The 57,228-nt window shown below is 72.3% G+C and carries 43 protein-coding genes, 3 tRNA genes and 4 pseudogenes (2 of these 50 only partly in view); 25 read left to right on the top strand and 25 right to left on the bottom strand.

Annotated features, from left to right (window positions below; all coding sequences use genetic code 11):
* A protein-coding gene (locus ACZ4YY_RS06910; protein WP_468284612.1) for a UTP--glucose-1-phosphate uridylyltransferase crosses the window boundary here: on the top strand, window positions 1–97 show its 3' portion. 824 nt of this gene lie to the left of the window's left edge; only the last 97 of its 921 coding nucleotides appear in the window; its start codon lies off the left edge, out of view; it ends in the stop codon at window positions 95–97.
* A gap of 6 nt (window positions 98–103) precedes the next feature.
* Here the strand turns inward: ACZ4YY_RS06910 and ACZ4YY_RS06905 are convergent.
* Window positions 104–412, bottom strand: a pseudogene (locus ACZ4YY_RS06905) (MFS transporter); the annotation flags it as partial.
* Window positions 413–499: 87 nt separating this feature from the next.
* On the bottom strand, window positions 500–1,945 hold the full coding sequence (locus ACZ4YY_RS06900; protein WP_468284610.1) for an MFS transporter: 1,446 nt from the start codon (window positions 1,943–1,945) through the stop codon (window positions 500–502).
* A 96-nt stretch (window positions 1,946–2,041) separates the two neighbouring features.
* On the opposite strand from ACZ4YY_RS06900, the gene dusB reads away from it, so the two are divergent.
* A complete protein-coding gene (gene dusB, locus ACZ4YY_RS06895) occupies window positions 2,042–3,193 on the top strand; it encodes a tRNA dihydrouridine synthase DusB (RefSeq protein WP_468284608.1) in 1,152 nt (383 codons plus the stop codon).
* Between the two features lie 12 nt (window positions 3,194–3,205).
* Here dusB and ACZ4YY_RS06890 read toward each other — a convergent pair whose 3' ends face one another.
* The 3 genes from ACZ4YY_RS06890 to ACZ4YY_RS06880 form a co-directional block, all read right to left on the bottom strand.
* Window positions 3,206–5,170, bottom strand: coding sequence for an alkaline phosphatase family protein (locus ACZ4YY_RS06890; protein WP_468284606.1), 1,965 nt, complete (start codon window positions 5,168–5,170; stop codon window positions 3,206–3,208).
* 154 nt (window positions 5,171–5,324) lie between these two features.
* Window positions 5,325–7,262, bottom strand: coding sequence for an amylo-alpha-1,6-glucosidase (locus ACZ4YY_RS06885; protein WP_468284604.1), 1,938 nt, complete (start codon window positions 7,260–7,262; stop codon window positions 5,325–5,327).
* Window positions 7,259–8,878: an MGH1-like glycoside hydrolase domain-containing protein gene (locus ACZ4YY_RS06880; RefSeq protein ID WP_468284603.1), complete on the bottom strand. Its 1,620-nt coding sequence runs from the start codon at window positions 8,876–8,878 to the stop codon at window positions 7,259–7,261. Before ACZ4YY_RS06880 ends, ACZ4YY_RS06885 begins: the two co-directional genes overlap by 4 nt.
* A 131-nt stretch (window positions 8,879–9,009) precedes the next feature.
* Between ACZ4YY_RS06880 and ACZ4YY_RS06875 the strand changes: the two genes are divergently transcribed.
* From ACZ4YY_RS06875 to ACZ4YY_RS06855, 5 genes are all read left to right on the top strand, one after another.
* Window positions 9,010–10,230 (top strand): ROK family protein, encoded by a 1,221-nt coding sequence (locus ACZ4YY_RS06875; protein WP_468284601.1) that lies wholly within the window; start codon window positions 9,010–9,012, stop codon window positions 10,228–10,230.
* A 415-nt stretch (window positions 10,231–10,645) separates the two neighbouring features.
* Window positions 10,646–13,393: a pyruvate, phosphate dikinase gene (gene ppdK, locus ACZ4YY_RS06870; protein WP_468284599.1), complete on the top strand. Its 2,748-nt coding sequence runs from the start codon at window positions 10,646–10,648 to the stop codon at window positions 13,391–13,393.
* Window positions 13,394–13,645: 252 nt separating this feature from the next.
* Entirely contained in the window at window positions 13,646–14,071 is a 426-nt protein-coding gene (locus ACZ4YY_RS06865) for a hypothetical protein (protein ID WP_468284597.1), read from the top strand.
* A gap of 143 nt (window positions 14,072–14,214) precedes the next feature.
* On the top strand, window positions 14,215–14,820 hold the full coding sequence (locus tag ACZ4YY_RS06860; RefSeq protein WP_468284595.1) for an ABC transporter ATP-binding protein: 606 nt from the start codon (window positions 14,215–14,217) through the stop codon (window positions 14,818–14,820).
* Window positions 14,817–17,117 carry an FtsX-like permease family protein gene (locus tag ACZ4YY_RS06855; protein WP_468284593.1) on the top strand — a complete coding sequence of 767 codons (2,301 nt, stop codon included), beginning with the start codon at window positions 14,817–14,819 and terminating at the stop codon, window positions 17,115–17,117. Before ACZ4YY_RS06860 ends, ACZ4YY_RS06855 begins: the two co-directional genes overlap by 4 nt.
* Window positions 17,118–17,149: 32 nt before the next feature.
* Here ACZ4YY_RS06855 and ACZ4YY_RS06850 read toward each other — a convergent pair whose 3' ends face one another.
* The 3 genes from ACZ4YY_RS06850 to ACZ4YY_RS06840 form a co-directional block, all read right to left on the bottom strand.
* Entirely contained in the window at window positions 17,150–17,587 is a 438-nt protein-coding gene (locus ACZ4YY_RS06850) for an excalibur calcium-binding domain-containing protein (RefSeq protein WP_468284591.1), read from the bottom strand.
* Window positions 17,588–17,680: 93 nt separating this feature from the next.
* Window positions 17,681–18,127, bottom strand: a complete 447-nt coding sequence (locus ACZ4YY_RS06845) for a hypothetical protein (RefSeq protein ID WP_468284589.1) — start codon at window positions 18,125–18,127, stop codon at window positions 17,681–17,683.
* Window positions 18,128–18,605: 478 nt separating this feature from the next.
* A complete protein-coding gene (locus ACZ4YY_RS06840) occupies window positions 18,606–19,763 on the bottom strand; it encodes an alkaline phosphatase PhoX (protein ID WP_468284588.1) in 1,158 nt (385 codons plus the stop codon).
* A gap of 164 nt (window positions 19,764–19,927) precedes the next feature.
* On the opposite strand from ACZ4YY_RS06840, the gene ACZ4YY_RS06835 reads away from it, so the two are divergent.
* Window positions 19,928–20,872: an oxidoreductase gene (locus tag ACZ4YY_RS06835; protein ID WP_468284586.1), complete on the top strand. Its 945-nt coding sequence runs from the start codon at window positions 19,928–19,930 to the stop codon at window positions 20,870–20,872.
* A gap of 315 nt (window positions 20,873–21,187) precedes the next feature.
* Here ACZ4YY_RS06835 and nirD read toward each other — a convergent pair whose 3' ends face one another.
* The 3 genes from nirD to ACZ4YY_RS06820 are packed head-to-tail and all read right to left on the bottom strand — an operon-like array spanning window position 21,188 to window position 25,367.
* On the bottom strand, window positions 21,188–21,547 hold the full coding sequence (gene nirD, locus ACZ4YY_RS06830; protein ID WP_468284584.1) for a nitrite reductase small subunit NirD: 360 nt from the start codon (window positions 21,545–21,547) through the stop codon (window positions 21,188–21,190).
* Window positions 21,544–24,153, bottom strand: coding sequence for a nitrite reductase large subunit NirB (gene nirB, locus ACZ4YY_RS06825; protein WP_468284582.1), 2,610 nt, complete (start codon window positions 24,151–24,153; stop codon window positions 21,544–21,546). The genes nirD and nirB overlap by 4 nt, the downstream gene beginning before the upstream one ends.
* Window positions 24,153–25,367, bottom strand: a complete 1,215-nt coding sequence (locus ACZ4YY_RS06820) for an NAD(P)/FAD-dependent oxidoreductase (RefSeq protein ID WP_468284580.1) — start codon at window positions 25,365–25,367, stop codon at window positions 24,153–24,155. Before ACZ4YY_RS06820 ends, nirB begins: the two co-directional genes overlap by 1 nt.
* A gap of 222 nt (window positions 25,368–25,589) precedes the next feature.
* Here ACZ4YY_RS06820 and ACZ4YY_RS06815 point away from each other — a divergent pair, with 222 nt between their 5' ends.
* Window positions 25,590–26,372: a sulfite exporter TauE/SafE family protein gene (locus ACZ4YY_RS06815; protein WP_468284578.1), complete on the top strand. Its 783-nt coding sequence runs from the start codon at window positions 25,590–25,592 to the stop codon at window positions 26,370–26,372.
* A 75-nt stretch (window positions 26,373–26,447) separates the two neighbouring features.
* Here the strand turns inward: ACZ4YY_RS06815 and ACZ4YY_RS06810 are convergent, their stop codons facing one another.
* The 3 genes from ACZ4YY_RS06810 to ACZ4YY_RS06800 form a co-directional block, all read right to left on the bottom strand.
* Window positions 26,448–27,065: a class F sortase gene (locus ACZ4YY_RS06810; protein WP_468284576.1), complete on the bottom strand. Its 618-nt coding sequence runs from the start codon at window positions 27,063–27,065 to the stop codon at window positions 26,448–26,450.
* A gap of 117 nt (window positions 27,066–27,182) precedes the next feature.
* Entirely contained in the window at window positions 27,183–27,710 is a 528-nt protein-coding gene (locus ACZ4YY_RS06805; RefSeq protein ID WP_468284574.1) for a hypothetical protein, read from the bottom strand.
* 283 nt (window positions 27,711–27,993) lie between these two features.
* Window positions 27,994–28,416 (bottom strand): gamma-glutamylcyclotransferase family protein, encoded by a 423-nt coding sequence (locus ACZ4YY_RS06800; RefSeq protein ID WP_468284572.1) that lies wholly within the window; start codon window positions 28,414–28,416, stop codon window positions 27,994–27,996.
* 13 nt (window positions 28,417–28,429) lie between these two features.
* Here ACZ4YY_RS06800 and ACZ4YY_RS06795 point away from each other — a divergent pair.
* Window positions 28,430–29,287: pseudogene (locus tag ACZ4YY_RS06795) on the top strand (M4 family metallopeptidase); the annotation flags it as partial.
* A 238-nt stretch (window positions 29,288–29,525) separates the two neighbouring features.
* Here ACZ4YY_RS06795 and ACZ4YY_RS06790 read toward each other — a convergent pair.
* Window positions 29,526–31,631 carry a molybdopterin oxidoreductase family protein gene (locus ACZ4YY_RS06790; RefSeq protein ID WP_468284570.1) on the bottom strand — a complete coding sequence of 702 codons (2,106 nt, stop codon included), beginning with the start codon at window positions 31,629–31,631 and terminating at the stop codon, window positions 29,526–29,528.
* 333 nt (window positions 31,632–31,964) lie between these two features.
* Between ACZ4YY_RS06790 and ACZ4YY_RS06785 the strand changes: the two genes are divergently transcribed.
* From ACZ4YY_RS06785 to ACZ4YY_RS06775, 3 genes are read left to right on the top strand one after another with little or no spacing between them, the layout of a single operon-like run.
* Window positions 31,965–33,482 (top strand): amino acid adenylation domain-containing protein, encoded by a 1,518-nt coding sequence (locus tag ACZ4YY_RS06785; RefSeq protein ID WP_468284568.1) that lies wholly within the window; start codon window positions 31,965–31,967, stop codon window positions 33,480–33,482.
* The gene (locus ACZ4YY_RS06780) at window positions 33,479–34,726 is read left to right on the top strand and encodes a ferredoxin reductase domain-containing protein (protein ID WP_468284567.1); all 1,248 of its coding nucleotides are present in this window, start codon (window positions 33,479–33,481) and stop codon (window positions 34,724–34,726) included. Before ACZ4YY_RS06785 ends, ACZ4YY_RS06780 begins: the two co-directional genes overlap by 4 nt.
* A gap of 23 nt (window positions 34,727–34,749) precedes the next feature.
* A complete protein-coding gene (locus ACZ4YY_RS06775; protein ID WP_468284565.1) occupies window positions 34,750–35,517 on the top strand; it encodes an enoyl-CoA hydratase-related protein in 768 nt (255 codons plus the stop codon).
* A gap of 57 nt (window positions 35,518–35,574) precedes the next feature.
* Here ACZ4YY_RS06775 and ACZ4YY_RS06770 read toward each other — a convergent pair whose 3' ends face one another.
* Together ACZ4YY_RS06770 and ACZ4YY_RS06765 are read right to left on the bottom strand one after the other, a co-directional pair.
* A complete protein-coding gene (locus ACZ4YY_RS06770; protein WP_468284563.1) occupies window positions 35,575–35,871 on the bottom strand; it encodes a hypothetical protein in 297 nt (98 codons plus the stop codon).
* A gap of 171 nt (window positions 35,872–36,042) precedes the next feature.
* Window positions 36,043–36,720, bottom strand: coding sequence for a SanA/YdcF family protein (locus ACZ4YY_RS06765; RefSeq protein ID WP_468284561.1), 678 nt, complete (start codon window positions 36,718–36,720; stop codon window positions 36,043–36,045).
* A 406-nt stretch (window positions 36,721–37,126) separates the two neighbouring features.
* Between ACZ4YY_RS06765 and ACZ4YY_RS06760 the strand changes: the two genes are divergently transcribed.
* From ACZ4YY_RS06760 to dnaG, 4 genes are all read left to right on the top strand, one after another.
* Window positions 37,127–38,035, top strand: coding sequence for a sirohydrochlorin chelatase (locus tag ACZ4YY_RS06760; protein ID WP_468284560.1), 909 nt, complete (start codon window positions 37,127–37,129; stop codon window positions 38,033–38,035).
* Window positions 38,036–38,321: 286 nt separating this feature from the next.
* Window positions 38,322–39,593, top strand: coding sequence for a deoxyguanosinetriphosphate triphosphohydrolase (locus ACZ4YY_RS06755; protein ID WP_468284558.1), 1,272 nt, complete (start codon window positions 38,322–38,324; stop codon window positions 39,591–39,593).
* A gap of 130 nt (window positions 39,594–39,723) precedes the next feature.
* Entirely contained in the window at window positions 39,724–40,989 is a 1,266-nt protein-coding gene (locus ACZ4YY_RS06750) for an NAD(P)/FAD-dependent oxidoreductase (RefSeq protein ID WP_468284556.1), read from the top strand.
* A gap of 126 nt (window positions 40,990–41,115) precedes the next feature.
* Window positions 41,116–43,017, top strand: a complete 1,902-nt coding sequence (dnaG, locus tag ACZ4YY_RS06745) for a DNA primase (protein WP_468284554.1) — start codon at window positions 41,116–41,118, stop codon at window positions 43,015–43,017.
* Here dnaG and ACZ4YY_RS06740 read toward each other — a convergent pair.
* Window positions 42,988–44,007 (bottom strand): nucleotidyl transferase AbiEii/AbiGii toxin family protein, encoded by a 1,020-nt coding sequence (locus tag ACZ4YY_RS06740; RefSeq protein ID WP_468284552.1) that lies wholly within the window; start codon window positions 44,005–44,007, stop codon window positions 42,988–42,990. The two genes, dnaG and ACZ4YY_RS06740, sit on opposite strands and share 30 nt — an antisense overlap.
* Window positions 44,004–44,645 carry a hypothetical protein gene (locus ACZ4YY_RS06735; protein WP_468284550.1) on the bottom strand — a complete coding sequence of 214 codons (642 nt, stop codon included), beginning with the start codon at window positions 44,643–44,645 and terminating at the stop codon, window positions 44,004–44,006. Before ACZ4YY_RS06735 ends, ACZ4YY_RS06740 begins: the two co-directional genes overlap by 4 nt.
* A 136-nt stretch (window positions 44,646–44,781) precedes the next feature.
* Here ACZ4YY_RS06735 and ACZ4YY_RS06730 point away from each other — a divergent pair, with 136 nt between their 5' ends.
* Window positions 44,782–46,089 carry an RNA polymerase sigma factor gene (locus tag ACZ4YY_RS06730; protein ID WP_468284548.1) on the top strand — a complete coding sequence of 436 codons (1,308 nt, stop codon included), beginning with the start codon at window positions 44,782–44,784 and terminating at the stop codon, window positions 46,087–46,089.
* A 339-nt stretch (window positions 46,090–46,428) separates the two neighbouring features.
* Here ACZ4YY_RS06730 and ACZ4YY_RS06725 read toward each other — a convergent pair whose 3' ends face one another.
* The 4 genes from ACZ4YY_RS06725 to ACZ4YY_RS06710 all read right to left on the bottom strand — a co-directional run bounded on the left by ACZ4YY_RS06725 (window position 46,429) and on the right by ACZ4YY_RS06710 (window position 52,541).
* Window positions 46,429–48,357, bottom strand: coding sequence for an ABC transporter ATP-binding protein (locus ACZ4YY_RS06725; protein WP_468284546.1), 1,929 nt, complete (start codon window positions 48,355–48,357; stop codon window positions 46,429–46,431).
* Window positions 48,357–50,090, bottom strand: coding sequence for an ABC transporter ATP-binding protein (locus tag ACZ4YY_RS06720; protein ID WP_468284544.1), 1,734 nt, complete (start codon window positions 50,088–50,090; stop codon window positions 48,357–48,359). Before ACZ4YY_RS06720 ends, ACZ4YY_RS06725 begins: the two co-directional genes overlap by 1 nt.
* A 618-nt stretch (window positions 50,091–50,708) precedes the next feature.
* Complete coding sequence (locus ACZ4YY_RS06715) at window positions 50,709–52,163, bottom strand: FGGY family carbohydrate kinase (RefSeq protein ID WP_468284542.1); 1,455 nt, start codon at window positions 52,161–52,163, stop codon at window positions 50,709–50,711.
* Window positions 52,164–52,235: 72 nt separating this feature from the next.
* On the bottom strand, window positions 52,236–52,541 hold the full coding sequence (locus tag ACZ4YY_RS06710; RefSeq protein ID WP_468284541.1) for a YtxH domain-containing protein: 306 nt from the start codon (window positions 52,539–52,541) through the stop codon (window positions 52,236–52,238).
* Window positions 52,542–52,700: 159 nt separating this feature from the next.
* On the opposite strand from ACZ4YY_RS06710, the gene ACZ4YY_RS06705 reads away from it, so the two are divergent.
* From ACZ4YY_RS06705 to ACZ4YY_RS06695, 3 genes are all read left to right on the top strand, one after another.
* A tRNA-Asn gene (locus tag ACZ4YY_RS06705) sits at window positions 52,701–52,773 on the top strand.
* A 5-nt stretch (window positions 52,774–52,778) separates the two neighbouring features.
* Window positions 52,779–52,851 (top strand) — tRNA-Asn (locus tag ACZ4YY_RS06700).
* A gap of 178 nt (window positions 52,852–53,029) precedes the next feature.
* Window positions 53,030–53,106 (top strand) — tRNA-Ile (locus tag ACZ4YY_RS06695).
* 204 nt (window positions 53,107–53,310) lie between these two features.
* Here ACZ4YY_RS06695 and ACZ4YY_RS06690 read toward each other — a convergent pair.
* On the bottom strand, window positions 53,311–54,024 hold the full coding sequence (locus ACZ4YY_RS06690) for a hypothetical protein (RefSeq protein WP_468284539.1): 714 nt from the start codon (window positions 54,022–54,024) through the stop codon (window positions 53,311–53,313).
* 1,040 nt (window positions 54,025–55,064) lie between these two features.
* Between ACZ4YY_RS06690 and ACZ4YY_RS06685 the strand changes: the two genes are divergently transcribed.
* The 4 genes and pseudogenes from ACZ4YY_RS06685 to ACZ4YY_RS06670 form a co-directional block, all read left to right on the top strand.
* A complete protein-coding gene (locus ACZ4YY_RS06685) occupies window positions 55,065–55,496 on the top strand; it encodes a hypothetical protein (RefSeq protein WP_266378396.1) in 432 nt (143 codons plus the stop codon).
* 75 nt (window positions 55,497–55,571) lie between these two features.
* Window positions 55,572–55,694 (top strand): hypothetical protein, encoded by a 123-nt coding sequence (locus tag ACZ4YY_RS06680; RefSeq protein WP_468284537.1) that lies wholly within the window; start codon window positions 55,572–55,574, stop codon window positions 55,692–55,694.
* 132 nt (window positions 55,695–55,826) lie between these two features.
* Window positions 55,827–55,988: pseudogene (locus tag ACZ4YY_RS06675) on the top strand (hypothetical protein); the annotation flags it as partial.
* Window positions 55,982–56,193: pseudogene (locus ACZ4YY_RS06670) on the top strand (aminobenzoate oxygenase); the annotation flags it as partial. The pseudogenes ACZ4YY_RS06675 and ACZ4YY_RS06670, both read left to right, overlap by 7 nt.
* Window positions 56,194–56,286: 93 nt before the next feature.
* Here the strand turns inward: ACZ4YY_RS06670 and ACZ4YY_RS06665 are convergent.
* On the bottom strand, window positions 56,287–57,228 hold the end of the coding sequence (locus ACZ4YY_RS06665) for a DNRLRE domain-containing protein (RefSeq protein ID WP_468284535.1). Its footprint extends 2,262 nt past the window's final position; 942 of the gene's 3,204 nt are visible here — the last part of the coding sequence; the start codon falls outside the window, past its right edge; it ends in the stop codon at window positions 56,287–56,289.

Below are 57,228 nucleotides of genomic sequence, written 5' to 3'. Positions count from 1 at the left end.
GGCCCACGCCCTCGCCCATCCCGAGTACGGCCCCGTCCTGCGCGGACTGGTCGCCGACCTCGACGCGGGCGACGGGGGGTCACCGGCGGTCGGGTGAGCGGGCTCACGCCTTGCGCGGCGGCCGCAGACTCGGCAGCCCGGTCACGGCGACGCCCGCCAGCCGCACCGCCAGCGTCGTGACCAGGGCGTCGCGCATGCCCATGCCCGGCACCAGGGAGAGGAAGAGGGTGCCGAGGGTGGCCACGCCCAGGGCCAGGGCGCCTGCTGGGTCGTCACCATCATGCCTTCCCACGCCCGCGCGGGCCGGCGGCACCTCGGACAACGCGATCCGCATGACGACGGGCAGCTGGAGGGCCTGGCCGGCCCCGGCGACGGCCGTCCCGGGAAGCAGCTCCAGGAAGCCCACGCCGGGCCGCCAGTCGGCGCGGACGGCCAGGACGATCAGCAGGACGCCTGCACCTGATCGCCACCCGGGCGGGCGCGCAGGAGGACGTGGCGCTCAGGCGCTGACGCCCGTCGCCTCCCGCACGTCCTGGGCCTCGAGCCGTTCGGCGGTCCGCTCGGCCGTCCGGCGGGCCCACGGGCCGGTGGTCAGCACCCCGAGGACGAGGACGAGCAGGCCACAGCCGGTGAGGACCCACCAGCCGGGGACGGCGGCCGAGACGAACGTCTCACGGTACGCCAAGGCGCTCACCCCGGCCGCGAGCACCGCGCCGACCACCGCGACGCCGAGCGTCTGGCCCAGCTGGCGGCTCGTGGAGGCGACGGCGGCGGCCACGCCCGCCTGGCCGCGCGGCATCCCCGACACCGCGGTGTTGGTGATCGGCGCGTTCACGAAGCCGAAGCCCACGCCGAACAGCACGTAACCGAGGAACAGCGTCCCGTCGGAGGTCTCGGCCTCGAAGGCGGCGAACAGCACCCCGCTCGCCGTCATCGCGAGGCCCGCCACCAGCAGCGGCAGCCGCGGGCCCCGACCGCCCACCAGCCGCCCGGACAGCGGCGCGCACAGGAACGTCGGGACGGCCATGGGCAGCATCCACAGACCCGCGTGCAGGGCGTCAAGACCGCGCACGTTCTGCAGGTACAGCGTCGACAGGAACAGGAACCCGCCGAGCGCCGCGAACGCGCTGATCGCCACCACGGTCGCCCCGCTGAACGGCACGGAACGGAAGAACCGCAGGTCGATCAGGGGCTCGTCGCGGCGCGGTTCGTACCACAGCAGTCCGGACAGGGCGGCCAGCGCGACGGCCGCGAGGGGACCGCTCGTCGCGAGCCCGGCCGTCGGCGCCTCGATGATCGCGTACGTCAGGGACCCGAAGAGCGCGATGACCAGCACCTGGCCGACCGGGTCGGGCCGGCGGGCCCGGTGCGCCCGGGACTCGGGGACATGGCGCAGGGTCAGCAGGAGGGCCGCGAGGCCGACCGGGAGGTTGACCCAGAAGATCGCACGCCAGCCCACCGCCTCCACCAGCAGTCCGCCCACGAGGGGGCCGAGGGCCATCGAGATGCCGACGACCGCACCCCACACGCCGATGGCGCGGGCGCGCTCGCGCGGGTCGGTGAAGGTGTTGGTGATGATCGACATGGCGACCGGGTTGAGCATCGAGCCGCCGACCGCCTGCACCGTCCGGGCCGCGATCAACAGCTCCAGGTCGGGGGCGAGGGAGCACAGCAGCGAGCCGGCCGAGAACACGACCAGGCCGGTCACGAAGACCTTCTTGCGGCCGATCCGGTCGGCGGTGGAGCCCGCGAGCATCAGCAGCCCGGCCAGCACCACCGTGTAGGCGTCGATCGTCCACTGCAGGCCGGAGGTGCCGGCGTGCAGGTCGCGCTCCATCGCGGGCAGGGCGACGTTCAGCGCGGTGGTGTCGAGGCTCACGATCAGCAGGCTCATGCAGCAGATCGCGAGCACGAGCAGACGTCGTCTCCGGCCGAGCTCGGGCATGGGGTTCATCGTACGCCCGTATCGATAGTGCGTCTAACTAATGACCCGTACAGGATCATTGCCCGGCCACCCCCCGGCGTGCGTGACAATGGGGGAATGCCCACGACCGCGCCCTCACAGCAGACGACTCTCGAAATCGGCCCGCACACCGTCCGGCCGCCCGTCGTGCTGGCCCCCATGGCGGGGATCACCAACGCCCCGTTCCGCACCCTGTGCAGGGAGTTCAGCGGCGGCAAGGGCCTGTTCGTGAGCGAGATGATCACGACCCGGGCGCTGGTCGAGCGCAACGAGAAGACCATGCAGCTGATCCACTTCGACGCGACCGAGAAGCCGCGCTCGATCCAGCTGTACGGCGTCGACCCGGCGACCGTCGGCAAGGCCGTCCGCATGATCGCGGAAGAGGGCCTCGCCGACCACATCGACCTCAACTTCGGCTGCCCGGTCCCCAAGGTCACCAGGAAGGGCGGCGGCTCGGCGCTGCCCTACAAGCGCCACCTGCTGCGGGCCATCCTGCGTGAGGCCGTCGGCGGGGCGGGCGACCTGCCCGTCACGATGAAGATGCGCAAGGGCATCGACGACGACCACATCACCTACCTCGACGCCGGCCGCATCGCCGTCGAGGAGGGCGTGACCGCGATCGCCCTGCACGGCCGCACCGCCGCCCAGCACTACGGCGGCACCGCCGACTGGGACGCCATCGCCCGGCTGAAGGAGCACGTCCCGGAGATCCCCGTCCTCGGCAACGGCGACATCTGGTCCGCCGAGGACGCCCTGCGGATGGTCCGGGAGACCGGCTGCGACGGCGTCGTCGTCGGCCGCGGCTGCCTGGGCCGGCCGTGGCTGTTCGCCGACCTGGTCGCCGCCTTCGAGGGGCGCACGGACTTCCGCAGGCCCACCCTGCGCGAGGTCGCCGACGTCATGGTCCGCCACGCCACCCTGCTCGGCGAGTGGATCGGCGACGAGACCAGGGGCGTCGTCGACTTCCGCAAGCACGTCGCCTGGTACCTGAAGGGCTTCGCGGTCGGCTCCGAGATGCGCAAGCGACTGGCGATCACCTCGTCCCTCGCCGCACTGCGCGCCGGACTCGACGAGCTGGACCTCGACCAGCCCTGGCCGGCCGGCGCCGACGGGCCCCGCGGCCGGACGTCCGGCAACAACCGGGTGGTGCTGCCGGACGGCTGGCTCAAGGACCCCTACGACTGCGCCGGCGTGGGCGAGGACGCCGAACTGGACACCTCCGGGGGCTGACCCCGGCCGGCTTCAGTCCCTCGCCGGATGCGGCGTCGACCCGTACGCGGTCAGGAAGCGGTCGCGGAACGAGCTCATCTTCCACACGGGCGCGTCGTGCGCCGGCCGCAGGCCGTCCGTCCACTTCCAGTCCGCGATCCGGTCGAGGACCTCCGGGTCCTTGGCGACGATCGACACCGGGACGTCCCGGCCGGAGTCCGTGCCGCTGATGCGGGTGACGGGCTGGTGGTCGCCGAGGAAGACCAGCACGGTGTCGTCGCCGCCGTAGCGCTCCAGCCACTGGGTGAGCGCGGTCACCGAGTACTGGACCGACCGGCCGTACGCCTCACGGGACCGGGTGGCGTCGGCGATGACCGCGGAGGCGTTCGGACCGGCCTTCTTGACGGCGTCGAAGACCGACCCGTCGCCCACCTCGTCCCAGCCGACCATCGTCGGCTGCGGCGCCCAGGGCGCGTGGCTGGAGGTCAGGATGATCTCCGACATCAGCGGCCTGTCGCGCTTCCTGCCGTGCTCCAGCCGCTGGAACGCCTCCAGCGCGTACTGGTCGGGCATCGTCGACCAGGCGAACTTCGGTCCCCGGTAACCCAGTTGGAAGGCGTTGTAGACCTTGTCGAGGCCGTAGAACTCCTGTTCCGGCCAGGCCTTCTGCACGCCCGGCATGACCCCGACCGTGTCCCAGGCGCCGCTCTTCCGGAAGGCCTTGGTGAGGCTGAGGTGGTCGCTGGCCATCACGGTGCGGTAGCGCTGCTGGGTGTTGACCCACAGGCCGGACAGGGTGGTGGAGTGCCCGAGCCAGCTGCCGCCGCCGAACGTCGACGACGTCAGCCAGCCGCTCCGGGCGTGGTAGCCCGCCTTCTCCAGGGCCTGCCCGCCGGCGGCCAGGGTGCGGCCCACGCCGGGCCCGATCAGCGGGTCCTCGATCGCGACGCGGCCGTAGCTCTCGACGAACGCGAAGATCACGTCCTTGCCCCGCAGGTCGGGCAGGAGCTCGGCGGGCGGGGTGGCCCCGAACGGGTCGTGGCGGGCCTCCTTCGCGAACGCGGCCTCGTCCCGCAGGGTCTCGCGGACCTGCCGCGCCTGGGCGGCGAGGGTGTCGGTGACCCGGTCGGCGGCGACCGGCAGCCCGGCGAGCTGAACGCCGAGCACCGAGCAGGTGATCCACACCGTGCCGGAGAACAGTGTCGCCCGGGTCGCCCGCTGGGTGTGGCGCGCCAGCAGGCCGGAGAGCCGGACCGTGGCCAGCGCGAGGCCGGTGAACAGCCCGACGACCAGCAGCAGCAGCCCCGCCGTGGCGGCCAGGGCGGTGGCCCGGCCCATCGAGTCGGCGACGTAGGACTGGGCGTCGTCGAGCAGCTCCCAGTCCAGGATCACGTTGAAGTCGCGGCCCAGGTACTCGGCGAAGTACATGTCGAGCAGGTTCAGCACCGTCACCGCCGCGAGGACCACACCCCCCAGCGCGGCCACGACCACCCGCGGCCGGCGCGGCAGCGCCAGCAGCACGGCCGCTGCGACGATCGCCTCGCCGGGCAGCCGCACGAACCGCTGCGGCTGGAGCGCGGCGAGCCGGTCCGGCAGCAGCAGCGCCACGGCGACCAGGACGACGGACAGCACGGTCGCCGCCCACCACACCGCCCGCGCCGCCCGCGGGTGGCGCTCACGCCAGGCACGCCGGTGCGCGAACCGCTCCCGCAGTGTCCGCGGGACGGCACCGGGGACCGCGGACTCGTCGTCGTGGGCGCCTTCCTGCGCCGGTTCCCGGCGTTCGTCGCCGGCCGTTTCCCGGCGTTCGTCCTGGGCCGGCTGACGGCGTTCGTCGCCGGCCGTTTCCCGGCGTTCGCCGTCCCTCGATTCCCGGGCCGTCTCCCGGATTTCGTCCTCGGTCGCTTCCCCGGCCGTTTCCCGGCCCTCGTCCTCGGGCGTCGCGGCGTCGCCGTCCGTCGCGTCGGGCGGGTGGGGTTGGCGTGTGGAGACAGGCACCCGAGGGTCCTTCCGTACGAAGCCCGGTGGTTCGGCGGACCCGGCGTGGAGGACCGGATCCGCCGCAGAGTCGTACGGCCTGCTCCCGGCCGGTGTTCAGCGGCCCCGTCCTACGCTCGGCAAACTTCGCGCAAACGTCCGGCCAAGGACCGCGTCACGCGCCGCCCACCGCCGTGAGCAGCGCCAACGGGGCGGCCGCCGACCGGGACTCCCGTACGCACGCGTGAGGGTACGGCACCGGCTCGGCGTGCGTGTCACGGCCGTAGCCCGCGAGGACCTCGGGCAGCCGGTGCCCGGTCGCGGTCGCCGCGTCGACCAGGCCGAGCGCGACCGTGCGGGCCTCGTCGTGCAGCCCGTAGCGGGCCAGCCCCAGCGCGATCAGCGCGTTGTCGTGCGGCCAGACCGAACCCCGGTGGTAGGACAGCGGGTGGTACGCCGGCTGCCCGGCCGCGAGTGTGCGCACGCCCCAGCCGGAGAAGAAGTCGGGTTCCAGGAGACGCCGGCCGACCACGGCCCCGTACTCCTTGTCCAGCAGCCCGGACCACAGCAGATGACCGGCGTCCGAGGCGAGCGCGTCGACCCGGTGGCCCCGGCCGTCCAGCGCGAGGGCGGGGAAGGAGTGCTCCGGCATCCAGAAGTCCCGCTGGAAGCGGTCGCGCAGATCGGCGGCCGCCTGTTCCAGCAGCGCCGCGTAGGTGTCGTCCCCCCACACCGTGCGCGCCACCCACGCCGTGCGGCGCAGCGCGTCGTAGGCGTAGCCCTGGGCCCCGGCCGCCGTCACGGGGCCGGTCGGGCGGGTGCCGTCGGCCGAGCAGATGGCGCCGACGGAGTCCTTCCAGTTCTGGTTGGCGAGACCGCCGCGGTCGGCGCGGTAGACCAGGTAGCCGCGCGAGGTGAGCCCGCCGTGGTCGAGCATCCACCCGACGGCCGCGCGCGCGTGCGGCTCCAGCCGGCGGGCGAGGGCCGTGTCACCGGTCTGCTCGACGTACGCGCCGAGCAGGACGAGGAAGAGCGGGGTGGCGTCCACCGAGCCGTAGTAGCGGCCGTACGGCACCTGGTGGAAGTGGGCGAGCTCGCCGTGCCGCACCTCATGGACGATCTTGCCGGGCTGGGCGACCGACTCGGGATCCGTCCCGGTCGCCTGGGCCGCGGCGAGGGCCAGCAGGGTGGCGGCGGCCGAGCGGGGGTGGTAGGGGAGGGCGAAGAACGACGTGAGCAGGGCGTCACGGCCCAGCAGGGTCAGGAACCAGGGGGCGCCGGCCGCCGGGACGCGCAGCTCCTCACCGTCCGGACCGGTCGCCGGCACCTGGAGCGCGGCGAGGTCCGCCAGGCCCCGCGCACAGGCGGCGGCCAGCTCGGGCCAGCCGGTCGGGAAGGCCACGCCTTCCATGAACTCGCCCTCGTGCGCAAGTACCTTTTCGGTCACCGCCGCCGGGGAGCTGGGGACGCGCAGGGCCCGCCTCTCGCCGTGCGGCCGGGCGATCACCCGCAGGGTCAGCGCGGCCGAGTCGTGCGGCGGGAGTTCCAGCCGCCACACCAGACGGCGGGCGCCGGTGCCGGTCTCCTCCACGGCATCCGGGGCGGGGTCGGCCGTCACCGTCGTGACGGACCGCCACTCGCCGCGCTGGTAGGTGAACTCCACGCCGTGGTCGAGGACCTGACGACGGCGGACGGCGCCGGACTTGGTGTAGGTGCGGTGGTCGGAGCGGAGTTCGAACTGGTCGGTGAAGTCGGCGTCGACGGTGAGCGCGAGCCGGACCGTCGAGGGCACCGGACGGTTGCTGGTGACCCGCAGCGACTCGACGAACGAGCTGTCGCCGACGGCCTGCTCACGGAAGAGCGTGCAGGACGGCGGTTCGCTGCGGCCGCCGCGCGGCACGAGCACGCAGCGCGCGGCATCCCCGTCCGCGACCGGCGCGAGCACCTCCGGCACGGCGCCGTCGACCGTGAGCTGCCAGCGGCTGAGGTGCCGCGCGTCCCTGACGAACAGTCCGTCGGGGGAGCCGGCGCCCCGCACGCCGCTGATGTCCCCGCGGTCACCGACGGCGGCGAACGTCCCGCCGTGCACGAGCAGATGATGCCGGTCCGTCATCCCCGGTCCCCTCCCTTGAGTGCGGTGTCGTGCAGGTCGTTGCCGTGGTGCGGTGCGTCCGTGTGGGGCGCGGTGTCGCCGTGGTGCGGTGCGTCCGTGTGGGGCGCGGTGTCGCCGTGGTGCGGTGCGTCCGAGCCGCGCAGGTCGTTGCCGTGGTGCCGGTGGTGCGGACGGTCGGTGCCCCCTGGGCCGTCGCCGTCGCCGTCGCCGTCGCCTTCGCCCTCGCCCTCGCCGTCGTCGCCGTCCTGCCGGTGGTCCCTGTCGTGGAGCAGGTCGAGCGTGAGGGCGGCGGTCCAGCCGAAGTCGGCCGTGCCGCAGGCCTCGCCGGTGTACGGGTCGACGTACTCGGCGAACCCGGAGGCGCCCGCGAGGTCCAGCACGGCCTCGCGCAGCGCGTCCGCGGACGCCCGCTCGCCGTGCAGGCGCAGGCCCCGCTCCAGCAGCCAGCTGGTGTTGAACCAGGCCGGGCCGCGCCAGTAGCGGTGCGGGTCGAAGGCCTCGCCGAGCAGGTCGTAGCTGGGGACGAGGCGGGTGGCGGTGCCCAGCCCGAAGTGTGGGCCGCGCAGCGTCCCTACGAGGGCCTCGACCACCTCGCGCGGCAGGCCGGGCAGGAGCAGCGGCACCAGCCCGGAGACCCCGCGCTCGGGGATCGGCCCCCCGCCTCGCAGGTCCCGGCAGAGGAACAGACCCCGCGCCGGGTCCCACAGCCGGTCCACCAGCGCGGACGTCAGCCGCTCCGCACGCGCGCGGCGGGCCGTGCCCGGGGCTCCCAGGGCGTGCGCGATCCGGGCGAGGGCGTGCTCGGAGGCGATGAGCAGCGCGTTGAAGGCGGGGTCCTCGACGGCGAACCCGCCCGTCCCGTCGGCGTAGCCGCCGTCCCGGTAGTCCGTCGCCAGCCGCACGTACCGCCCGTAGTCGAGGTCCGTCGGACGGTCCTCCGCCGCCCCGTGGTCGAGGTCGGCGCGCCTGAAGGAGCGGGCGGGGGCGGGGGTGATCCGGGAGAGCGGGGCGTCCCACGCCGGGGCGTTGTCCATGCCCTGCTCCCAGGGGTGGACGACGGACACCAGCCCGCCCCCGCCCAGGTCCCGCCGGTGCAGCAGATAACGGTGCCAGGCGGCCAGCCGGGGGTACACCCGGGCGAGGAAGCCGCGCGCCCGGGACAGCCCCGGGTCGGCGCGGTGCACCAGCCAGGCCGCCAGCGCGTGCACCGGTGGCTGCACGATGCCGGAGGTCTGTACGGTGCGCGGGGCACCCGCGGCGCGCCCCGCGGTCGGGGAGCGCCAGAAGTCGGGGCTCGGGAAGTACGCGTCGAGCGGCACGGAGGGGTTGAAGACGATGTGCGGGATCCGCCCGTCACCCCACTGCGCGGCCAGCAGCGTCTCCAGCTCGGTCTGCGCCCGCAGCGGCGAGACGTGGCGCAGCCCGATCGCGACGAACGCGGAGTCCCACGACCACTGGTGCGGGTACAGGCCACGCGAGGGCACCGTGGAGGTTCCCGTCCAGTTGGCCTCCAGTACCCGCACCGCTCGAAGGCGCAGCGAACCGGCCGCCGGGGCCGGGTCGTATACAGCGGTGCGCTCCGCTGTGCGGGCCGTGATCTGGGCAGTGCTGTCCACTCGGGGCTCCCCGAAGAATGCCGATGACGGCCCGGTCGGGCCGGTTCGGCAGCGGCTACCGTAGGGTTACGTCTATTTAACACGCAAAACCCAATATGTAATGCAGGGTTGAGAAACACAAGGGGGTGCGCATGACCGGACAGCCGGGACGGACGGGCCGAGGGGCCGGTCAGGCAGGCGCCGGTGACCTGCTCGCGCTGGTGCGCACCGGCCGGGCGACGACACGCGGTGCCCTCCAGCAGGCCACCGGCCTGTCCCGGGCCACCGTCGGGACACGCCTGGACCGTCTGTTCCGCGCGGGCTGGCTGCGCGAGGGCGCCGGCGGTCCGGTCGACTCCCCGTTGGGCGGACGCCCCTCCATCACCCTGGAGTTCGACGACGCGCACGCCGTCGTCCTCGCCGCCGACCTCGACACCCGGCACGCCCGTGCGGCCGTGCTCTCCCTGACCGGCGAGATGCTCACCGAGCACTCGGGGACGCTGGTCGTCGAGGACGGCCCGGACGTGGTCCTGGAGGAACTCGGCCGCTGGTTCGCCGAACTGCTGGAGAAGACCGGCCGCCGTGCCGACGAGGTCTGCGGCATCGGGGTGGCCGTGCCCGGCCCGGTCGACAGCGGGACCGGCCGCGTCGTCCAGCCGCCGATCATGCCCGGCTGGGACGGCTACGACATACCCACCCGCCTGGCCAGGGCCTTCACCCAGCGCACGGGCGCACCGGCGCCCCCCGTCCTCGTCGACAACGACGCCAACCTCATGGCGTACGGCGAGCAGCGCACGGCCCACCCCGACTGCTCGGCGTTCGTGCTGGTCAAGGTGTCGACCGGAATCGGCGCCGGGGTGGTGGTGGACGGCTCGATCTACCGGGGCGTCGACGGTGGCGCCGGCGACATCGGGCACATCCGGGTGGGCGCGGAGGCCCTGTGCCGCTGCGGCTCCCACGGCTGTCTCGCGGCCGTGGCCAGCGGTGGCGCCGTGGCCAGGAAACTGGCGGAGACCGGGGTGCCGGCGGCCTCCGGCTCGGACGTGCGGGACCTGCTGGCCGCGGGGCACCCGGGGGCCGCGGCGCTCGCCCGGGAGGCGGGGAGGCAGGTCGGCGACGTGCTGGCGACGGTCGTGACGCTGCTCAATCCGGGGGTTCTGATGATCGCCGGGGACCTGGCCGGAACCGCTTTCCTCACCGGTGTGCGCGAGCTGCTCTACCAGCGGGCGCTGCCGCGCTCCACGGCCCGGCTGGAGGTCGTGACCTCGCGGCTGGGGGAACGGGCGGGGCTGGTGGGGGCCGGTGCGCTGGTCGTGGAGCACCTGTACTCGCCCGAGCGAGTGGAGGAACGGCTGCTGGCGCTGGGTGTGTGAGGCCGTGGGCCGTGGATGTCTCCGGTGGGGGGTACGTCCGCATGGTGGAACCGGGGCGTCCCCGAGAGCGTGATTCTCGCCACCCTTGATAGGGGTGCCGCTCAGATGAGCGGATCTTGGCCGTCTGCATTTCCTCAAGGTGTGGCACTCAGTGCCATCCCTTGATCGTTCATCGATCGAAATCAGACGGGCTGCACGCCGCTCGTTTGAGCGTAGAATGGGGGCCGTGAGAGTGGTTGCGTTCAAGAAATGAAAACATCTGCGGCGTGGCGCTTGCCAAGCCTTGACTTTCGATCCCCTGGCTGACGATCGGTTACAGGCGCATGACGCACAAGTGGACGTACCCAGACGCCTTTGATCTGGGTATGTTCCTGCCCGTCAGGGCAGCCACCGCGTCCTCGAGGAGTCGAGACCCGTGTCGGAAAACAAAGATCCCCACGTAGCTGAGTCGGCAGCGAGCGTTGAGGGCGTGAAGTTCGTCTACGACTTCACCGAGGGCAACAAGGACCTCAAGGACCTCCTCGGCGGCAAGGGCGCGAACCTCGCCGAGATGACCAACCTCGGCCTGCCGGTCCCGCCCGGCTTCACGATCACTACCGAGGCCTGCAAGGTCTACCTCGACAGCGGCGAGGAGCCGACGGCACTGCGTGACGAGGTGAGTGCGCACCTCGACGCGCTGGAACAGCGGATGGGCAAGAAGCTCGGCCAGGCCGACGACCCTCTCCTGGTCTCCGTCCGCTCCGGCGCGAAGTTCTCGATGCCCGGCATGATGGACACGGTCCTCAACATCGGCCTCTCCGACAAGTCGGTGCAGGGACTGGCCACCCAGGCCGGCGACGACCGCTTCGCGTGGGACTCCTACCGCCGGCTCATCCAGATGTTCGGCAAGACGGTCCTCGGCGTCGACGGTGACCTCTTCGAGGAGGCCCTGGAAGCGGCGAAGGCGGCCAAGAAGGTCACCGTCGACACCGAGCTGGAGGCCGCGGACCTCAAGAAGCTCGTCACCAAGTTCAAGAAGATCGTCAAGACCGAGGCCGGCCGGGACTTCCCGCAGGACCCGCGCGAGCAGATGGACCTCGCCGTCAAGGCCGTCTTCGACTCCTGGAACGGCGACCGGGCCAAGCTGTACCGGCGCCAGGAGCGCATCCCGCACGACCTCGGCACCGCGGTCAACGTCTGCTCCATGGTCTTCGGCAACCTGGGCCCCGACTCCGGCACGGGCGTCGCCTTCACCCGCGACCCCGCCAGCGGCCACCAGGGCGTCTACGGCGACTACCTGCAGAACGCCCAGGGCGAGGACGTCGTCGCCGGCATCCGCAACACCGTCCCGCTGGCGGACCTGGAGCAGATCGACAAGAAGTCGTACGACCAGCTGATGCAGATCATGGAGACGCTGGAGAACCACTACAAGGACCTCTGCGACATCGAGTTCACGATCGAGCGCGGTCAGCTGTGGATGCTCCAGACCCGGGTCGGCAAGCGCACCGCCGGCGCCGCCTTCCGCATCGCCACCCAGCTCGTCGACCAGGGCCTGATCGACGAGACGGAGGCGCTCCAGCGTGTCACCGGCGCACAGCTCGCCCAGCTGATGTTCCCCCGCTTCGACGACCAGGCCAAGACCGAGCAGGTCGGCCGGGGCATCGCGGCCTCGCCGGGCGCGGCGGTCGGCAAGGCCGTCTTCGACTCCTACACGGCCGTGAAGTGGTCCCGCTCGGGCGAGAAGGTCATCCTCGTCCGCCGCGAGACCAACCCCGACGACCTGGACGGCATGATCGCGGCCGAGGGCATCCTCACCTCGCGCGGCGGCAAGACCTCGCACGCCGCCGTCGTCGCCCGCGGCATGGGCAAGACCTGTGTCTGCGGCGCCGAGGAGCTCGAGGTCGACACCAAGCGCCGCCGGATGACGGTGCCGGGCGGCCACGTGGTGGAGGAGGGCGACCTCATCTCCATCGACGGCTCCACCGGCAAGGTCTACCTCGGCGAGGTTCCCGTCGTCCCCTCCCCGGTGGTCGAGTACTTCGAGGGCCGCATGCACGCGGGCGCCGACGACGCCGACGAACTGGTCGAGGCGGTCCACCGCATCATGGCGTTCGCCGACCGCAAGCGCCGGCTGCGGGTCCGGGCGAACGCGGACAACGCCGAGGACGCCCTGCGCGCGCGCCGCTTCGGCGCCCAGGGCATCGGCCTGTGCCGCACCGAGCACATGTTCCTCGGCGACCGCCGTGAGCTGGTGGAACGCCTGATCCTGGCGGACACGGAGACGGAGCGTGAGGAGTCGCTGAAGGGCCTGCTGCCGCTGCAGAAGCAGGACTTCGTCGAACTCTTCGAGGCGATGGACGGCCTCCCGGTGACGGTCCGACTCCTGGACCCGCCGCTGCACGAGTTCCTCCCCGACATCACCGAGCTGTCGGTCCGCGTGGCCCTGGCGGAGTCCCGTCAGGAGTCCCACGAGAACGACCTGCGTCTCCTCCAGGCGGTCCACCGCCTGCACGAGCAGAACCCGATGCTCGGTCTGCGCGGCGTGCGCCTGGGCCTCGTCATCCCCGGCCTGTTCACCATGCAGGTCCGTGCCATCGCCGAGGCCGCGGCGGAGCGCAAGAACGCCAAGGGCGACCCGCGCGCGGAGATCATGATTCCGCTCGTCGGCACGGTGCAGGAGCTGGAGATCGTCCGCGAGGAGGCCGACCAGGTCATCGCGGAGGTCGAGGCGGCGACGGGCGTCGAACTGAAACTGTCGATCGGCACGATGATCGAACTGCCGCGGGCCGCGCTGACCGCCGGTCAGATCGCCGAGGCGGCGGAGTTCTTCTCCTTCGGCACCAACGACCTGACCCAGACGGTGTGGGGCTTCAGCCGCGACGACGTCGAGGCGAGCTTCTTCACGGCCTACTTGGAGAAGGGCATCTTCGGCGTCTCCCCCTTCGAGACGATCGACAAGGACGGCGTCGGCTCCCTCGTGAAGGCCGCGGCGGAAGCGGGCCGTGCCACGCGCCCCGACCTGAAGCTGGGCGTGTGCGGCGAACACGGCGGTGACCCGGAGTCGGTTCACTTCTTCCACGAGGTCGGCCTGGACTACGTCTCCTGCTCGCCGTTCCGGATCCCGGTGGCGCGCCTGGAGGCGGGACGGGCCGCGACGCAGTCGGAGGGCAGCGACCACCGCTGACCTCCCCCGACCCCGGAGCCGCCGCTCGGTCCCCGACCCTCACCGATCGGCGGCGGCTCCGGCACGCAAGACGAGGGCGACACCCGTGCGGGGGTGTCGCCCTCTGTGCTTTCGGCCGGGGGCTGGCTGGTTATCGATCGCCTGATGTGATGGCTGTGGGTGACTTAAGGTTTCTTCTTGTGATTGATCCATTACCTTCTGTGATCGACCGAGGGCTGATGGCCGGCCCTCGCGTGACCCGAGAGGTGAGGGATGAAGAAGGTTCTGGTGGGGGCGGCTGCGGCGGTGGCGTTCTTCGCGGGGGTGGGGACTGCGGCGGCGGATGCGTGGCGTGGGTTGCCTGTCATGACCCCGCATGGCGTCAAGTTCCATGAAGGGGAGTACCGGTTTAATCCGCCCGGACGTAACCACGGCGCCTTCGAGTGGAAAGGAAAGCTGCAAGACGCCGTGCCTGACGACGGGCACAACGTGTACATGTTGGCGCGCGCCGAAAGCCATGGCTGGTCGCGCTACAACGGCAAGCAGCGGCGCACGGTCGTCTTGCATCACTCCAACTGGGACGGCGCGCAGCGCTACACGGACGATGCCGAGATCAAGGCGTGTCGTGACCGTGGCAGTCTCCGGCCCGACAACTGTTCCCGAGAACTGCACCTTGACGGGCCCACTTGGTCGCGTTGACGCCGGTTCGCATTCCGAGGCCCGGGCAGTGCCCGGGCCTCCGCTCGCTATAGGGGAACAACATCAACACGTCAGAAGTCCTGTCGGCCGAAGGCGTCGAGCTTTGCTACGGCGAGACACGAGCCGTCAGGGATGCCCGTTTCATGGTCCGCCGCGGCGAAGTCGCGGCCATCACGGGCCAGAGCGGCTCAGGGAAGTCATCATTGCTGTATTGCCTGGCCGGGGTCCTGCCCGTGGCCCGGGGAGAGGTGCGTTTCGAGGGACGCTGCCTCGCTGAGCTGGACGACGAACAACTCAGTGCGCTACGCCGGGAGCGATTCGGGTTCGTTTTCCAGTACGGCGAACTCCTGCCCGAGTTGACGGTGGAGGAGAACACAGCCCTGCCGTTGCGTCTGGCCGGCCAACGCAAAGCCGAGGCGCTGGCCGCCGCTGGAGAGGTTCTGGGGAGGCTCGGTCTGGCCGACTTGCGCCATCGAAGGCCCTCGCAGGTCTCGGGCGGGCAGAGCCAACGCGTGGCCGTGGCACGAGCGCTGGTTCACCGGCCGGCGGTTGTGTTCGCTGACGAGCCCACGGGATCACTCGACAGCGCCAACGCCACCGCCGTGCTGGACGAGTTTTTGGCCCTCGCCCGGTCCCGGGGCACAGCGGTGGTTCTCGTCACTCACGATGCCGATGTAGCCGCTCGTGCGGACACGCACTACGTCATGCGTGACGGCTTGCTGGCTTCCCGGACCAGGGAGGCGTCGTGAGGGAGCTGCTGCTGGGGATCCGCCTGTTGCTGGGCAGTGGGAGAGGTAATCGCGCACGGTTCCTGCTGATGACGCTCGGTGCCGCGGTCGGCGTGTGCTGTCTTGCCCTGGTTCTGGCCATCCCTGGGATTCTCGCGGCGCAGGACGCACGTCAGATGGCACGCGATCCGGACTGCGTGGCAGGCCGTTCACTCTGCTCGTCCGGTGATCGGGCGGCACTTGAGCTCATCCGCACGGATCCCTATGGCTCACGCCCCCTGACTCGAGTCTTCCTGGCCAAGGGAACGGCCCCCACGGAGCCTCCACCAGGTTTGGACGTGTTCCCTGCTAGCGGTGAGATGTTCGTGTCGCCCCGGCTGCACGAAATCCTCAAGGAGGAACCTGGTCTCGCGCAGCTCGTCCCGGGCAAGGAAGCCGGACAGATCGCAGCCCAGGGGCTGGCTCGCCCGGACGAACTCTTCGCCTACATCGGCGTCGACCGGAAGGACCTTCCTCATGGGAATCGCATGACACGCTTCGGCGGGGAGTACGTGCGGACGCCGACCGTGGAGGACTCGGCCCTCGACATCGTGCGCTTCACCCTCGCCGGCGTGGTGCTGCTCCCGCTCGCCGTCTTCTTGGCCGTGTGTGCTCGTCTGTCTGCCGCCGCGCGGGATCGACGTCTGGCCGCGCTCCGGCTGCTGGGGCTGAGCAGGAAAGGTGTTCAGCGAGTCAACGCCGCAGAAACAGTGGTGGCTGCACTCCTTGGCGCGGCTCTGGGTCTTGTCGGCTTCTGGCTGGTCAACCAGCTCGTCGCGCGGATCGGCCTGCCGGGCTTCACCTGGTACCCGTCCGACGGTTCGCTCTCCGCGTCCACCGTTGGCGTCTGCCTGGTGGGATGCCCGGCGCTGGCCTGGTTCGTGGGAAGGATCGGTGGTCGACGAGCAGCTGAGAACCCGCTGGCGGTGCGGCGGGGAGCCGTGCCGAAGCCTCCGGCCAAGTGGGGGCTGCTCCCACTGGTGCCCGGCCTGGGTGTCGTGACGGGATACTGCGTCGCCGGTGCGACGGGTCATGCTCCGCGTGACACGAGCCTCTCCTCGGTCCTCATGCCGGTCGCCGTCGTTCTGGTAGGCGTCGGCTTGGTTATGACCCTGCCAATTTTGTCTGGTTCATTCGCTCGACGTATTGCACGATCAACCGGTTCGCTCTCCCTCGGACTCGCCATGCGACGCAACGAGGTTGAGCCTGGTGGTGCGTTTCGCGTGGCGACCGGCCTGGTTCTCCTGATCTTCGGAGCCTCGCTCGTGCAGGGCGTGCTCATCGAGCTCGATCAAGTGACCAGGCACACCGGCCCCACTCAGATCTACCGCATCGAGTTGGAGGCCGTCACGCTCGCGCAACAGCGGGCATTTGAGCAAGTGCCAGGGGTCCGTGGGCATGCGGTGGAGGCGAACTCTTGGCGTGACCCTTCGGACACCAGGCCGTGGCCACCGGTCATCCAGGCTGTAGTGGCCACATGCAGCCAACTGCGTGCTGTGGTGCCCAAAGTAAGACACTGCGCGGACGGGCGGCCCCGCCGACTGATGAACTCCTACAACCCGCTCGTGGACCCGGAAGACAAACCAGGTGCCGTCTTCCCATTCCGTTTGCGGAACGAGACGGGGGAGTCCCGCGAGATCGACGTGACGGTGCCACGGGAGACCGTCACTTTTTACGATGACTCGGGATTGTCGCCTCTCAGTAGTGGCTCTGTGCTTTTGCCCCCCAGTGCACTGCCCGTGGGCTTCCGGCTTGAGGGTGCTGCTCTCACCTTGGTCAGCAGCTCTGCTCCCGAGACAGTCCGGTCCGTGCTCGACAGCATGGGAGGCGTTGACCCGACTGTGGGAGTCGACACCCCGGGTGTGAACGTCAATGCTCTTGAACAAGTCCGAATCGTCAAAACCCTCCTGGCCGTGGGCATGGTCCTGGGCTTGGTGATCGGTGTGGCCGCGTATCTCGTGGCGGCCACCGACCGGGCTGTCGAGCGGCGGCCGCAGGTTACTGCGCTTTCGTTGATCGGGGCGCGGCCTCGGACGTTGCGGGCTGTGCAGGTTGCGCAGGTGGTCGTGCCGCTCGTTGTGGGGCTGGCGTTGGCTCTGGTGGCCGGGAAGGCGGCCGAGTCGAGTTATCTCGTCACCGGAGGCGGGGCCGTCTTCTGGGATGGGGGCGGGGTGCCGTTGTTGCTGGTTTCCGCTGTCGGGGTGGTGGTCGTCGCCGCGCTCGGGTCTCTTCCGCTCGTCGGGCGGCGGATCGATCCCGAGCTCATTCGCCGGGACTGAGCGTACGAGGCGGGCGGCTGCCCGCCTCGTCGTCACTCGCAGCCCGTGCCGTCCCCGTCGCGGTCGAGGTGGCGGCCGTAGCCGGGGTCGCCGGTGTGGACCGGGGCGGCTCCGGCGGCGCGGGCGGCGGTGCAGTTGGGGTAGTGGACGTCGGCGGAGTCGTCGCCGGCGTCGAGGGAGGTGTCGGCTTCGGCGGCGGCGGCCGCGGCCGTGACCGTACGGGTGACTTCCACCGTCTCCGTGGCGGTCGCCGTCACCGTCGTCGCCGGTTGCGGGGCCGCCGTCCGCGTCGTGGTCGCGGTGACCGTCACCGTCGGCCGGGGCGCGGCGGCAGCGGGGGCCGTGTCGTCCTGGTCGCTGCCGCCGATGCCGACGCCGAGGAACAGGGTCATGGCCAGGGCCAGCAGGACGTACCGCTTGCGGGCCCACTTGGGGGCGGGCGTCGTGTGGGTGGTGTACGGGTTGTTCATGGTCGTCCCCCAGGGCCGTTGCGTGGGGCATGACGGTAGGGGCGGAAGCCGGAAGGTGTACGAGGTGTGGCTGGTTTGTGATGAAGTTGTGTGTCACCAGCCTTCCGCTCCGTTCGCCAGTCGGCGGTGCCACCACGGTTCGAGGGTTTGCGCGCGGGGGTCCGGCAGGGTTCGGCGTCGGTAGGTTCCGTCCAAGTGGGTCAGGGCGCGGGAGAGTTCGGTGCGGGCGCGGGGTGGGAGGGCCCGGAGGGTTTCCGCCAGGACGTCCCGTGCCTCGCGGACGTCGTCCAGGGCGCATCCCGGGCACGCCGGGCAGGCGGATGCGCGGGGGTGGAGGAGGCCGCGGCCGGGGGCGGCCAGGAAGGCGCGGTACTTGTGCAGGGCGCCGGCCGTGTGTCCGGGGGACGATTCCACGCGGTAGATCGCGAGGGTCGTGCGCAGGGACAGGCCGGGGATGCGGGACGGCGGCGGAGTGGAGCGGGTGCGCGGGGCGCGTGAGGTCGGTGTGGCGCGCAGGGCGCCGGGGCGCTTACGCGGCATGCGCCTTTCGGCGGGCGGGCTTCGTCGGCATGGGGGCATCATGCCAGAGCCGCGTACGCCCCGGCCCCCTGAACGGGCCGACACCGCCCCGCCCGTGAACGCCGTCTCCGGCAGTCGCAGCCCGGTCAGGCGGGCTTGACGAGGCGTCGATCACCCGGGCGGGGCTTCAGGGCCGGTGCTGCCCGGTACCGGCAGCAGCCGTCGCGGTCCCGCTTCAGGGGTTCTTGCACTATGCCCGCCCGGGCCGAGCGGCCTGACCAGGCGCTCATGGTGAAAGGACCCCTCAGCCGCCACGGCGATCCCGCGGAGGCCGCCCGGTGTCGGTGGGTGGGTCCGGGCGGCGGACTCGGCATGGACGGCGCGCCGTTCCCGCGCTGGTACTCCATGGCGAGCGACGTGCCGCCGCCCGGCCGCCTACCGGCGTCGGTCGGGACGCAACCGTCAGGCCTGCCTCGGCCCGGCCGGCCTCCTCCACGGGTCATGCGCGGAAGGGGCCCCGCACCTCGTAGGTGATACCGCCCGACGAGCTTCCGCTCGTGCCGCGCTGGCTGGAGAAGTACAGGCGCGTCCCGTCGGGGGAGAAGGCCGGGCCGGTGATCTCCGAGGCGGACTGGCCGTCGACGCGGAGGAAGGGGGCGACGACGTCGTCCGGGGTGATGACGCAGATCTCCATGCTGCCGCCGTCCTCGGCGACGAACAGGTCGCCGGAGGAGGTGCCGGTGACGTTGTCGACGCCCGTCAGCGGGGGCGTGCCGCTCGTCACCAGCGAGTCGTCGTAGGCGAGTTCGAGGGTCTGGGCCGCCGCGTCGTACTGCCAGACGCGGTTGTCGCCCTTCGTCGTGAACCAGCAGGTGCCGTTCGCGTAGTAGCAGCCCTCGCCGCCGTTGAACCGTTTGGCGCCGGAGACCTGGTTGCGGGTGGCGGTGGCGCCGGTCGGGTCGGGGACCCGGGACCAGGTGACCGGACCGCTCGTCGCGCTCCCCGCCACCAGCACCTCCAGGGTGCCCGACGACAGGTCGCCCCAGGTCGTCGGGCGGAACCGGTAGAAGCAGCCGTCGGAGACGTCCTCCGTCAGGTAGATCACCCGGCGCTCCGGGTCGGCGGCCGCCGCCTCGTGTTTGAAGCGGCCCATCGCGTCCCGGCGCACCGCCGCCTTCACACCCCAGGGGTCCGTCTCGTACACGTACCCGCGGTCGACCTCCTCGCAGGACAGCCAGGTGTTCCACGGGGTCTTCCCGCCCGCGCAGTTGGTGCGGGTGCCGGACAGGATGCGGTACGCCGCCGTCACCGTCCCCGTCGAGGAGAGCTTCACCGCGCTCGCCCCGCCCGACGGGCTGATCTCCGAGTTGGAGACGTAGATCCAGCCGCTGCCGTCGGCGTAACAGGCCCCGCCGTCGGGGGCGTTGTGCCAGGTGTACGAGGTGCCGGGCACCGTCTGCCCGGAGCGGGCGATGACCCGGCTGGTGAAGCCGCTCGGCAGACGTATGCCGTTGGCGTCCGGCTGGCCGAGCGCGCCGTAGGGGCCGGTGCCGGGCTGCGCCGGCGCGGCGTACGCGGCGCCGCGCCACAGGGTTCCGCCGAGTGCGGCGGAGGACCCGCCGACGACGGCCGCACGCAGGAGGGTACGTCGTTCCACGCTCACTCCCAAGGGGTGTCGTGACCGCCCGCCGCCGGTCGGCCGCGGGGTCGTGCGGTCAGGGAGACTAGGCCCGTCGGGTGGCGATGTCGTGGACACCTCGTAAATCGCGCATGCCTACGCTGAGGACAGCAGTGGAGGGAACACCGACGGAGGGAGCAGGCATGTCCGGCTGGAACACCCGCGACATTCCCGATCAGGGCGGGCGGACGGCCGTCGTCACCGGCGCCAACAGCGGCCTCGGGTACGTCACCGCACGGGAGCTGGCCCGCAAGGGGGCGCGGGTCGTCCTAGCCTGTCGCAGTGAGGCGCGGGGGAGGGAGGCCGTCGAACGGCTGCGGGGTGACGTGCCGGGCGCCGAGGCGGAGTTCCGTCGGCTGGACCTCGCGGACCTCGCTTCCGTGAGGGAGTTCGCGACGGGCTGCTCCTCGTTCGAGCGGCTCGACCTGCTCGTCAACAACGCGGGCGTGATGGCGCTGCCGTACGGCACGACCGTCGACGGCTTCGAGACCCAGTTCGGGGTGAACCACCTCGGGCACTTCGCCCTCACCGGGATGCTGCTGCCCGCGCTGCTCGCCGCGCCCGGCGCGCGGGTGGTGACCGTCTCCAGCATGATGCACCTGGTGGGCAACGTCGACCTGCGCGACCTCAACAGTGAGCAGCGGTACCGCCGTTGGGTCGCGTACGGCCGCTCCAAGACCGCCAATCTGCTGTTCACCCACGAGTTGGCCCGCCGACTGGCGGCGGCCGGGGCCGACATCGTCGCGGCGGCCGCGCACCCGGGGTACGCGGCCACCAACCTCCAGACTGCCGGGGTGCGGGCCGAGGGGCGCCGGCTCGCCGAGCGGGTCGTGGGGATCGGCAACCGCTTCTTCGCCCAGTCCGCCGAGGCCGGCGCGCTGCCCGCCCTGTACGCCGCGACCGCGCCGGACGTCCGTCCCGACTCCTTCACCGGCCCGTCCCTGGCGATGTGGCGGGGCGCGCCCGCACCGTCGCGGCGGGCGCCCTGGACCCTGGACGACCGTGCGGGCGCGCTGTTGTGGGCGGAGTCCGAGCGGCTGACGGGCGTGTCGTACGAGGGCCTCGAGGAGAGCCGCGACGAGCTGTGACCCGCCCCGGAACCACCGGGGGGAGGCCCCCGGGGCGCCGGCGGGTGGGGCCGGGGGCGGGGCGGGAGCCGTATCCCGGACCAGGCCCGGTGTCGTACTCCGGGATTCCGGACCGGGCCCGGTGTCGTACACCGGCCCGGGCCCGGTGTCGTATCGGTCGCCACGCCGGTGCGGCACGGGGCGCGGCAGCAAGGCGCCGTCCGCATCACCGTGCCGACCCGGACGGCGCACCAACGGGTGGGGCCCCCGGTCGACGGCCCCAGAGGTCCTGGCGCCATGCCCGCCTGATCAGGCCCCTCATAGCGCAGGGACCCCTCAGGCCATGCGCACCTCGTACGTCGTGACGCGCACCAGCTCGTCGTCCAGGCACTGCCCGCTCACCAGGTCGAAGCGCTGCTTGAGCAGCGGCGAGGCGACGAAGGGGCGCCCCTGGTGGGTGCCGGTCAGGCCGCGGGAGAGGACCGCGGCGCCGCTGAAGGGGTCACGGTTGTCGATGGCGTACAGCTCGCCGCCGCGGTCGCGGAAGAGGGCGACCTGGCGGCCGTCCGGCAGCAGGGCGGCCACGCCCCGGCCGGGGACGAGCTGGCTCAGGTCGCAGACGGTGAACCAGTCGTCCGCCGTGGTGTCCAGCCGCAGCTGGACCTTCAGGTCGGTGGTCTCGGGTGCCAGGGTCATCGCTGGGCGCTTCCTTCCAGGACTTCTTCGGCAGGTCGCATGCCGATGGACAGCAGCGGCAGGTCGGGCTTGATCTGTTCGCGCTCGGGGACGAAGCCGACAACCGGGTCGGGGGTGTCCGGCGCGTTGACGAAGGACACGAACCGGGCCAGCTTCTCGGGGTCGTTGATCGTGGTCGCCCACTCGTCGGCGTAGTGCGCCACGTGCGCGGCCATCAGGGACTCCAGCTCCTCACAGATGCCGAGGGAGTCCTCCACCACCACGTCCCGCACGTGGTCCAGGCCGCCCGGGATCCGCTCCAGCCAGGTCGACGTGCGCTCCAGGCGGTCGGCGGTGCGGATGTAGAACATCAGGAACCGGTCGATCAGGCGGACCAGCTCGGCGTCGGACAGGTCCTGGGCCAGCAGGTCCGCGTGGCGCGGGGTGGCGCCGCCGTTGCCGCCGACGTACAGGTTCCAGCCGTTGGCCGTGGCGATCACGCCGAAGTCCTTCGACTGGGCCTCGGCGCACTCGCGCTGGCAGCCGGAGACCGCCGACTTCAGCTTGTGCGGCGAGCGCAGGCCCCGGTAGCGCAGCTCCAGGTCGATCGCCATGCGGACGGAGTCCTGGACGCCGTAGCGGCACCAGGTCTGGCCGACGCAGGACTTCACCGTGCGCAGCGCCTTGCCGTAGGCGTGGCCGGACTCGAAGCCGGCGTCCACCAGGCGGGCCCAGATCAGCGGGAGCTGCTCGACGCGGGCGCCGAACATGTCGATCCGCTGACCGCCGGTGATCTTCGTGTAGAGGCCGAAGTCGCGGGCGATCTCACCGATCACGATCAGCCCCTCGGGGGTGATCTCACCGCCGGGGATGCGCGGTACGACCGAGTACGAGCCGTTCTTCTGGAGGTTGGCGAGGAAGTGGTCGTTGCTGTCCTGAAGGGCCGCCTGCTCGCCGTCCAGGACGTAGCCGCTCGCGCCGATGGTCGGGGCGAGGGAGGCGATGATGGAGCCGACCGTCGGCTTGCAGATCTCGCAGCCGTCGCCGCCGCGGGCACCGTCGCGGCCGTAGCGGTCGAGGAGGTCCTGGTAGGTGTTGATGCGCAGGGCGAGGACGATCTCGTACAGCTCCTCGCGGGTCTGCGAGAAGCAGCCGCACAGGCCCTTGTCGACCTCGACGCCGGACGCCTCCAGCTCGGCGGTGACCAGCTGGCCGAGCACCTTGACGCAGGAGCCGCAGCCCGTACCGGCCTTGGTGCACTTCTTCACCTCGGGCACCGTCGTGCACTGGTGGTCGGTGACCGCGCCGCGGATCGTGCCCTTGGTGACGTTGTGGCAGGAGCAGACGACCGCGTCGTCCGGCAGGGCGGACGGGCCGAGCTGGGCGGGCGCTCCGGCGCCCGCCGGCAGCACCAGCGACTCGGGCGAGACCGGCGGGACCGAGCCGGTGAAGGCCTTCAGCGTGCCGTACGCCTCCGCGTCGCCGACCAGGATGCCGCCGAGCAGCGTGCCGTCGCGGCCGATGACGAGCTTCTTGTACAGGCCGGCGCGGGAGTCGGAGTAGACGACGTCCAGGCAGTCCTCGGCCGTGCCGTGCGCGTCGCCGAAGGACGCCACGTCCACGCCGAGCAGCTTCAGCTTGGTGGACAGGTCGGCGCCGGTGAAGGACGCCTCGTCGGCGGCGATCGTCGCGGCGGCCGTCTCGGCCTGCTCGTAGCCGGGCGCGACCAGGCCGTACACCCGGCCGTCCGCGGCCAGCGCGCACTCGCCGATCGCGAAGACGTGCGGGTCGTTCACCGTGCGGCACTGTTCGTCGACGCTGATGCCGCCGCGCTCGCCGACCGTGAGGCCGCAGTCGCGGGCCAGCTGGTCGCGGGGGCGGACACCGGCGCTGAACACCACCATGTCGGTGGCGAGTTCGGAGCCGTCGGACAGCTTCATGCCGGTGACCGCGCCGTCCTCACCGACGACGATCTCCTGGGTGCCCACGCCCGTGTGGACGGACAGGCCCATCTCCTCGATGGTGCGCAGCAGCGCGGCGCCGCCGCCCTCGTCGACCTGCACCGGCATCAGCCGGGGCGCGAACTCCACGATGTGGGAGGTGAGTCCGAGACCCTTCAGCGCGCCGGCCGCCTCCAGCCCGAGCAGACCGCCGCCGACCACGGCACCGACCTGCGCCCTGTTCCTGGCGTACTCCTCGATGGCGAGGAGGTCCTCGATGGTGCGGTAGACGAAACAGCCCTCGGCGTCCTTGTGGGGGACCGGCGGCACGAAGGGGTACGAGCCGGTGGCGAGGACGAGGACGTCGTAGCCGACGACCCGGCCGGACCTGGCGGTGACCGTGCGGGCCTCGCGGTCGATCGTCTCCGCCGGGTCGCCGACGTACAGTTCGATGCCCTCCTTCTCGATGAACGCCATGTCCGTCATCGACAGGTCCTCGGGCGTCCTGCCCGAGAAGTACGAGGTGAGGGCGACGCGGTCGTACGCGGGCCGCGGCTCCTCGCACAGGACGACCACGCGGTGCGAGGCGGTCAGCCCGCGCTCGGCGAGTGCTTCGAGGAAGCGCTGGCCGACCATGCCGTGGCCGACGAGCACGATCGTGGGGGTGGCCCCAGGGGTGGCGGTCATCAGGAGCCTCCATCGTTGGTGAGCAGGTGGAGCAGGGGGCCGCCGTCGGACGGGAGCGGCTCTGCTCCCTCCCAGGCGCGGGCGAGCGCGCCGACGGTGCCGAGTTCGCCGACGAGCACCCCGCCGACCAGGCGGTCGTCGCGGACGACGACCTTGCGGTAGGTGCCGCGGGTGGCGTCGGCGAGCTGCACGACGTCGTCGCCGGGCAGCGCCTCGGTCTCGCCGAACGCGGCCAGGTCGAGGACGCCGTTGCCCGCGAGGGTGAGCCGGGTGAGGGAGCGGGTGCCGCGGTAGCGGGCGTTCACGTCACCCGCCAGCGACCCGGCCAGCACCTCCGCCTGTTCGACGGCGGGGGCGGCGAGGCCGTAGACGGTCCCGTCGTGCTGGGCGCAGTCGCCGATCGCCCGCACGTGCGGGTCGGAGGTGCGCAGTTCGTCGTCGACGAGGACGCCCTTGTGGACGGCGAGTCCCGCGTCCCGGGCGAGGCCGACGCGCGGGTGGACGCCGCAGGCCAGCACCACCAGGTCGGCGTCGAGCGCGTAGCCGTCGGCCATCTCCACGGAGCGGACCGCGCCGCCGACGCAGCGCACGTCCCGCACCCGGCACTCGGTGTGCACCTCGACGCCCAGGTCCCTCAGGTGCCGCAGCACCAGCCGGGAGGCGCCCGGGTCGAGCTGACGCTCCATGAGCCGCTCGGACTGCTGGGCGAGGACGACCTGCGCGCCGCGGGCGGCCAGCGCCCGGGCCGCGGACACCCCGAGCAGCCCGCCGCCGACGACGACGGCCCGCACGCCCGGCCGGACGGCCTTGGACAGGCCCAGGCAGTCGTCCATCGTGCGGAACGCGTGCACGCCCTCGGGCAGCACGTGGTCAGGGCTGAACAGGCCGCGCAGCGGGGGCAGTACCGGGTTGGAGCCGGTGGCCAGCACCAGCGTGTCGTATGCGATCTCCGAGCCGTCCGCGCAGGCCACGGTCCGCCGCTCGCGGTCGATGCCGGTCACCCGGGCACGGACCAGTTCGGCGGGCGTGGGCAGCGCGATCACGTCCGGGGCGTACCGGCCGGCCAGCACCTCGGCGAGCAGGACCCGGTTGTAGGGCCGGTGCTCCTCCTCGCCGACGAGCAGCGCGGGCATGCCCAGCTCACCGAGCCGGCGGGCGAGACGTACGCCCGCGAGGCCGGCGCCGATCACCACCACACGCGAATTCGAGGTCATGCGATCGAGCCTGCGGTGCGGACGTTACCCGGTGGCATCACGGTTGTTTCCCGTGAGGAACGCTGCCCTCAGCGAGTGCCGGAGCCGGGTGTGAGGGCGGGGCGCCGCGCGGTCCGGTCGGCGCCGCGGCAAGCACCGCGCCGACCGTCGACGACCCGGGCGACCTCAGAAGCCCCTCATGTCGATGGACGCCGCACGTATCCCGTACCTAAGGTCGCGCTCATGCCCGACATATCCCTGACCGTGCTCGCCGTGCTCTGTCTCGCCGCCCTCGCGGCCGGCTGGATCGACGCCGTGGTCGGCGGCGGCGGGCTGCTGCTGCTCCCGGCGCTGCTGCTGGGCCTGCCGGCCGGTATCCCGGCCGCGTACGCGCTCGGCACGAACAAGGCGGTCGCGATCGTCGGCACGACCGGGGCGGCGGTGACCTACGCCCGCAAGGCGCCGGTGGACGTGGGCACGGCCGTCCGGATCGGGTTCGCGGCGCTGGCCGGCTCCTCCGGCGGGGCGTTCTTCGCGGCCGGGATGAGCACCGAGGTGCTGAAGCCGGTGATCATGGTGGTGCTGCTGGCCGTGGCCGCCTTCGTGATCCTGCGCCCCGCCTTCGGCGCGGCCCCCGCCACCGGCCCGGCCGGCCCGCGCCGCGTCCTCGCCGCGATCGGCCTCGCGGGCCTCGGCATCGGCTTCTACGACGGTCTGGTCGGGCCCGGCACCGGCACGTTCCTGGTGCTCGCGCTGACCGCGGTGCTCCACCTCGACCTGGTGACCGCCTCCGCCACCGCCAAGATCGTCAACTGCTGCACCAACGCGGGCGCCCTCGCGATGTTCGCCTGGCAGGGGACGGTGCTGTGGCAACTGGCGGGCCTGATGGCCGTGTTCAACCTGGCCGGCGGCACCCTGGGGGCACGCACCGCGTTGAAGAAGGGCAGCGGGTTCGTCCGCATCGTGCTGCTGACGGTGGTCTTCACCCTGGTGGCGAAGCTGGCGTACGAGCAGTGGGTGGCCTGACGGGGCCTGAGGGGTCCTGAGGGGTCCTTGCAAAAAGGGGAGCCAGGCTCGCGGCGTCCCCTTCTGCCCGGCGCTCTAACGGGTGCCGGTGAGGCGGGCGAAGACGACCACGTTCCCCCGGTATCCGGTGGCCCTCGAGTATCCGCCCCCGCAGGTGATCACCCGCAGCTCCGGCCGGGCGGCCGCGCCGTACACCTTCCCGTCGGGGAAGCCCTGCGCGTCGTACACCTCGACGGCGTCCACGGTGAACACCGCGACCCGGCCGTCGCGCCGGTCGACCTCGATGACGCTGCCCCTGCGCAAGGCGCCGAGCCGGTAGAAGACGGCCGGGCCGTCCTCGTCGTCGACGTGCCCGGCGACGATCGCGGTCCCCGTCTCGCCCGGGGTGGTGCCGGACTCGTACCAGCCGGCGAGGTTCGCGCTGTCGGCGGGCGGGACCTCGAGGCTGCCGGATTCCGTCAGCCCCAGGCCGGTCAGCGGCGCGTCCACGCCGATCGAGGGGACGCGGATCCGGTCGGGCGGGGACGGCGGCAGCGCCGGCGCGCCGCGGGGTGCGGCGGGGTCCGGGCGGGCCTCGGCGGCGGGCGGCTGCGGCGGGGCGGGCGCCCCGGCACCGTCCTGCAGCAGCCAGGCGCCCGAGAAGAGCGCGGCCGCGGTGACGGCGGCTATCGCGGTGTCGGTGACTCTGAACACGTCGAGTCGCCCCCCTCTCCTGAACGGGCCCCGTGCCCCCCTCCGGGCCGCGAGGGGCGTCGGACCCGGAGGGGGAGGGACATGCGGTACCGGCGGACGGACAGCGGAGGGTGTCCGTCACATCCCGACGCCTCTCGCCCGGCGATGCAGGAGCCAGGTACCGCCCGCGGCGGCGACGGCGAGAGCCGCCACACCGGCCGCGGTCTGCACGGGGTCGGGGCCCAGAGCGCCACCGACCCCCGTCTTCACACTTCCCCGCGGGGGCACGTGCTGCCGCGCGGACGTCAGCGTGACCTCCAGGTCACCGGTGACCTTCCGCCCGTCCGCCGCGCACTGCGCGACGATCTCGTACGTCCCCGGGTGCGCGCTCGGCGGCACCCGGAACCGTCCGACCAGTTGCCCCTCGTCGGTGCCGGGCGCGAGGGTGAAGCGGCCGGCGCCGACCGCGCCCGCGTCACCCTCCGCCGCGCCCCGCGGGCAGGCCGCCGTGGTCACGCCGACCTCGCCGCCCGGCACCACGCCGGCGGGGGACACCTTCAGGCCGCCGGTGCCGCCGTCGGCGCCGTACGCGGGCGCGACGAGCCCGCCGGCGGCGGCGAGGACGAACGCGGTGCCGGTCAGCAGACGGGCGGCGACAGGGCGCATCGGTGTTCCTCCGGGCGTGTGGAGGGGACGGCCCGCGACACGTCCACGTGCCGCTGCGTCGACCGCGCCCCTGCCCTACCGAGGTAAGTCGCCGGGTGACGAGCGCGCTTCCTGATGCTGTGTCAGAAAGGGGATGAACGGGTGTCAGGAGCCGCCGCGCCGGTCGTGCCGGGGCGGCCGTCCGTGCAGGTCAGGCCAGTGGTGCGAGCGCCCGGGGGAAAAGGTCCGCAAGGGCGGGTGAACGGGTGACCACCCCTCGCGCGCCGCCCCTCGGGGCTGTCCCTCAGTCCCGTTCCTTCCAGTCCCCACCGGCGATCCGCGTCCCGTGCCTCCGCAGTCGGGCCGCCACACCCGGCGCCGCGACGTACACCCACGCCCGCACCCGCTGTCCGTCGACGGTCCCGACCACGTCCCGCGCGACCCGCTCGTACAGGTTGCGCGGGTCCCCCGGCCGGTACTCCTCCAGCCGGTCCAGCTCGGCGAGCAGCCGTCCGTACGCCTCCGGCAGTGGCACGACCAGTTCGCCGGCCACGACCCCGCCGGGTTCCTCCACGACGTACGGGTAGCCGGGGCCGTCGTACAGCACCGCGTCGGGCAGGCGCGCCGGTGCCTCGTGGCGGGTGCGGCCGCGCAGGAGGAGGTCGTGGTTGACCTCGCCGGGGCGCAGGGTGCCGTAGACGAAGAAGGGGAGTCCGGGGGCGGTCACGGAAACGATTCTCGCGCCCGCGGCGGTCTTCACGGACACCGACAACCACTGGGGAACCGGCGCGGCCGACGACCGCGCCACCGCCGTCGTGGACGCCCAGTACGGCACCGACGTGACCTGGGACTACTACAAGGACGTCCACGGCCGCAACGGCATCGCGGGCGACGGCAAGGGCTCCTGCAACCGCGTCCACTACGGCACCCGCCACAACAACGCCTTCCGGGACGACAGCTGCCTCCGCATGACCTACGGCGACGGCGACGGCACCCGGCTCGGCCCGCTGGTCTTCCTGGACGTCGCCGGCCACGAGATGACCCACGGGGTGACCTCCAGGACGGCCGACCTGACCTGCTCGGGCGAGTCCGGTGGCTCGAACGAGGCGACCTCCGACATCTTCGGCACGCTGGTGGAGTTCCACGCGCGCAACGCCTCCGACGCGGGGGACTACCTGATCGGCGAGAAGATCGTCCGCTCCGGCTTCGGCCGGGACGCCCTGCGCTACATGGACGAGCCGTCCAAGGACGGCAAGTCGGCGGACTTCTGGAGCAGTTCGGTCGGCGGTCTCGACGTCCACCACTCCTCGGGCGTCGCCAACCACTTCGCCCACCTCCTCGCGGAGGGCAGCGGCACCAGGACCGTCAACGGCGTCCCCTACCGCTCGCCGACCGCCGACGGCTCCACGGTCACCGGCATCGGCCGGGACAGGCTCGGCTGGATCCGGTACCGGGCCATGACCGTCTACATGACGTCCTCCACCGACTGCGCGGGCGCCCGTGCGGCCACCCTCGACGCGGCCCGCGACCTCTACGGCGCCGGGAGCGCCGAACACGGCGCCGTGGCGGCGGCGTGGAGCGCGGTCAACGTGAACTGACCCGACGGCAGGACGGAGGCCGGCGCGTCGGGTGCCGGCCCCCCGCGGCCCCGTGCGGTACACTCGATCTTGAGCTGGTCGCGCCGATGCGCGATGACCGGCAGTGCGTCGGTGGTCCAAGGAAAGACGCCCCGCTTCCTGCGGGGAGGTGCAGGTGCAAGGCCTGCCCGGCGCTCGATACGGAGCCCGTCCCCCTCGTGGGGGCGGGCTCCGGTGGTTTTTCGGGGGCCGGTGGGTTTCAGCGGCCGGGGGTCCGCACCGCCTCCAACCGCACCGCGCACACCTTGAACTCCGGCATCCGTGACGTCGGGTCCAGGGCCGGGTTGGTCAGCGTGTTGGCGCGGCCCTCGCCCGGCCAGTGGAAGGGCATGAATACCGTGTCGGGGCGGATGCCGGTAGTGATCCGGGCCGGGGCGACCGCCCGGCCGCGGCGGGAGACGACGGCCACCGGGTCACCCTCGGCCGCGCCGAGACGGGCCGCGAGACGCGGATGCAGTTCGACGAACGGGCCGGGCGCGGCGGCGTTCAGCTCCGCCACGCGGCGCGTCTGGGCGCCGGACTGGTACTGGGCGACGACGCGGCCGGTGGTGAGCAGGACGGGGTAGTCGTCGTCCGGTTCCTCGGCCACGGGCCGGTGCGAGACGGGCACGAAACGGGCCCGCCCGTCCGGTGTGGCGAAGCGGTCGAGGAAGAGGCGCGGGGTGCCGGGGTGGACGTCGGCGGCCGGGCCGTCGGCCGGCGGCGCGGGGCACGGCCAGAACACGCCGTCCTCCTCCGCCAGCCGCCGGTAGGTGATCCCGGAGTAGTCGGCCGGTCCGCCCGCGCTGGCCCGGCGCAGCTCCTCGAAGACCTCCTCCGGGTCGGTCGGGAAGCCCTTCTCCACACCCAGCCGGGCGGCCAGCTCGTGCAGGACCTCCAGGTCGCTGCGCACGCCCTCCGGCGGGGTCAGCGCCCGCCGCCGCAGCAGCACCCGCCCCTCCAGGCTGGTCGTGGTCCCGCTCTCCTCCGCCCATTGGGTGACGGGAAGGACGACGTCCGCGAGGGCGGCCGTCTCGGAGAGCACGACGTCGCAGACGGCGAGGAACTCCAGGGACCTCAGCCGCTCCTCGATGTGTGCGGCGCGCGGCGCGGACACCACCGGGTTGGACCCCATGAGCAGCAGGGAGCGGATGTCCGTGCCCAGCGCGTCCAGCAGCTCGTAGGCGCTGCGGCCCGGCCCGGGAAGGGAGTCGGGGTCCACGCCCCACACCTCGGCCACGTGCGCCCGTGCCGCCGGGTCGTCCAGCTTGCGGTAGCCGGGCAGCTGGTCGGCCTTCTGGCCGTGCTCGCGCCCGCCCTGCCCGTTGCCCTGCCCGGTCAGACAGCCGTACCCGGACAGCGGGCGGCCGGCCCGGCCGGTGGCCAGGCACAGGTTGATCCAGGCGCCCACGGTGTCGGTGCCCTTGGACTGCTGCTCGGGCCCGCGCGCGGTGAGCACCATCGCGGACTCCGGCTCGCAGAACATCCGCACGGTCTCCCGGAGTTGGGGAACGGACACCCCCGTGATCCGTTCCACGTACTCCGGCCAGTGGGCCATCGCGGCCGCCCGTGCCTCCTCCCAGCCGGACGTCCGCTCCCGCACGTACTCCTCGTCGACCCGTCCCTCGGCGACGACCAGGTGCAGCAGCCCGAGGGCCAGCGCGAGGTCGGTGCCGGGGCGCGGCATGAGGTGCAGGTCGGCCTGGTCGGCGGTCTTCGTGCGGCGCGGGTCGACGACGATCAGCGTGCCGCCGTTCTCGCGCAGTTCGTTGAAGAAGCGCAGCGAGGGCGGCATCGTCTCGGCGAGGTTGGAGCCGACGAGGATCACGCACCCCGTCCGCGGGATGTCCTCCAGCGGGAACGGCAGCCCCCGGTCCAGCCCGAACGCCTTGATCCCGCCCGCCGCGGCGGACGACATGCAGAAACGGCCGTTGTAGTCGATCTGCGAGGTGCCGAGCGCGACGCGCGCGAACTTGCCGAGCGTGTAGGCCTTCTCGTTCGTCAGGCCGCCCCCGCCGAACACGCCGAGCGCGTCCGGGCCGTGCTGTGCGCGGACGCGGGCCAGCTCCCCGGCGATCCGGTCGAGCGCCTCGTCCCAGGTGGCGGGCACGAGCGTGCCACCGGAGCGCACCAACGGGGAGGTCAGCCGCACCCGGGACGAGAGCACCTCCGGCGCCGTGCGGCCCTTGCCGCAGAGGGCACCCCGGTTCACCGGGAAGTCGGCGCGCTCGGTCACCTCGACGCCCCCCTCCGGCGTGGGCGACAGGTTCATCCCGCACTGCAGGGCGCAGTACGGGCAGTGGGTGGGCGTCGAGGTGGTCTGCATACGTGTCAGCGTGCTTCGGCCGTGTTACGCGCCGTGCGGTGTCCTGTTACGGCGGTGTGGTGGTGACCTCCCCGACGGTGCCCGCCCGGCGTGAGGCACACGCCCGCCCACCCCTGAGTCGTCGCAGGCCGGTTCGGACGTTGCCGCTGTGACGAGGTCCGCCACATGTGACCGATTCCGCACCGATCGTTGGCCGGTCGCACATGGTTGAGTGTTGAAGTGCCGCCACTACAGTCGTTGCGCGCACGACCCCGCACGGCGTTCGAACCCCGGGCATGGCGCCGCCCCCGGCCATGTCACCGACCCTCGAAGCAGCCTGGAGGTCCCCTCACCATGCCTCTGCGTCACCTCACCCCCCGCGACCAGCGGCTCTTCCACCGGTACGGCCGCGGCCCGGCCGTTCCCGTCCCCGACCCGCTGATCCACCGCGCCGTCGAACGGCACGCCCGCGCCACCCCGCACGCCGTCGCCGCCGAGCACCTGGGCGCGGCCCTCACCTACGGTGAGCTGGACCGGTGCGCCGACGCCCTCGCCGCCCGGCTGGTCCGCGAGGGCGTCCGCCCCGGCGACCACGTAGGCCTGTTCGTCCGCCGTTCCCTGCCGATGCTGGTCGGCCTGCTCGGCATCCTGAAGGCCGGCGCCGCCTACGTCCCGCAGGACGCGCGCCTGACGCCCCCGGCCCAGCTCGCCCACGTCGTGCGCACCGCCGCCGTCCGGGTCGTGCTCACCCTGGCCGAGTACGCGCCCGCCGTGCCGCAGGGTCCGCGGGTGATCGCCCTCGACGAGCCGCTGCCCCACGAGCCGGCCGGTCCGCTCCCGCAGCCGCGGCCCGACGACGGCTGCTACGTCCTGTTCACCTCGGGCACCACCGGCCGCCCCAACGGCGTGAAGGTCACCCACCGCAACGTCGCCAACGTCCTGCTCACCGAACCCGGCGCCCTCGGCGTCCGCCCCGGCGACCGGGTGGCGCAGCTGCTCAACATCGCCTTCGACATGGCCGCCTGGGAGATCCTCGGCTGCCTCGCCCACGGCGCCACCCTGGTCGTCCGCGGCCCGGACGTCGCCGCCACCGCCCGCACCGCCACCGTCCTCGTCGCCACCCCGACGGTGCTGTCCGGCATCGACCCGGCGGCCTGCCCCCGGGTGCGCGCGGTCGCCGTCGCCGGGGAACCCTGCCCCCGCCCGCTCGCGGACGCCTGGGCGCGCCGGGCCGCCTTCCACAACTGCTGCGGTCCGACGGAGACGACGATCGTCAACACGATGGCCCGCCACGACCCGGCCGCCCCGCTCCTGACCATCGGCCGCCCCACCCCCAACAACACCGTCTACGTCCTCGACGCCGACCGCCGCGCCCTGCCGATCGGCGAGGTCGGCGAGATGTGGGCGGGCGGCGACTGCGTGTCGGCCGGCTATCTCGGCGACGAGGAGCTGACCGCCGAGCGCTACGCCCCCGACCCCTTCCTCGGCGGCGGCCGGCGCATGTTCCGCACGCGCGACCTCGGCCGCTGGACGCCGGACGGCCGTCTGGAGCACCTGGGCCGCACCGACGACCAGGTCAAGGTGCGCGGTTTCCGCGTCGAACTGGACGCGGTCTCCTCGGTGCTGGAAGGCCTGCCCGGCTGCTCCCGCGCGGTGACCCTGAAGCGCGACGACCGCACCCTGGTCTCGTTCGTCTGCCCGGCCGACGTCGACCCGCGGGCCGCCCGGCAGGCGGTGGCCGAGGCGCTGCCGTATTACTGCGTACCCGAGACTGTCATGCCCATGACATCACTGCCGGTGACCGACCGGGGCAAGATCGACAAACAGACGCTGCTCAGGCTGGCCCGCGAACGGGTGGCGGTGGCCCGGTGACCACCTTCCTCGACCGGCCGGCCGTCGAGCTGCCGCCGCCCACGTCCGCCCTGCGCCGCCTGTTCAAGCACCCCCGGCTGATGCACTACCACCGCCTGGCGGCCCTGGTCCTCCTCGTCAACGCCGGCTTCGCCTGGGCGAGGTGGCCGCTGTCCGACCGCACCCTCGCCCACGCGGCCCTCGCCGACCTCGCCCTCGCCGTACTGATCCGCCAGCAGTACGTCATCAACCTGCTGTTCCGCCTCGCGACCTCGGCCCCGACGACCTGGCCGCTGCGGGTGCGCTGGACGCTCGGCAAGGTCTACCACTTCGGCGGACTCCACGTCGGCGGGGCACTGGCCGGCTCGGTGTGGTTCCTGGCCCTGACGCTCCGCACCGACGACGGCGCGCAGGCGGCCGTGGGGTGGGCCCTGGTCGCCCTCCTCGCGGTCGTCGTCACCACCGCCCTGCCCCCCTTCCGCGCCCGCCACCACGACCTGTTCGAGCGCATCCACCGCTTCGGCGGCTGGAGCGCCCTCGCCCTGTTCTGGACGCACACCCTGCTGTCCGCGCCCGGCCCGGTCCCGGTGGCCGTCCTCGCCGTCGTCACCGTCGGCGTCGCCCTGCCCTGGCTGCGGCTGCGCAAGGTCGACGTCCGCGTGGAGCGGCCCTCCCCGCACGTCGCCCTGGCCCGCTTCGACCACGGCGAGACCCCCTTCGCCGGCTCCTCCACCGCGATCAGCCGCAGCCCGCTGACGGAGTGGCACTCCTTCGCCAACGTCCCCACACCCGGCGAAAGCGGCTTCCGCCTCACCGTCTCCCGGGCCGGCGACTGGACGGGCTCCTTCATCGACGACCGCCCGGCGAAGGTGTGGGTGAAGGGCATCACCACGGCCGGCGTCGCCAACATCGAGGTCCTGTTCACGAAGGTGGTGTACGTGGCGACCGGCAGCGGCATCGGCCCCTGCCTGCCCCACCTGCTCGCCGCCGAGGTGCCCTCCCGCCTGGTCTGGGCCACCCGCGACCCCCGCGCCACCTACGGCGACGCCCTCGTCGACGAGATACTCGCCGCCCAGCCCCACGCCCTCGTCTGGGACACCGGCCGGCACGGCAAGCCCGACATGGTGCGCCTCGCGTACGCCGCGTACCGGGACTTCGGGGCGGAGGCGGTCATCTGCATCTCCAACAGGAAGCTCACCTGGCAGGTGGTGCACGGCCTGGAACGGCGCGGGATCCCCGCGTACGGCGCGATATGGGACTCGTAGGACCCCACGGCTGGAGGCCGAAGATGAACCACCTGAAGCTGGAACGCGACGGCGCGGTCGTCACCGTCCGCCTGCACCGACCGCACGTCCGCAACGCGCTCAGCGGCGCACTGCTCGCCGAACTCCTGGACGCGCTGCGCCCCCTGGACGCCGACCCGGCCGTCGGCTGCTTCGTCGTCACCGGCTCGGAGCGGGTCTTCGCGGCCGGCGCGGACATCCGGGAGATGGCGGACAAGTCGGCCGTCGAGATGGCGGCCGAGGACTTCTTCGGAGCCTGGGAGGACTTCGCCGACCTGCGCACCCCGAAGATCGCCGCCGTCAACGGCCACGCCCTGGGCGGCGGTTGCGAGCTGGCGATGATGTGCGACCTGGTGATCGCGGGCGAGTCGGCGGTCTTCGGCCAGCCGGAGATCAGGCTCGGTGTCATCCCGGGCATCGGCGGGACCCAGCGCCTGACCCGCCTGGTCGGCCGGGCCAAGGCGATGGACCTGGTCCTCACCGGCCGCCCGATGGACGCCCGCGAGGCCGAGAGCTGTGGCCTGGTCTCGCGTGTGGTCCCCGACGACCGTCTCCTCGCCGAGGCCCTCGACGCCGCCGCGACCATCGCCTCCTACGGCCGCACGGCGGTCAGGGCGGCCCGCGAGTGCGTCGACCGGGCCCTGGAGAGCGGCCTGCGCGACGGCATCCGCTTCGAACGGCGCGTCTTCCACGCCCTGTTCGCCACCCACGACCAGAAGGAGGGGATGGCCGCGTTCCTGGAGAAACGCGCGCCCGACTTCCGGGGGCGCTGACGGAGCGCACACGACGGGGGCGGGAGCGGCCGCCGCTCCCGCCCCCGGTTCAGCCGGTCAGCACTCGTACGCGTAGTACGGCTCGTCGCCCGCCTCCAGGCCGATCCGCTCGGTCCGGTAGGGGGAGATCTGGATGCACGACGGGTCGAAGCCGTCGACCTCGACGCTGGCGGTGATGACCCTGTTGCAGTCGTTGTAGATGTCCGCCCATCCCCAGCCGCTGCCGCGGAGCTTGGCGCAGCCCGGTTCCCTCGCCTGCGCGGCGTCGGCCGCCGACGCGGTCGTCATGGCGGCCGGAGCCATGAACAGGGTGGCCGCCACGGCGGTGACGAAGACCTTGCGCAGTCCGGTCATGAAATCCCTTCCCCGAGGTCGCGGCGGTCGGTCCGATCTGCCGCCGCACACCGGAGGACACTAAGCGTGACGGAGCACTCACGTTAAGTGCCCGCCGGGTGCTTTCACGCGCCGGGGTGAGATGTGCCCATCAAACCCGTCGACGGAGAATGTCCGGATCGGTGTGGCCGGTCATCCGGCCGTGGCCAACGCCCGCCGGACCCCCGGCTCCCGGGGCCCGAGGAAGTGCGGATCCGGCTCGAACACCGCGTCCAGCGCCGCCTTGCCCGCCGCGAAGATCTCCCGGGCACCCCCGTAGTACCAGGTGGCGTCGTGCGCGGCCTGTACCCCGACCCCGTACGACTCGACCCCCGCCGCCTCGCACAGCGCCACCGCCCGGCGGATGTGGAAGCCCTGGCTGATCAGGACGGCCCGGTCCACCCCGAAGATCTTCTTCGCGCGCACACAGGAGTCCCAGGTGTCGAAGCCGGCGTAGTCGCTGACGATCCGCGCGTCCGGCACGCCGTGCCGGGTCAGGTAGGTGCGCATCGCGTCCGGCTCGTCGTAGTCCTCACGGCTGTTGTCGCCGGTGACCAGCACCACCTTCACGCGACCCTCCCGGTACAGCTCGGCCGCCGCGTTCAGCCGGTGCCGCAGGTACGGCGACGGCTCGCCGTCCCACAGGCCCGCGCCGAAGACGACGGCCACCTCGGTGCGCGGCGCGTCAGCCGTCGTCCCCAGCCGGCCCGTCGTCGACACGAACAGCCACGTCACCGGCGACAGCCCCAGGACGCACCCGGCCATCACGCCCTGCACCAGCCGCCGCCATCCCGTGCGGGTGCGCGGCAGCCGCGGTCGACGGATGCTCATACGGTGTCCCCCCTGTGCCCGGCCGGTCTGCCACCGGCCCGGTCTCGCCCCGGGAAGACGCGCCCGTCGGTGATCCGGTTCACCCCCGCCCCCGTCGCCCGGATCACATCCGCCCCACCTCCCGGCCATCCGGCACCGCCCTCTGGCCGCCCCGCCACCGCCGTCTCGCCGCCCCGACTCGCCCTCTTGCCGCCCGGTCTCGGGTCCTCGGCCTTCCGGCCGCCCCGCGCTCGCGCCCCCGGCCGCCCCGCACCCGCACCCCTGCCCCCGGGTCCTCCGCACCCACACCGCGGCCGTCCCGCACTCCGCACCTCACACCGCCGCCGCGGCCGCCGTGAACGCCCGGAAAAAATAGTCGTGACGGGCGTGCAACGGGGAGGCAACCTCATCCCGTCAGGATCGGAGCATGACGGCGTCGCCCTCCGTGTACGACGAGTCCGACCCCCGCCCCGGCAGCCCGCTGCCCGGTGGCGCCCACCTCGACAGTACGGCGCACATCATGAACCGGATCAGCTCCCCACCCGCCCGCCGGCTCGGCCTCGTCCCGCTCGACGGCCGCCGCCGCCCGGGACCGCCCGCGCTCGTCGTCGTCGCGCACGGCAGCCGCGACCCGCGCGCCCTGGCCACCGTCGGTGCCCTCCTCGACCGCGTCCGCGACCTGCGCCCTGGCCTGCCCGTGCACCTCGGCCACATCGAGCTCAACGAACCCCTGCTCACCGACACCCTCGCCGCCCTCGAGGCGGCGGGCACCGCGGACGCCGTCCTCGTACCGCTGCTCCTCGGCCGTGGCTACCACGTCAAGCGGGACATCCCCGAGGCGGCCGCCGACGTCGCCGTCCGCACGCGCGTGGCCGCACCCCTCGGCCCGCACCCCCTCCTCGTCGACGCCCTGTGCGCGCGCCTCGTCGAGGCCGGCTGGCGCGCCCCGGCCGACGCGGCGGAACGCCGCTCCCGCGCGGTCGTCCTCGCGGCCGCCGGCTCCCGCGACCCCGACTCGGCCGTCGACACCCGCCGCACGGCCCAGCTGCTCGCCGCCCGCCTCGGCGTCCCGGTCGTCCCCGCCTACGCCACGACGGCCACCCCCACCGTCCCCACCGCGCTGCGCTCCCTCGCCGCCCGAGGCCGCCACCACGTCGCCGTGGCGTCGTACTTCACCGCCCCCGGCCGCTTCGCCACGGAGTGCGCGCAGACGGCCCCCTGGATCGCCTCGGCCCCCCTCGGCCCCCACGAGGCCATGGCCCGCCTGGTCCTGCACCGCTACGACCAGGCCCTCTCCGCTTCGGCCCGCACCCACCTGGAACTGGCGTCCGCCTGAGACCGGCGGGCGTCAGCCACCCGAAGGGGCGCGGCGGACGACTCGGACACCACCCACGGCCCGCGCCCTCACCACCACGGACCACGGCAGTCGCGGACGCAAGGACCCCTGAGGGGGCCTTGCACTGTGCCCGCCCGGGCCGCGCGGCCCGTACCGCACCTCGCCGCGCTGCCGGAGAGCCGTGGTGGCTCCGCTACGAGGACTCTGCGGCGCCTTGCGGTGCACGGCACCGGATCACGCGGCCTGATCAGGCGCTCACAGTGCAAGGACCCCTTACTGTCGAGGCATGGAAGGCACACCCCCCACCGCCTACGACCCCACGTCCGTGGCCCGCTGGGCCGCCGAGCCCGACAAACGCCCCGGCCGCACCGCCTTCCAACGGGACCGCGCCCGCGTCCTGCACTCCTCCGCCCTCAGACGCCTCGCCGGCAAGACCCAGGTCGTCACGCCCGGCGTCAGCGACCAGGCCTGGGACGCCACCCCCCGCACCCGCCTCACCCACTCCCTCGAGTGCGCCCAGGTCGGCCGCGAGCTGGGCGCGGCCCTCGGCTGCGACGCCGACCTCGTCGAGGCCGCCTGCCTCTCCCACGACCTGGGCCATCCCCCCTTCGGCCACAACGGCGAACAGGCCCTGAACGACTTCGCCCACGACTGCGGCGGTTTCGAGGGCAACGCCCAGTCCCTGCGCCTCCTCACCCGCATCGAACCCAAACGCTTCACCGCCGAGGGCTCCGTCGGCCTGAACCTCACCCGCGCCACCCTCGACGCCGCCACCAAGTACCCCTGGCCGCGCGGTGCCCACCCCACCGACCCCGCCTCCCCGAAGTTCGGCGTGTACGACGACGACCGGCCCGTCTTCGACTGGGTCCGCGAGCACGCACCCGGCGCCCGCGTCTGCTTCGAGGCGCAGGTCATGGACTGGTCCGACGACGTGGCCTACTCCGTGCACGACGTGGAGGACGGCCTGCACGCCGGCCACATCGACCCCGACTGCCTGCACGCCGAACCCGAACGGCAGGAGATCTTCCGCGTCGCCGCCCGCCGGTACGTGCCCGCCGACACCGACCCCGCGGAACTCGCCGCCGCCCTCGACCGCCTCCTGGCACAGGAGTGGTGGCCGCACGGCTACGACGGCACCGCCGTCGCCCAGGCCCGCCTGAAGGACGCCACCAGCCAGCTCATCGGCCGCTTCTGCCTCGCCGCCGAGGGCGCGACCCGCGCGGCGTACGGCTCCGGCCGCCTCACCCGCCACGGCGCCGAACTCGTCGTCCCGCGCGGGACGCGCCTGGAGTGCGCGGTCCTCAAGGCCGTCGCCGACCGGTACGTCATGCAGCGCGCCGAACAGGAACGCCTCCGCGCCGACCAGCGCGTCGTCATCACCGAACTGGCCGAGGCGCTCACCGCGCGCGCCCCCGAAGGCCTCGACCCCCAGTTCCGCGCCCTGTTCGACCGGGCCGGCGACGACCGGGTCCGCAAACGCGTCCTCGTCGACCAGATCGCCTCCCTCACCGATGCCTCCGCCCGTTCCCTGCACGCGAGGCTGACGGGTCACATGTGACACAAAAGTGACCGTCCGTGGCCTGATCGGGTCACGTCCTCTTCCCCCCTCACGCTGCGTGCGGGACGCTCGTGGGCGGCACGCGTATTCACCGGAGGGACACCCTCCGGACCCCCGTAGGAGGCATCACGTGGTCGACGCGGATCAGACATTCGTCATCGTCGGAGGAGGCCTGGCCGGTGCCAAGGCGGCCGAGACGCTGAGGGCGGAGGGCTTCACCGGCCGGGTGATACTGATCTGCGACGAACGCGACCACCCCTACGAGCGCCCGCCGCTGTCCAAGGGCTACCTGCTCGGCAAGGCGCCCCGCGAGAGCGTCTTCGTGCACGAGCCCGCCTGGTACGCGCAGAACGACGTCGAACTGCACCTCGGCCAGAGCGTCGACGCCATCGACCGCACGGCGAAGACGGTCCGTTACGGCGACGACGGCACCCTCGTCCACTACGACAAGCTGCTCCTGGCCACCGGCGCCGAACCCCGCCGCCTGGACATCCCCGGCACCGGCCTCGCCGGCGTCCACCACCTGCGCCGCCTCGCGCACGCCGACCGCCTCAAGGGCGTCCTGGCCGCCCTCGGCCGCGACAACGGCCACATCGTCATCGCCGGAGCCGGCTGGATCGGCCTGGAGATCGCGGCGGCGGCCCGTGAGTACGGCGCCGAGGTCACCGTCGTCGAACCGGAACCGACCCCGCTGCACGGCGTCCTCGGCCCCGAGCTCGGCAACGTCTTCGCCGAGCTGCACCGCGAGCACGGCGTCCGCTTCCACTTCGGCGCACGGCTGACCGAGATCGTCGGCCAGGACGGCATGGTCCTCGCCGCCCGCACCGATGACGGCGAGGAACACCCGGCGCACGACGTGCTCGCCGCGATCGGCGCGGCTCCCCGCACGGCGCTGGCGGAGGCGGCCGGGCTCGAGCTTGCCGACCGGGCCCACGGCGGCGGAGTCGCCGTGGACGAGCGGCTGCGCACCTCCGACCCCGACATCTTCGCGGCCGGCGACGTCGCCTCCTTCCCGCTCGGGCTGTTCGGCACGACCCTGCGGGTCGAGCACTGGGCCAACGCCCTCAACGGCGGCCCGGCCGCCGCCCGCGCGATGCTCGGCAAGGAGATCACCCACGACCGCGTGCCCTACTTCTTCACCGACCAGTACGACCTGGGCATGGAGTACAGCGGGTGGGCTCCGCCGGGGACGTACGACGAGGTGGTGATCCGGGGGGACGCGGGCAAGCGGGAGTTCATCGCGTTCTGGCTGAAGGACGGGCGGGTACTGGCCGGGATGAACGTGAATGTGTGGGACGTCACAGAGGCGATCCAGAAGCTGGTCCGCGCGGACGCCCCGATCGACACCGAGGCTCTGGCCGACCCCCATGTGCCGTTGGACGGCCTCGGCGCCTGAGGGGTCCGAGGCGGGCCGCCGTCCCACGGCCCCGGTCCGCACGCGGTCGATCGCGCGGGTGCGCGCGCCCCCGAGGGCGCGAGCGCTCGCCCCGGACATGTCCGACCGCCCCCGTAGAATTCACGCGTGGCAGGACGGATCAACGACGAGGACGTGAAGGCGGTACGGGACGCGGTCCCGATCGACGCCGTGGTGTCCGAGTACCTCCAGCTGCGCAACGCGGGCGGCGGCAACCTCAAGGGCCTGTGCCCGTTCCACGACGAGAAGTCGCCGTCCTTCCAGGTCAGCCCCAGCAAGGGCCTCTTCCACTGCTTCGGCTGCCAGGAGGGCGGCGACACCATCACGTTCGTGATGAAGGTCGACCACCTCACCTTCTCCGAGGCCGTCGAGCGCCTCGCCGCGCAGGCCGGCATCACCCTGCGCTACGAGGAGGGCGGCTACAACCCCTCCCACCAGCGCGGCGAACGCATCCGGCTGGTAGAGGCCCACAAGATCGCCGCCGAGTGGTACGCGGAACAGCTCGCCACCGGCCCCGAGGCCGACACCGGCCGGGTCTTCCTCGCCGAACGCGGCTTCGACCAGGCCGCCGCCGTCCACTTCGGCGTCGGCTACAGCCCCCAGGGCTGGGACCACCTCACCCGGTACCTGCGCGGCAAGGGCTTCTCCGACAAGGAACTGATCCTCTCCGGGCTGTCGCAGGAGGGCCGCCGCGGCCCCATCGACCGCTTCCGGGGCCGTCTGATGTGGCCCGTCCGCGACATCGGCGGGGAGGTCGTCGGCTTCGGCGCCCGCAAGCTCTACGAGGCGGACAACGGCCCCAAGTACCTCAACACGCCCGAGACGGCGATCTACAAGAAGTCGCAGGTCCTCTACGGCATCGACCTCGCGAAGAAGGAGATCGCCAAGTCCTCGCGCGCGGTCGTCGTCGAGGGCTACACGGACGTCATGGCCTGCCACCTCGCCGGCGTCACCACCGCCATCGCCACCTGCGGCACGGCCTTCGGCACCGACCACATCAAGATCCTCCGCCGGCTGCTGATGGACAACGGCTCGGCCCGGGTGATCTTCACCTTCGACGGTGACGCGGCCGGCCAGAAGGCGGCCCTGCGCGCCTTCGAGGACGACCAGAAGTTCGCCGCCGAGACCTACATCGCGATCGCGCCCGACGGCATGGACCCCTGTGACCTGCGCCTCGCCAAGGGCGACGACGCGGTCGCCGACCTGGTCCAACCCCGTACCCCGCTCTTCGAGTTCGCGCTCCGCCAGATCGTGGGCCGCTACGACCTCGACACCCCGGCCGGACGGGCGGCGGCCCTGGACGAGGCCGCCCCGGTCGTCGCCCGCATCAAGAACAGCGGCGCCCAGCACGAGGTCGCCGTCCAGCTCGCCGGCATGCTCGGCATCCTCGACACCCAGTTCGTCGTCAAGCGGGTCGCCCAGCTGGCCCGTTGGGCGCGGGACCGCGGCGGCAAGGGCCCGGCACCGGCGCGCGGCCCGCAACAGCCGTACGAGGCGGCGCCCCGCCCCGCCGCCCCCGGCCCGTCCCTCACCCTGCGCAACCCCGTCTACGCCACCGAACGCGAGCTGCTGAAACTCGCGCTCCAGCGCCCCGACCTGGTCTCCCCGGCCTTCGACGCGTACGGCGTCGACGAGTTCACCGCCGCCCCCTACGCCGCCGTGCGCCAGGCGATCCTGGACGCGGGCGGCGCCGAGTACGGCGTGCAGGACGCCCAGGAGTACCTCGTCCGCGTCCGCGACGCCGCGCCCGACGACACCGTCCGCGCCATGGTCACCGAGCTGGCCGTCGAGCCGATCATGCGGCGCGCGGTGGACGAGGTGTACGCGGGCACCGTGCTCGTCCAGGTCCGCCGCCGCGCCGTGGAGCGCCGCGTCCGCGACGTCCAGTCCCAGCTGACCCGTCTGTCCGCCGGCGGCGACCCCGCCCCGCTCGCCGCCGTGCAGAACGAGCTGTGGATCCTCCAGCAGTACGACCAGGCCCTACGCGCGCACGGCGCCGCCGCCCTCTGACCGCCCCTCGAACGCCGGGGCCACCGCCCGCACCAGCCGTTCGGCGAACTCCGCCCCGGCGTCCGCGAACCGCGGGTACTCGGTGGCGAAGTGCTCCCACTCGACCTCCCGGGCCGCCTCCACCACGTCCGCCAGCAAGACCTCCTGGCGGTGCGCGTACGGCCACTCGCCGGAGATCCGGAACACCTCGTGCAGCAGGTCGTGGGGGAGCCGGTACCGCTCCGCCAGGAGCACGGCGTCGTACAGGTCCTTGCCCTGCCCGTGCATGTCCGTGAGGAGCCACATCAGCTTCCACACCAGGGAGAGCTCGGGCGTCGCCCCCCAGACGACCGTTCCGTCCGCCACCTCCACCGGCTCGGGCTGCGCCGGCAGCACCTCGTTGAAGACGAAGTCGAGCTGGACGTGGCCGCCAGGCAGCCCCGGGGCCTCCCACGGCAGGATCATCCGCCGGCCCGGCACCCGGTCATAGGTCCAGATGTCCTCGACCACCGCGCCGTCCGCCGGGATCCGGACCTCCTCACCGCGCGCGTCGCCCACCGCCCCGGCCGCCGCGGCGATCCCCGCCGACATCCGGTCCGTCCGCGGGTCGTCGATGTCCCAGGACCTCGGGACGACGACGAAGTCCAGGTCACCGGGCTCGCGGGCGGCCTCACCGAACCAGGCCGCCATCAGCACGCTGCCGCGCAGCACCAGGGACTCCGCCCACTCCGACCCCGCGACGCCGGCCAGCACCAGGTCCATGGCCCGATGCCGGGCCGCCCGCCAGGCGTCACCGCGGGCCGGGTCGGCGAAGGCGGGATCGGTCGCCCGGTAGGCGTTGCGGTAGTGCTTCATCGCCGGGTCGAAGACGGGGCGCTGCACCACGTCGTGGCCCGGCACCCACTGCAACGTCCTCGGCAGGTCCTGCGCCCTGCGCGTCGCGTCGTCCAACGGCCGGCGGGGAAGCTCCTTGCTCCGCAGCCAGCCGAAACCCCGCCATGTGCCGGTCATCCCCGTACCCCCGCCCTCTCGTCGTCCGGCCGACCGTCGTCCAGCCAACCGTCGTCCACCGACACATCGCTGTCGTGGAGCACGAACTCCCTCTCCACGGACAGCACGTCCGAGCCGTCCAGCTCCGCCAGCAGCCGCTCCAGCGCCCGCCCCGCGCCCTCGGCGTCCCCGCCGTGACAGCGCTGGGTCACGAACCGCTCGTGCCGCCCGCCGCCGTGCACCCGCCGCGCGTTCCACGACAGATGGGCGCCGTGCGGCACCACCCGTGCCGCCAGGGCGTCGAGGTCGGCGCCGGCGGCGAGCAGCAGCTTCACGTGGTGCTCGAAGTACCGTCCGCCGTCACCCGCACCGCCCGTGACCTCCGGGGCCCACGGCGCGCACTCGATCTTCACCCGCACCGGATCGAACCCGTCCGCCCGCAGCCGCGCCGCGACCCGGGCGGCCCGCGACCGCTCCGCGGCGTACGACGCGGAGCCGGACAGGGTGAGCATCGGCTGCACGCGCATCCGGCCCCGCGCCAGCACGATGTGGGTCAGTTTCAGGCCGCTCGAGGTGGCCCACCGGTCCAGCCGCTCCACTTCCCCGGGACCGGCGCAACGGACCGTCACATGGGTTTCGTACAGCTTCGCGGTCGGCACCCCGGGATCGTGCCAGATCAGGGGAGGGACGACATCCGCATTTCCGCGAGGGTCACCGCGCGGTCACGGACCGAACGCAAAAAGTCATGGCACGCCCCTCGTGGCGGCGATGTGTCGTACCCCACACTGGGGTGCGGTGCCTGAGTCCTCGGAGCGCGGCGGATCCGTCCCCCACGGGTCCCACACCCCCGCGGTTCCGCTCATCGCGTACGGGACGGACAGCGGCGCGGCCGCCGACTCCGCTCCTCAACCAGCGCTGCCGCACACCTCGGCAGCGATCATCCTGGAGGTCGCCCCCGTGCAGACCCGGACCCTCACCCACACCGACGTCCGTACCGACGGCACGGAACCGGTTGCCGAGACGAACGCCCTGGTCGCGGTCCCCCCGCAGCACCGCGCCGCGCACCACCCGGACACGGACCCGCAGACCGGACCCGACGGGGGGACGGAGCCCGAGGAGCCGCCCGCCGAGGCGCTGGAGGAGATCCCCGAACCCGTCGAACCGCCCACCCGCCGCGCCGCCGACACCGCCGGCCCGTCCTCGGACCTGTTCCGCCAGTACCTGCGCGAGATCGGCCGGATCCCGCTGCTCACCGCGGCCGAGGAGGTGGAACTGGCCCGCCGCGTCGAGGCCGGTCTCTTCGCCGAGGAGAAGCTGAGCAGCACCCCCGACCTGGACAGTGACCTCGCCGTCGACCTCGACCGGCTGGTCGTCATGGGACGCATGGCCAAACGCCGCCTCATCGAGGCCAACCTCCGGCTCGTCGTCTCCGTCGCGAAACGTTACGTCGGCCGCGGCCTGACCATGCTCGACCTCGTCCAGGAGGGCAACCTCGGCCTGATCAGGGCGGTCGAGAAGTTCGACTACGCCCGCGGCTACAAGTTCTCCACCTACGCCACCTGGTGGATCCGCCAGGCCATGTCGCGGGCCCTCGCCGACCAGGCCCGCACCATCCGGGTCCCGGTGCACGTCGTGGAGCTGATCAACCGGGTCGTCCGCGTCCAGCGCCGCCTGCTCCAGGAACGCGGCTGCGAACCCACGGCCGACGAGGTCGCCGCCCAGCTCGACCTGCGGCCCGAACGCGTCGGCGAGGTCCTGCGCCTGGCCCAGGAGCCGGTCTCCCTGCACGCCCCGGTGGGCGAGGAGGACGACGTGGCCCTCGGCGACCTCATCGAGGACGGCGACGCGGCGAGCCCGGTCGAGTCGGCCGCGTTCCTCCTGCTCAGGGAGCACCTGGAGGTGGTCCTGTCGACCCTCGGCGAACGCGAACGCAAGGTCGTCCAGCTCCGCTACGGCCTGGCCGACGGCCGCCCCCGCACCCTGGAGGAGATCGGCCGCATCTTCGGCGTCACGAGGGAACGCATACGCCAGATCGAGTCCAAGACCCTCAACAAGCTCCGCGACCACGCCTTCGCGGACCAGTTGAGGGGCTACCTGGACTGAGAGCCCCGAACAGGAGGGGAGCCCGGCTCGCGGCGTCCGGCACGCACGCTCGCCGCGTTGCCGAAAGCCCCTGGTGGCTCCGCTACGAGGAGCTTCCGCGCCTTGCGATCGCACGCACCGGACGCCGCGAGCTGATCGGCCTCCTCTTGTGTTCGGAGCCCTTGGGGGTCCTTGCACTGTGCCCGCCCGGGCCGCGCGGCCCGGTACCGCACCTCGCCGCGTTGCCGGAGAGCCCTGGTGGCTCCGCTACGAGGACTCTCCGGCGCCGTGCGACGCGCGGCACCGGACCACGCGGCCTGATCAGGCGCTCACAGTGCGAGGACCCCTTGGGAACACCCCCTAGTCGACCTCGGCCACCGCCTGCGCGAACTGCGCCTTGTACAGCCGCGCGTACGCCCCGTCCGCCGCCAGCAGCTCGGTGTGCGCCCCCTGCTCCACGATCGACCCGTTCTCCATCACCAGGATCGTGTCCGCGTCCCGGATCGTCGACAACCGGTGCGCGATCACGAAGGACGTCCGCCCGTGCGCGAGCTTCGCCATCGCCTTCTGGATCAGCACCTCGGTCCGCGTGTCCACCGAACTCGTCGCCTCGTCTAGCACCAGGATCACCGGGTCGGACAGGAACGCCCGAGCGATGGTGATCAGCTGCTTCTCACCGGAGCTGACGCCACTGCCCTCGTCGTCGATCACGGTGTCGTAGCCGTCGGGCAGCGTCCGGACGAACCGGTCCGCGTGCGCCGCCCGCGCCGCCTCCTCGATCTCGCCCCGCGTCACCTCGCGCGAGGCCCCGTACGCGATGTTCTCCGCGATGGTGCCGCCGAACAGCCACGTGTCCTGGAGCACCATGCCGATGCCGGCGCGCAGCTCGTCGCGGGACATCGCGGCGACGTCGACGCCGTCGAGGGTGATGCGCCCGCCGGAGACGTCGTAGAACCGCATGAGCAGGTTGACCAGGGTGGTCTTGCCCGCTCCCGTCGGCCCGACGATCGCGACCGTGTGACCCGGCTCGACGACCAGCGACAGGTCCTCGATGAGCGGCTTCTCCGGGTCGTAGCGGAAGGAGACGTGCTCCAGCGCCACCCGCCCGCGCAGCTCCCCGGGCCGCACGCCCGGCACCGGGTCGGCCCGCTGCTCCTCCGCGTCCAGCAGCTCGAAGACCCGCTCGGCGGAGGCGACGCCCGACTGGACCAGGTTCGCCATCGACGCGACCTGCGTCAGCGGCATCGAGAACTGCCGGGAGTACTGGATGAACGCCTGCACGTCACCGATGGACAGGGCACCCGACGCGACCCGCAGCCCGCCGACGACGGCCACCAGCACGTAGTTGATGTTCGAGACGAAGAACATCAGCGGCTGCATGACGCCGCTGTTGAACTGCGCCCGGAACCCGGCCTCGTACAGCGCGTCGTTCTGCTCGGCGAACTGCTGCGCCGACTCCGCCTCCCGGCCGAACACCTTCACCAGCGTGTGACCGGTGTACATCTCCTCGATGTGCGCGTTCAGCTTCCCGGTGGAGCGCCACTGCTGCACGAAGTGCGGCTGCGAGCGCTTGCCCACCCGCGCGGCCACGACCGCCGACAGCGGCACGGTGACCAGTGCGACCAGCGCCAGCAGCCACGACACCCAGAACATCATGGCGAGCACGCCGATGATCGTCAGCAGCGAGTTGATGAGCTGGCCCAGCGACTGCTGGAGCGTCTGCCCGATGTTGTCGATGTCGTTCGTCGCCCGGGAGAGCACCTCACCGCGCTGCCGCTTGTCGAAGTACGACAGCGGCAGCCGCGACAGCTTCGTCTGCACGTCCTCCCGCATCCGGTACATCGTGCGGTTGACGGCCCGGTTCACCAGGCGTGTCGCCACCGCCATCAGCAGACCGGCCACCAGGAACACCCCGACCGCGAACAGCAGGACCCCGCCGACCGCGTGGAAGTCGATGCCCTGGCCCGGTGTGAAGTCCGTGCTCCTGAGCATGTCGGCGACATCGCCGTCACCGCGTCGGCGCAGGGAGTCGAGGGCCTGCTCCTTGCTCGCGCCCTCCGGCATCTCCCGCCCGACGATGCCGGCGAAGACCAGGTCCGTGGCCTGGCCGAGGATCTTGGGTCCGACCACGTTGAGGCCCACGCTCAGCACCACGCACAGCAGCATGGCGTAGAGGGTGAGCCGCTCCGGCCCGAACCGGGCGAGCAGCCGGCGGCCGGACCCCTTGAAGTCCAGCGACTGGTTGTCCGGGCCGGTCCCGGCCATCATCCGCCCCATGGGCCCGGCCATCAGGCAGCCTCCGCTTCCGTCAGCTGGGAGAGCACGATCTCCCGGTAGGTCTGGTTGTCCGCCATCAGCTCCTGGTGCGTGCCCGTGCCGACGACCCGCCCCTCGTCGAGGACGACGATCCGGTCGGCGTCCCGGATGGTGGCCACCCGCTGGGCGACGATCACCACGGTCGCCTCGGCGGTCTCCCGCCCGAGCGCCGCGCGCAGCGCCGCGTCGGTGGCGTAGTCGAGGGCGGAGAAGGAGTCGTCGAACAGGTAGATCTCCGGCCGCTGCACAAGCGTACGGGCGATGGCGAGCCGCTGCCGCTGACCGCCGGAGACGTTGGTGCCGCCCTGCGCGACGGGGGAGTCGAGCCCGTTCTCCAGGTTCTGCACGAACTCCTTGGCCTGCGCCACCTCCAGCGCGTGCCACAGCTCCTCGTCGCTCGCGTCGGGATTGCCGTACCGCAGGTTGCTCGCGACGGTCCCGGCGAAGAGATACGGCTTCTGCGGCACGATCCCCACCGTTCTCGCCAACACCTCGGGGTCGATGTCCGCCACCGGCACCCCGTCGACGAGCACCTCGCCGTCGGTCGCGTCGAACAGCCGGGGCACCAGCCCCAGCAGCGTCGACTTGCCGCTGCCGGTCGAGCCGATCACGGCGGTCGTCTCCCCGGGCCGGGCCACCAGGTCGACGGCCTTCAGCACCGGCTCCTCCGCGCCCGGATAACGGAAGCCCGCACCCCGCAGCTCCAGATGTCCGTGCCGGCGCAGCTCGCGCACCGGCGCCACCGGAGGCACCACGCTCGACTCCGTGTCCAGGACCTCCTGGACGCGCTCGGCGCACACCTCGGCGCGCGGCACCATCATGAACATGAAGGTCGCCATCATCACGGACATGACGATCTGCATGAGGTAGGCCAGGAAGGCGGTCAGATCACCGATCTGCATGCCGCCGCTGTCGATGCGGTGGGCGCCGAACCACACCACGGCGATCGACGACAGGTTCACCGTCGTCATGACCACCGGGAACATCAGCGCCAGCAGGTTGCCGGTCCTCAGCGAGATGTCGGTCAGGTCCGCGTTGGCCTTGCGGAAGCGCTGCTCCTCGTACGCGTCGCGCACGAAGGCCCGGATGACGCGGTTGCCGGTGATCTGCTCGCGCAGCACCCGGTTCACCGTGTCCAGGCGCTCCTGCATGGACCGGAACAGCGGCCGCAGCCGCCGCACGATCAGCGTCACGCAGATCCCCAGCACGGGAACCACGGCGACCAGCACCGCCGACAGCGGCACGTCCAGGCCGAGCGCCATCACGATGCCGCCCACGCACATGATGGGCGCCGACACCATCAGGGTGAACGTCATCAGGGCCAGCATCTGGACCTGCTGGACGTCGTTGGTGGTCCGGGTGATCAGCGAGGGCGCCCCGAAGCGGCCGACCTCACGGGCGGAGAAGGACTGCACCCGGTCGAACACGGCAGCCCGCACGTCCCGGCCGAGCGCCGACGCCGTCCGCGCGCCGTAGTACACGGCACCGATGTTGCACACGACCTGCACGAGCGACACACCGATCATCAGCCCGCCGTAGGACAGGATCGATCCGGTGTCCCCGTGCACGACTCCGTCGTCGATGATGTCGGCGTTCAGGGTGGGCAGGTAGAGGGTGGCGCAGGTCTGCAGGAACTGCAGCAGCACCAGCAGGGCGATGGGTTTCCTGTAGGGCCTGAGATAGGTCCGCAGAAGTCGTATGAGCACGCTACGTCTCTCGGAGTCGGCGGTAGGGGCATTGGTTGCCCGTGGCCCCTATCGTCGAACACTCCACCGGCGTTACCTCAACTGATTAATCCGACCGGGGTGTGCTACCGGGCCCCTCCGCGAGGACTTCCGCGCGGCGGACCCCTGGGGATTCGGTCGCCTGCGGGGTGGATTCCCTGCGGGGTGCACTGCCTTGGGGGGCCGGGACCTCTGCGGGCGGCGCGCTGCGGGGCGGCGGCCCCAACGGGGCGGGTGCCCCGCGGGGCTGCCACGTGTGGGGTGGGTTCCCGGCGGGACGGCCCTCACGGGGCGGCGCGCTACGGGGCCCCTGCGGAGTCGACTGCGGCGCGGGGCGGGCTCCCCACGGGGCGGGCCCTTGCCCTGAGGGGCGAGTGAGGCGGGCCGTTGCGGGCTGTTCCCCGTGGGGCGGATCCCCTGCGGGGCGGGCGCGCTGCGGGCTGTTCCCCGTGGGGCGGATCCCCTGCGGGGCGGGCGCGCTCCGCACGGGCCCTGCGGAGGCGGGCCCCCTGCCGGGCGCGCCCCTCCCGGAGGCCCTGCGCGGCTGGCCCCGACAGGCGTCGGCTCCGGGCGCGGAACGCCCGCGCAGCGGTGACGGTTCTACGAGCGGAACGCGCCCGGATGCGTCTGCTCCCGCACCGACACGAACTGCTGCCGCACCGCCTGCCCCACGGCCAGCTCCTCGCCGGGCTCCAGCACCTGCGCCGCCGCCCCGTGCCAGGACGGCGGCGTCCGCGGGTCGAGCGACCCCTGAGACACCCCGAGCGCCCAGGCCGCCTGCCGCGCCGCCCCGATCGCCGCGTAGTCGGCGGGCTGCGGTACGACGACCTGCGCCCCGAACAGCGCGGGTGCCGCAGCCTGCACGGCGGGCAGCTCGGCCGCCGCCCCCAGCAGGAAGATCCGCCGCACCTCCACACCTCGCCCGCGCAGCACGTCCAGCGCGTCGGCCAGCCCGCACAGCATGCCCTCGAAGGCGGCCCGCGCGAAGTGCTCCGGCTTCATCGACTCCCGCCGCAGCCCCACCAGCGTGCCCGCCGTGTGCGGCAGGTTGGGGGTGCGCTCACCCTCCAGGTAGGGCAGCATCACGAGCCCGTGAGACCCGGGCGTCGACTTCATCGCCAGCTCGGACAGACTCTCCAGGTCCGGCACCCCGAGCAGTTCGGCCGCCCCGCGCAGGGTCCGCACGGCGTTCAGCGTGGTGACGACCGGCAGGTGCATGCCCGTCGCGTCCGCCAGCGAGGTGATCATCCCGCTCTGGTCCACGAGCGCCTCGGGATGCACCGCCATCACCGACCCGGACGCCCCCAGCGAGACCACCGCGTCGCCCAGCCCGAGGCCGAGCCCCAGCGCGGCGGCCATGGTCTCACCGGTCCCCGCGGAGATCAGCAGACCCTCCGGCGTCGTCCCGGCCGCGTCGGAGGGGCCGATCACCTCGGGCAGCATGGCCTGGTGGCCGAGCGCCAGCTCCACGAGCTCGGCCCGGTAATTACCGGTGGCGGCCGACCAGTACCCGGTGCCGGACGCCCCGCCCCGGTCGGTGGTGCGTCGCACCGGCCGCCCGAGCAACTGCCACACCAGCCAGTCGTGGGCCTGGAGCAGCACGGCGGTCCGCATGGCCGCCTCCGGCTCGTTCTTGGCGAGCCAGCGCAGCTTGGTCACCGGCTGCGCGGCCTGCGGAACGCACCCCACGGCCTGCGCCCACGCCTCGCGCCCCCCGAGCGCGTCGACCAGATCGGCGGCCGCGACCTGTGCCCGCTTGTCACCGCCGACCATCGCCGGCCGCACGGTGTTGCCCTGCGCGTCCAGCGGTACGACGGCGTTCTGCTGCGAGGACACCCCGATGGCCTGCACGCCCTCGAGCAGCCCGCCGCCGGCCGCCTCCCCGAGGGAGAGCAGCCAGGCCTGCGGGTCGACGTCGGAGGGACGGCCCCCACCCTCGGCGCCGTCCAGTGGATGCGGCGCATATCCCTGCCTGAGCACGGCCCCCGTGTCCGTGTCGCAGACGACGATACGAGTGAAATCGGGCGAACTGTCCAACCCGGCGACTATCCCCATAGCGAAAATTCTGCCGCACCGCGGGGGGTGACCGTGTCGGCTCGGGGCCCCCGCGCGGCGCTTCGCGGGTCCTCAGGGGTTGCCGGTGCCCCAGTCGTCCGCGCCGTCGTGCTGCGCGGAACGCTCCCGCAGGGACCGCACCCGGCCCGCGACCGATTCCGGCATCCGGTCGCCGACCTTGTCGCTGACCACGTGGTACGCCCGTCCGGCGAACTGACGGCTCTGCTGCGCCGCCGTCTCCGCGGTGTTGCGCACCGCGGGGTTCTGCGCGATCTGCCGGGCGGACTTCTTCAACTGCTCGTAGCGCTCTCGCCCGGCCCGTGTGCCCAGTACGTAACCCAGGGCGAGTCCGACGACGAATGTGAGCCGGTAGCGCATGGTGGCCACCCTTCCCTCGTGTAGGTCTCCGGCGCGGCAACGGTGCCCGGGGGGAACCGATTGGCGGAGCACCCCCCTGCTTGCGCTAATGTATGTGTCGCAGCGAGCGTCCGCCCCCTGGCGAATACCCAGGTAGGTACGTTCGATGCAACGAGGCATTCCTCCGTAGCTCAATTGGCAGAGCAGCCGGCTGTTAACCGGCAGGTTACTGGTTCGAGTCCAGTCGGGGGAGCTCGGTCCTCCGTAGCTCAATTGGCAGAGCAGCCGGCTGTTAACCGGCAGGTTACTGGTTCGAGTCCAGTCGGGGGAGCATCGTGATCGAGGACCCTACGGGGTCCTTTTTCATGTCGGTTCCCACGCGCGGGAACCGCGCAGGTCGTGGCGCGGTCCTCATGGTCGTGCGACGTCGGACCAGGCGGAGCGGGAGATCGTATGAGCGGCTATGCTGCGGCAGACGGCGCGCACACATGTACGCGACACGCCGCTATGGGGCGGTAGCTCAGCCGGTTAGAGCAGCGGACTCATAATCCGCCGGCCGTGGGTTCGAGTCCCACCCGCCCCACCACTCGCTACGCGGGAAGAAACCTTCTGGCCAGGCGCTTAGCCGGTCAGGGGTGCGTACGGCCGGATCTTGGCGACCCTACTTGATCACAGTTTCATGATCATGAGGACAAGTTGAGGACGCTGGTCACGCGGCGGGACGCAAACCCTCGTTCGGTCCATCCTCATCGGCTCGGGCCTCTCGCCGGAGCCCTCTTCTGCCTCGGGCTCAGGCTTGCGGCGTGCCTCCCTCGGAGGCGTCTCCTTCTTCTGCGGGGACCGGCGCACGACCGCGCTCGTCGACTCTGCCGCGGCGGTCATGAGCTGAGGCAGGACGCTCGTGTACGTGTCCGAGGTGATCTGGCGGGAGCTGTGCCCGAGCCGCTGACCACCTTGATGTCGGCCTTGCCGAGGAGCGCCAGCGTGGCGGACAGGTGCCGCGTGTCGTGCAGGCGGATCGGTGGAAGCCCACAGCCGGTCGTCGCTGATGAAGTCGAGGAACTGGCCGGTCTGCTCCGGGGTCCAGACCATGACGGGGGCTGGGCTTCTGGCCGGTCCGCTTCCACTCCTCGACCCGCTCTGGTGTCCAGACCAGCGTCTTGGGACGCTTGACCGCCGGCAGCTGGACCATCGCCGCCCAGTTGGTCATGTACTCGCCGCGCTTGGTGCCACTGCCCAGGAACGAGCTGAGGGTGGCGTTGATGCGGTGCATCGTCGCGGCGCTGGTGATCTTCCGCTTGCCCTTGCGGCCCTCCTTGAGCGCGGCGTTGGCGTCGAGGTAGGCCCGGCGCGTGATGCGGCGCTCCTCCTTCTTGCCTGCGGCGCGTACCCAGGCCTTGTGGGCTGCGTCTCGCGCCTCCTCCAGTTCGATCACCTTGGCGTGGTGGAGCAGCCGTTCGGCGCCCTCAAACCCGGCGTCCGAGACCTGATCCTTCAGGCCCAAGCCGCCGTTCCAGCGACAGCATTGCTGTGAGGACGCACGCCGCGAACGCGATGTGGGCGTACAGGCTCGCCTTCAACACGTCCTGGTTGTACGACCAGTCCACGAGCATGAGTTGAAGGCTGCCGCACCACAGTACTGCGCAGATGTGAGCGCCGAGCTTCGCCGCCTAGTTCAAACCGGTCACAGACTCGACCAGGGGTTTCAACTGCGGGCACGGCCAGGATTACGCCCACCGTACAGAAGCCGATGGCCGCGGCCCGGGTGAATCGAGCGATGCGGTATTCGATTTGGTCCCGATGGCGCCAGGCCTCGCGCGCGGAGAGCACGGTGCCGGCTATGCCGAAGAGCGCGAACAGTCCGAAGGCGATGCCGTCCATTTGACTCAGTTTCCTTCCAGATCAGAGACCGCGGGCTCGGCTGCTTCGGTGAAGCTGAGGCGCCTCCGCCGGCCCGGCCGCGTTGGTGCAGCGACAGGGGGGAGCGGCTCGGGCACCTCCGGGACAGCGAGATCGCTGCGTCCGTGCCGCAGACGGATCTCACGTGCGGCCTGCCGTAGTTCAGCGGCGCCGATGCTTCGCGCGGCGGGCCGCGCCGAAGGAGCCGGCGATGTGACAGTTCGCGCCGCGTCACTGAGCGGGGCGCGGAGTTCTGGCAGCGGTCGTCCGTCCCAGGGGGCTTCCGTATCGGCGCGGCGGGAGGCAATCCTGTGCAGGCTGTCCGCGCACGTCGGGCGCCCGTCCGGAGGGATGTGCCACGGCGTGGCCGCGGATCCCTCAGTGCGGGGATGCGGGCGCGGCCACCGAGCCGTGGGCGGGGGCGTGCGACGACTATCCGAGGCGCGGCAATCAGTCACGCACAGGCCGAATGCACGGGGTATGGGTACGGGATACAGGGGGACGGCGGGCGTAAGGTCAGCCCCGGGCTGTGTGCGCCGCGTCGCGGACATGGGCGCGGCAGTACCGGATGAGGCATGCCCGGAAACAGATCCCGTCCCGGGTACGGCATGATTCCTCCGCAACCACCGCGTTCCTGGGGAGAACATGCGCCACCGCCACACCGTCACTGCCATAGCGATCACCGCGCTCGCACTTACCGCCTGCTCCAGCAACGACGAGCCCGACCGCCTCACCGCCGAAGAAGTCGCGGCCGAACTTGCCGACGCAACCGGCGTCGTCGACCTCGGCGACCAGACCGACAACACAAAGTTGTGCTCCAACGAGGCTGCCGGCAAAGAGCCGCACAAGAACGACTGCGTCCAGCTCATTGCCACCTACACCGTCTCGATCTACGAGTACGAGACGCCGGCAGTCGCCGCGAACTGGGTCAAGGAAATGAAGAAGGTCGGCAGCGACTGGCGGCAGGTCGACCGGTTCGCGCTCGCCTGGACGTCGCAGGAGCAGAAGAACACGTCCGACCAGCGGCGCACCGAGCTGGTCGCCGCGCTGGAGAAGCTGACAGCGAGTGAGGACTGACCGACTGCCGCTGACTGGCCCGGCCGCAACGCCACCACGACGGCCGGGCTTTGTACTCGCGCAGGGAGGTGACCCATGGCCCAACCAGAACATGGACCCGGTCAGCGACGAACGGACCCGGTCACCGACGAGGAGAAGGAAGAGATCCGCCGTCTCCGCGCTGCGGCCCACGGCCGCAACCCCATCGGCGACCAGTGATCAAAAACTCGGTTCAGCCTGCGGGTCCCAGACCTTGCGCAGGACGTCGAGCAGAGTGTCGCTGTCCTGTGCACGTGGATGCTGGAGGTGTCCGATGTCGGTGACCCAGATTGATCTCGACGCTACGCCGCGGACGAGCCGATGAGCGAACTGGCGCACGGCTGGGTCGTCACCTCCACGGTGACCCGCGGACGCATCCGCGACCTCGACACCTCCGCCGTGCTGGCCATGCCCGGCGTACCGGGCGTGATCGACCACCGCAACGCGCCCCGGCTCAATCTGGAAGGTGCGTGAAGGACATCGGCCTGTGGGGCGAGCGCCTCCAGAAACCTATCTCGACATGGGCGTCTTCGACCTGGGCGACTCCAACCTGGACCTGCTGATGACCCAGGACGAGGAGATCGCGGAGGCGCTGGACCGGAAGCGGTTCGCCGTTGAGGAGCAGGAGCGCGTGGCGGAGGTGTCGGAGGCGATCGCGGAGGGCGGGGCCGTCTCGTAGCCGGAGCGCGGTCTCGTGGCCGTACGTGAAATGGGGTGAGCCCCCGGCGCCGGATGGCGCCGGGGGCTCGGTGTCGTCAGCGGGCGGCCGGGATCAGCCGAACGCCTTGACAGTGCTCCAGTCGGAGGACAGGACCGTCTTGACCGGGGCGTTGGTGTTGGTGGTGGACGGGTTGTACAGCTTCATGTTGCCGGTGGCGCCGTCGCGGGCCCAGATGTCGGGCACCCCGTCCTTGTTGACGTCGGGGATGCCGATCGCGGCGGTGATGTTGGTCGCGGTCCAGTTGGTGCCGAACGGCACGTCACCGTTGACCGAGTTGGCCGCGAGCTTGATCGACTCCAGGTCGACGCTGCCGGCGACCGGGCCGGGCTTGCCGTGGCGGACGTACATGTTGCCGTTGGACACGTTCCGCCACAGCAGGTCGGGCGTGTTGTCCTTGTTCATGTCCGCGATGTTGACGATGTCGCGAGCGGTGGTGGCCCAGGCGGCGCCCTCCATGAGCGTGGCGGACTGGAAGCTGCCGCCGGTGTAGCCGGAGAGGATCCAGAACGCGGTGCCCGCGCGCAGGGCGATGTCCGGGTGCTTGTCACCCGTGATGTCGCCGATCGCCTTCATCTGCGTCCACGTGGACGGCGCCGGGGCGTTGGACGGCAGCCGGATCTTCATGCGCTGGTCGACGTTGAAGGTGCCGTAGCCGTCGCCCGGGTAGAGCCAGAACTGCTTGTCCGGGGTGACGGCGAACAGGTCGGTCGACCCGTCCCCCGGGTAGGCGTCGTTGTAGTGCGCGATCAGCGACGGCGTGCTGGCGGCGTCGATCCAGTGGTTCGCCGGGTCGATCTTCTTGCCGGCGGTGACGTAGGACGCGGCGAGGCAGTTGTACAGCTCACCGCCGGTGCCGGGGACGGCCGGGTCGGCGGGGGCGCCGACACAGTTCCGCAGCTTGCCGTCCGCGTGGAGGACGATCAGGTCGGCGATGTTGTCGCCGCCTGTGTCCATCGGGCCGTCGGCGGTGTCACGCGGCGGCAGGTAGAAGCT

It is taken from the genome of Streptomyces sp. NPDC030143, assembly GCF_055573695.1.
The sequence above is the reverse complement of the archived record's forward strand: the minus strand, read 5'-3'. Positions and strand labels throughout refer to the sequence as shown.

Bases quoted from the DNA above. Each gene is read 5' to 3' on its own strand.
- ACZ4YY_RS06900 (WP_468284610.1), bottom strand. From the start codon at position 1,945: ATGCCCGAGCTCGGCCGGAGACGACGTCTGCTCGTGCTCGCGATCTGC.
- dusB (WP_468284608.1), top strand. From the start codon at position 2,042: ATGCCCACGACCGCGCCCTCACAGCAGACGACTCTCGAAATCGGCCCG.
- ACZ4YY_RS06885 (WP_468284604.1), bottom strand. From the start codon at position 7,262: ATGACGGACCGGCATCATCTGCTCGTGCACGGCGGGACGTTCGCCGCC.
- ACZ4YY_RS06875 (WP_468284601.1), top strand. From the start codon at position 9,010: ATGACCGGACAGCCGGGACGGACGGGCCGAGGGGCCGGTCAGGCAGGC.
- ACZ4YY_RS06865 (WP_468284597.1), top strand. From the start codon at position 13,646: ATGAAGAAGGTTCTGGTGGGGGCGGCTGCGGCGGTGGCGTTCTTCGCG.
- ACZ4YY_RS06860 (WP_468284595.1), top strand. From the start codon at position 14,215: ATGGTCCGCCGCGGCGAAGTCGCGGCCATCACGGGCCAGAGCGGCTCA.
- ACZ4YY_RS06850 (WP_468284591.1), bottom strand. From the start codon at position 17,587: ATGAACAACCCGTACACCACCCACACGACGCCCGCCCCCAAGTGGGCC.
- ACZ4YY_RS06845 (WP_468284589.1), bottom strand. From the start codon at position 18,127: ATGCCGCGTAAGCGCCCCGGCGCCCTGCGCGCCACACCGACCTCACGC.
- ACZ4YY_RS06835 (WP_468284586.1), top strand. From the start codon at position 19,928: ATGTCCGGCTGGAACACCCGCGACATTCCCGATCAGGGCGGGCGGACG.
- nirD (WP_468284584.1), bottom strand. From the start codon at position 21,547: ATGACCCTGGCACCCGAGACCACCGACCTGAAGGTCCAGCTGCGGCTG.
- nirB (WP_468284582.1), bottom strand. From the start codon at position 24,153: ATGACCGCCACCCCTGGGGCCACCCCCACGATCGTGCTCGTCGGCCAC.
- ACZ4YY_RS06820 (WP_468284580.1), bottom strand. From the start codon at position 25,367: ATGACCTCGAATTCGCGTGTGGTGGTGATCGGCGCCGGCCTCGCGGGC.
- ACZ4YY_RS06815 (WP_468284578.1), top strand. From the start codon at position 25,590: ATGCCCGACATATCCCTGACCGTGCTCGCCGTGCTCTGTCTCGCCGCC.
- ACZ4YY_RS06805 (WP_468284574.1), bottom strand. From the start codon at position 27,710: ATGCGCCCTGTCGCCGCCCGTCTGCTGACCGGCACCGCGTTCGTCCTC.
- ACZ4YY_RS06790 (WP_468284570.1), bottom strand. From the start codon at position 31,631: ATGCAGACCACCTCGACGCCCACCCACTGCCCGTACTGCGCCCTGCAG.
- ACZ4YY_RS06785 (WP_468284568.1), top strand. From the start codon at position 31,965: ATGCCTCTGCGTCACCTCACCCCCCGCGACCAGCGGCTCTTCCACCGG.
- ACZ4YY_RS06775 (WP_468284565.1), top strand. From the start codon at position 34,750: ATGAACCACCTGAAGCTGGAACGCGACGGCGCGGTCGTCACCGTCCGC.
- ACZ4YY_RS06770 (WP_468284563.1), bottom strand. From the start codon at position 35,871: ATGACCGGACTGCGCAAGGTCTTCGTCACCGCCGTGGCGGCCACCCTG.
- ACZ4YY_RS06765 (WP_468284561.1), bottom strand. From the start codon at position 36,720: ATGAGCATCCGTCGACCGCGGCTGCCGCGCACCCGCACGGGATGGCGG.
- ACZ4YY_RS06760 (WP_468284560.1), top strand. From the start codon at position 37,127: ATGACGGCGTCGCCCTCCGTGTACGACGAGTCCGACCCCCGCCCCGGC.
- ACZ4YY_RS06755 (WP_468284558.1), top strand. From the start codon at position 38,322: ATGGAAGGCACACCCCCCACCGCCTACGACCCCACGTCCGTGGCCCGC.
- ACZ4YY_RS06740 (WP_468284552.1), bottom strand. From the start codon at position 44,007: ATGACCGGCACATGGCGGGGTTTCGGCTGGCTGCGGAGCAAGGAGCTT.
- ACZ4YY_RS06725 (WP_468284546.1), bottom strand. From the start codon at position 48,357: ATGGCCGGGCCCATGGGGCGGATGATGGCCGGGACCGGCCCGGACAAC.
- ACZ4YY_RS06715 (WP_468284542.1), bottom strand. From the start codon at position 52,163: ATGGGGATAGTCGCCGGGTTGGACAGTTCGCCCGATTTCACTCGTATC.
- ACZ4YY_RS06710 (WP_468284541.1), bottom strand. From the start codon at position 52,541: ATGCGCTACCGGCTCACATTCGTCGTCGGACTCGCCCTGGGTTACGTA.
- ACZ4YY_RS06685 (WP_266378396.1), top strand. From the start codon at position 55,065: ATGCGCCACCGCCACACCGTCACTGCCATAGCGATCACCGCGCTCGCA.
- ACZ4YY_RS06680 (WP_468284537.1), top strand. From the start codon at position 55,572: ATGGCCCAACCAGAACATGGACCCGGTCAGCGACGAACGGACCCGGTC.